Source organism: Streptomyces sp. NPDC058371, assembly GCF_042723265.1.
GTDB lineage: Bacteria > Actinomycetota > Actinomycetes > Streptomycetales > Streptomycetaceae > Streptomyces.
In genome coordinates, this window is record NZ_JBHXJC010000001.1 from 1683823 (window position 1) to 1729433 (window position 45611).

34 protein-coding genes and 6 pseudogenes (1 of these 40 running past the window's edge) are annotated in these 45611 nt (G+C 67.4%); 20 read left to right on the forward strand and 20 right to left on the reverse strand.

What is annotated here, in order from left to right; all coding sequences use genetic code 11:
• The 4 genes and pseudogenes from ACFWM2_RS07430 to ACFWM2_RS07445 all read left to right on the forward strand — a co-directional run.
• On the forward strand, positions 1-2706 hold the 3' portion of the coding sequence (locus ACFWM2_RS07430) for a glycoside hydrolase family 3 C-terminal domain-containing protein (protein ID WP_383273943.1). Its footprint begins 195 nt before the window's first position; only the last 2706 of its 2901 coding nucleotides appear in the window; the start codon falls outside the window, past its left edge; its stop codon occupies positions 2704-2706.
• Positions 2703-4985 carry an alpha-xylosidase gene (gene yicI / locus ACFWM2_RS07435; protein WP_383273945.1) on the forward strand — a complete coding sequence of 761 codons (2283 nt, stop codon included), beginning with the start codon at positions 2703-2705 and terminating at the stop codon, positions 4983-4985. The genes ACFWM2_RS07430 and yicI overlap by 4 nt, the downstream gene beginning before the upstream one ends.
• A 259-nt stretch (positions 4986-5244) precedes the next feature.
• The gene (locus tag ACFWM2_RS07440; protein WP_383274247.1) at positions 5245-5814 is read left to right on the forward strand and encodes a SigE family RNA polymerase sigma factor; all 570 of its coding nucleotides are present in this window, start codon (positions 5245-5247) and stop codon (positions 5812-5814) included.
• 327 nt (positions 5815-6141) lie between these two features.
• A pseudogene (locus ACFWM2_RS07445) lies at positions 6142-8091 on the forward strand (beta-L-arabinofuranosidase domain-containing protein); the annotation flags it as partial.
• Between the two features lie 81 nt (positions 8092-8172).
• Here ACFWM2_RS07445 and ACFWM2_RS07450 read toward each other — a convergent pair.
• From ACFWM2_RS07450 to ACFWM2_RS07480, 7 genes are all read right to left on the reverse strand, one after another.
• Entirely contained in the window at positions 8173-8886 is a 714-nt protein-coding gene (locus tag ACFWM2_RS07450) for a hypothetical protein (RefSeq protein WP_383273947.1), read from the reverse strand.
• A gap of 135 nt (positions 8887-9021) precedes the next feature.
• On the reverse strand, positions 9022-10980 hold the full coding sequence (locus ACFWM2_RS07455; RefSeq protein WP_383273949.1) for a beta-galactosidase: 1959 nt from the start codon (positions 10978-10980) through the stop codon (positions 9022-9024).
• Positions 10977-13187: a 1,4-beta-glucanase gene (locus ACFWM2_RS07460; RefSeq protein ID WP_383273951.1), complete on the reverse strand. Its 2211-nt coding sequence runs from the start codon at positions 13185-13187 to the stop codon at positions 10977-10979. Before ACFWM2_RS07460 ends, ACFWM2_RS07455 begins: the two co-directional genes overlap by 4 nt.
• A 126-nt stretch (positions 13188-13313) precedes the next feature.
• Positions 13314-14264, reverse strand: a complete 951-nt coding sequence (locus tag ACFWM2_RS07465) for a carbohydrate ABC transporter permease (protein WP_383273953.1) — start codon at positions 14262-14264, stop codon at positions 13314-13316.
• Complete coding sequence (locus tag ACFWM2_RS07470; protein WP_383273955.1) at positions 14261-15340, reverse strand: ABC transporter permease; 1080 nt, start codon at positions 15338-15340, stop codon at positions 14261-14263. Before ACFWM2_RS07470 ends, ACFWM2_RS07465 begins: the two co-directional genes overlap by 4 nt.
• 4 nt (positions 15341-15344) lie before the next feature.
• Positions 15345-17024 carry a twin-arginine translocation signal domain-containing protein gene (locus tag ACFWM2_RS07475; protein ID WP_383273957.1) on the reverse strand — a complete coding sequence of 560 codons (1680 nt, stop codon included), beginning with the start codon at positions 17022-17024 and terminating at the stop codon, positions 15345-15347.
• Positions 17025-18129: 1105 nt separating this feature from the next.
• Entirely contained in the window at positions 18130-20055 is a 1926-nt protein-coding gene (locus tag ACFWM2_RS07480; protein WP_383273959.1) for a cellulase family glycosylhydrolase, read from the reverse strand.
• A 290-nt stretch (positions 20056-20345) separates the two neighbouring features.
• On the opposite strand from ACFWM2_RS07480, the gene ACFWM2_RS07485 reads away from it, so the two are divergent.
• On the forward strand, positions 20346-20453 hold the full coding sequence (locus ACFWM2_RS07485) for a hypothetical protein (RefSeq protein ID WP_383273961.1): 108 nt from the start codon (positions 20346-20348) through the stop codon (positions 20451-20453).
• Positions 20454-20459: 6 nt separating this feature from the next.
• On the opposite strand, the pseudogene ACFWM2_RS07490 reads toward ACFWM2_RS07485, so the two are convergent.
• Positions 20460-20718: pseudogene (locus ACFWM2_RS07490) on the reverse strand (beta-1,6-galactanase); the annotation flags it as partial.
• 525 nt (positions 20719-21243) lie between these two features.
• On the opposite strand from ACFWM2_RS07490, the gene ACFWM2_RS07495 reads away from it, so the two are divergent.
• From ACFWM2_RS07495 to ACFWM2_RS07505, 3 genes are read left to right on the forward strand one after another with little or no spacing between them, the layout of a single operon-like run.
• The gene (locus ACFWM2_RS07495; protein WP_383273963.1) at positions 21244-23082 is read left to right on the forward strand and encodes a family 43 glycosylhydrolase; all 1839 of its coding nucleotides are present in this window, start codon (positions 21244-21246) and stop codon (positions 23080-23082) included.
• Positions 23079-24968 (forward strand): family 43 glycosylhydrolase, encoded by a 1890-nt coding sequence (locus ACFWM2_RS07500; RefSeq protein WP_383273965.1) that lies wholly within the window; start codon positions 23079-23081, stop codon positions 24966-24968. Before ACFWM2_RS07495 ends, ACFWM2_RS07500 begins: the two co-directional genes overlap by 4 nt.
• Before the next feature lie 26 nt (positions 24969-24994).
• Positions 24995-26398, forward strand: coding sequence for an RICIN domain-containing protein (locus ACFWM2_RS07505; RefSeq protein WP_383273967.1), 1404 nt, complete (start codon positions 24995-24997; stop codon positions 26396-26398).
• 208 nt (positions 26399-26606) lie between these two features.
• Here ACFWM2_RS07505 and ACFWM2_RS07510 read toward each other — a convergent pair.
• Positions 26607-27023, reverse strand: a pseudogene (locus ACFWM2_RS07510) (hypothetical protein); the annotation flags it as partial.
• Between the two features lie 522 nt (positions 27024-27545).
• Between ACFWM2_RS07510 and ACFWM2_RS07515 the strand changes: the two are divergent.
• Positions 27546-28301: an ASCH domain-containing protein gene (locus tag ACFWM2_RS07515; RefSeq protein ID WP_383273969.1), complete on the forward strand. Its 756-nt coding sequence runs from the start codon at positions 27546-27548 to the stop codon at positions 28299-28301.
• Positions 28302-28503: 202 nt separating this feature from the next.
• Here the strand turns inward: ACFWM2_RS07515 and ACFWM2_RS07520 are convergent, their stop codons facing one another.
• The 4 genes from ACFWM2_RS07520 to ACFWM2_RS07535 all read right to left on the reverse strand — a co-directional run bounded on the left by ACFWM2_RS07520 (position 28504) and on the right by ACFWM2_RS07535 (position 32232).
• A complete protein-coding gene (locus tag ACFWM2_RS07520) occupies positions 28504-28779 on the reverse strand; it encodes a hypothetical protein (protein WP_383273971.1) in 276 nt (91 codons plus the stop codon).
• A gap of 240 nt (positions 28780-29019) precedes the next feature.
• Positions 29020-30000: an SDR family oxidoreductase gene (locus tag ACFWM2_RS07525; RefSeq protein ID WP_383273973.1), complete on the reverse strand. Its 981-nt coding sequence runs from the start codon at positions 29998-30000 to the stop codon at positions 29020-29022.
• 181 nt (positions 30001-30181) lie between these two features.
• Complete coding sequence (locus tag ACFWM2_RS07530) at positions 30182-31099, reverse strand: alpha/beta fold hydrolase (protein ID WP_383273975.1); 918 nt, start codon at positions 31097-31099, stop codon at positions 30182-30184.
• A 218-nt stretch (positions 31100-31317) separates the two neighbouring features.
• Positions 31318-32232 carry an SDR family NAD(P)-dependent oxidoreductase gene (locus tag ACFWM2_RS07535; protein WP_383273977.1) on the reverse strand — a complete coding sequence of 305 codons (915 nt, stop codon included), beginning with the start codon at positions 32230-32232 and terminating at the stop codon, positions 31318-31320.
• Positions 32233-32582: 350 nt separating this feature from the next.
• On the opposite strand from ACFWM2_RS07535, the gene ACFWM2_RS07540 reads away from it, so the two are divergent.
• The 5 genes from ACFWM2_RS07540 (at position 32583) to ACFWM2_RS07560 (ending at position 36144) form a co-directional block, all read left to right on the forward strand.
• Positions 32583-34016 (forward strand): PP2C family protein-serine/threonine phosphatase, encoded by a 1434-nt coding sequence (locus tag ACFWM2_RS07540; protein ID WP_383273979.1) that lies wholly within the window; start codon positions 32583-32585, stop codon positions 34014-34016.
• Positions 34013-34384, forward strand: a complete 372-nt coding sequence (locus ACFWM2_RS07545; protein ID WP_383273981.1) for an STAS domain-containing protein — start codon at positions 34013-34015, stop codon at positions 34382-34384. Before ACFWM2_RS07540 ends, ACFWM2_RS07545 begins: the two co-directional genes overlap by 4 nt.
• Before the next feature lie 168 nt (positions 34385-34552).
• Positions 34553-34852, forward strand: coding sequence for a DUF6192 family protein (locus tag ACFWM2_RS07550; protein WP_383273983.1), 300 nt, complete (start codon positions 34553-34555; stop codon positions 34850-34852).
• A 2-nt stretch (positions 34853-34854) separates the two neighbouring features.
• Positions 34855-35265, forward strand: coding sequence for a RacP protein (locus ACFWM2_RS07555; protein ID WP_383273986.1), 411 nt, complete (start codon positions 34855-34857; stop codon positions 35263-35265).
• A gap of 21 nt (positions 35266-35286) precedes the next feature.
• The gene (locus ACFWM2_RS07560; protein ID WP_383273988.1) at positions 35287-36144 is read left to right on the forward strand and encodes an IS5 family transposase; all 858 of its coding nucleotides are present in this window, start codon (positions 35287-35289) and stop codon (positions 36142-36144) included.
• Between the two features lie 52 nt (positions 36145-36196).
• On the opposite strand, the gene ACFWM2_RS07565 is transcribed toward ACFWM2_RS07560, so the two are convergent.
• Positions 36197-36934: a dienelactone hydrolase family protein gene (locus ACFWM2_RS07565; protein WP_383273990.1), complete on the reverse strand. Its 738-nt coding sequence runs from the start codon at positions 36932-36934 to the stop codon at positions 36197-36199.
• A gap of 256 nt (positions 36935-37190) precedes the next feature.
• Between ACFWM2_RS07565 and ACFWM2_RS07570 the strand changes: the two are divergent.
• Positions 37191-37474, forward strand: a pseudogene (locus ACFWM2_RS07570) (hypothetical protein); the annotation flags it as partial.
• Here the strand turns inward: ACFWM2_RS07570 and ACFWM2_RS07575 are convergent.
• Positions 37434-37961, reverse strand: a complete 528-nt coding sequence (locus ACFWM2_RS07575) for a hypothetical protein (protein WP_383273992.1) — start codon at positions 37959-37961, stop codon at positions 37434-37436. The pseudogene ACFWM2_RS07570 and the gene ACFWM2_RS07575 overlap by 41 nt on opposite strands.
• A 73-nt stretch (positions 37962-38034) precedes the next feature.
• Between ACFWM2_RS07575 and ACFWM2_RS07580 the strand changes: the two are divergent.
• Positions 38035-38319 (forward strand): annotated as a pseudogene (locus ACFWM2_RS07580) (transposase); the annotation flags it as partial.
• Between the two features lie 11 nt (positions 38320-38330).
• A complete protein-coding gene (locus tag ACFWM2_RS07585) occupies positions 38331-38453 on the forward strand; it encodes a hypothetical protein (RefSeq protein ID WP_383274262.1) in 123 nt (40 codons plus the stop codon).
• Between the two features lie 422 nt (positions 38454-38875).
• Here ACFWM2_RS07585 and ACFWM2_RS07590 read toward each other — a convergent pair whose 3' ends face one another.
• Positions 38876-39271 carry an Imm7 family immunity protein gene (locus ACFWM2_RS07590; RefSeq protein ID WP_383273994.1) on the reverse strand — a complete coding sequence of 132 codons (396 nt, stop codon included), beginning with the start codon at positions 39269-39271 and terminating at the stop codon, positions 38876-38878.
• 432 nt (positions 39272-39703) lie between these two features.
• Between ACFWM2_RS07590 and ACFWM2_RS07595 the strand changes: the two genes are divergently transcribed.
• Entirely contained in the window at positions 39704-39847 is a 144-nt protein-coding gene (locus ACFWM2_RS07595) for a hypothetical protein (protein ID WP_383273996.1), read from the forward strand.
• Between the two features lie 51 nt (positions 39848-39898).
• A pseudogene (locus ACFWM2_RS07600) lies at positions 39899-40057 on the forward strand (DNA primase); the annotation flags it as partial.
• Between the two features lie 89 nt (positions 40058-40146).
• Here ACFWM2_RS07600 and ACFWM2_RS07605 read toward each other — a convergent pair.
• The 3 genes from ACFWM2_RS07605 to ACFWM2_RS07615 form a co-directional block, all read right to left on the reverse strand.
• Positions 40147-40581, reverse strand: coding sequence for a hypothetical protein (locus ACFWM2_RS07605; protein WP_383273998.1), 435 nt, complete (start codon positions 40579-40581; stop codon positions 40147-40149).
• Positions 40582-40603: 22 nt separating this feature from the next.
• Complete coding sequence (locus ACFWM2_RS07610; RefSeq protein ID WP_383274000.1) at positions 40604-41041, reverse strand: hypothetical protein; 438 nt, start codon at positions 41039-41041, stop codon at positions 40604-40606.
• A gap of 790 nt (positions 41042-41831) precedes the next feature.
• Positions 41832-42671: an alpha/beta fold hydrolase gene (locus ACFWM2_RS07615; RefSeq protein ID WP_383274002.1), complete on the reverse strand. Its 840-nt coding sequence runs from the start codon at positions 42669-42671 to the stop codon at positions 41832-41834.
• 71 nt (positions 42672-42742) lie between these two features.
• Here ACFWM2_RS07615 and ACFWM2_RS07620 point away from each other — a divergent pair, with 71 nt between their 5' ends.
• A complete protein-coding gene (locus ACFWM2_RS07620; protein WP_383274004.1) occupies positions 42743-43222 on the forward strand; it encodes a MarR family winged helix-turn-helix transcriptional regulator in 480 nt (159 codons plus the stop codon).
• A gap of 657 nt (positions 43223-43879) precedes the next feature.
• Here the strand turns inward: ACFWM2_RS07620 and ACFWM2_RS07625 are convergent.
• Positions 43880-45226 (reverse strand): jacalin-like lectin, encoded by a 1347-nt coding sequence (locus ACFWM2_RS07625; RefSeq protein WP_383274006.1) that lies wholly within the window; start codon positions 45224-45226, stop codon positions 43880-43882.
• Between the last annotated feature and the right edge of the window lie 385 nt (positions 45227-45611).

The following is a 45611-nucleotide window of genomic DNA, read 5'->3' on the forward strand; positions in this document are numbered from 1 at the left end:
GCTACGGTGTTCCCGCAGGCGGTCGGCCTGGGTGCGACCTGGAACGAGGAGCTGGTCCGCCGGGTGGGAGCGGCCGTCGGCACCGAGGCGCGGGCCATGCGCTCCCGTGACGACCGGGTCGGGCTCAACGTGTGGGCGCCGACGGTGAATCTGCTGCGCCACCCGCTGTGGGGCCGCAATGAGGAGGGCTACTCCGAGGACCCCGTGCTCACCTCCGCGATCGCCGTCGCCTACACCCGGGGCCTGCGCGGCGACCACTCCGTCTACTGGCGCACGGCCCCCGTCCTCAAGCACTGGCTCGCCCACAACAACGAGACCGCCAGGGACACTTCGTCCTCCTCGATACGCCCCAGGGTCCTGCACGAGTACGACCTGCGCGCCTTCCGTGGAGCCGTCGAGGCCGGCTCGGTCGCCGGGGTGATGCCCGCATACAACCTGGTCAACGGCCGCCCCAACCACGTATCGCCATATCTGCGCGAGCACCTGCGCACCTGGACCGAGAGCGAGCTCCTGGTCTGCTCCGACGCGGGCGCGCCCAGCAATCTGGTGGACCCAGAGAAGTACTTCGACTCCCACGAGGAGGCCATCGCGGCCGCGCTCGTAGCGGGAGTGGACAGCTTCACCGACCACGGCACCGACCCATCGGTGATCACCGCGCGGATCCGCGGTGCCCTGGAGCAGGGCCTGATCGCCGAGTCGGACATCGACACGGCGGTACGCCGTCACTTCCATGTCCGCTTCCGGCTGGGGGAGTTCGACCCGGACCGCGATCCGTACGCGAGCACGTCCCTGCGCGACTACGACACCCCCGCCCACCGCGCCCTCGCGCAGGAGTCGGCCGAGCAGGCCGTGGTCCTGCTCAAGAACAGCGACGGGATGCTGCCGCTCGCCGCAGGCACCCGGATCGCGGTGGTCGGACTGCTCGCCGACACCTGTAAGACCGACTGGTACAGCGGCAGCCTGCTGCGCCGGGCCACTCCGCTCGACGGACTACGCGAGCGATTCGGAGCGCAGAACGTCACCTTCGCCGAAGGCGTCGACCGGGTGCGGCTGCGCTGCGCCAAAGGCGGCATCCGCGTGCCCGCGGCCGACGCGGCCGAGCCGGTGCGCGGCGCTGAGGGAGCCCTCGATCCCGCACTGCTGGCCGGGCGCACCGATCTGCCGCCGCTGACCGTCGGGGGCGAGCCCACCGAACTCGCCCTGATCGACTGGGGCGGCGACGCCTGGACGCTGCGTGCGCCCGACGGCCGGTATCTGTCGGTCGCCGACGACGGGTATGTGCGGGCGTCGACCGACGAACCCGGCGGCTGGGTGGTCCAGGAGACCTTCCGCCTGCAGCGTCACAGGAACGGGTTCCTCATCAAGCACATAGGGACGGATGGGTACGTCTCTGTTGCCGCCGACGGCCTGAAGGTTGCCGCCGAAGGAGAAATGTTCGAGATCGAGGTCGTGGAGCGCGGCGAGGAAGCCGTGGCCCAGGCCGCGGCCGACGCGCAAGCCGTGATCGTCTTCGCCGGGAACGACCCGCACATCAACGGCCGCGAGACCGAGGACCGCAGCACGCTCGACCTGCCACCGCATCAGGAGTTGCTGTGGCGCGCCGCCCGCACTGCGAACCCCCGTACCGCCCTCGTCCTGGTGTCGTCATATCCGTACGCGGTCACGGACGCCCACGCGGAACTGCCCGCCCTGCTGTGGACCGCCCACGGCGGCCAGGCCGCGGGCACCGCTCTTGCCCGGATCCTGGTCGGAGACATTTCGCCGGCCGGACGGCTGCCGCAGACCTGGTACGCGGACGACTCCGACCTTCCGGACCTGCTCGACTACGACATCATCGGCTCCCGCCAGACCTACCAGTACTTCACCGGCGTGCCGCTCTATCCCTTCGGGCACGGCCTGAGTTATTCGTCCTTTGCCTACGAGCAGCTGACGGCCGAGCGGGTAGGCGACACGGTGTGTGTCGAACTGACCGTTACCAACACCGGCCCGGTGGCCGCCGGGGAGGTCGTCCAGGTTTACGCGCGGGCCCCGGTCTCATCCGTCGTACGCCCTTCGCGGAAGCTTGTCGCTCACCGCAGGATCCACATCGAGGCCGGGGCGACAGCGCGCGTTGAACTCTCCCTGCCCCTTTCCGAGCTGGGCCTGTGGGATGTCGCCCGCGGCCGGTGGTGCGTGCCGAGCGGTACCTATGAGCTCATCGCCGGCGCCTCGAGTGCGGACATCCGCTGCGCCACCAAGGTCCCCATCGACGGAGCCGCGATCGCCGCCAGGCCGATGCAGGGGGCCGGCATGGCAGCAGTGGAGTACGACGAGCAGCGGGGGACCGTCATCGTGGACCTCAACACGTCAGCGGGCGACGCCGTGACCGCGACTGGGGGAGCGGAGGGCGAACTCCTCTTTCACGACTGTGACTTCGGCGACGGTGTCGGGGTCGCCACGGTTGTGGCCACGGGCGAGGGGAGCGTCGAGCTGACCGCCGGGGACGCGAGCGCCACCCTCACCGTTCCGCCCACAGCCGGGATTTACGCGTATACCTCCCGCACTGCCTCCTTCACCGCCTCGGGGGTACACAACCTGCGGGTGCGGCTGCGCGGCACCGTGCGGCTGGCGCGGCTCGCTTTCCCGGTCTCCGAAGCTGCTCTGCCTGCAGCGGGCGAGGCCCCCGACCAGTCAGCCACACCGATCCCGAGGAACCCCACTCGATGAAGTTCACCGATGGCTTTTGGCTCCTGCGTGACGGAGTGCGGGTCTCGTACGCGATCGAAGTACGCGATCTGCGCATGGCCGACGACCGATTTACGGCGTACGCGGCCGTCCACCGGGTGCGCGACCGTGGAGACACTCTCAACACCCCGCTGATCACCGTCGAATGCTTCTCCCCGGCCGAAGGAGTCATAGGCGTCCGCGCCACGCACCACGCGGGCAAGGAGCGCCGTGGCCCCGACTTCGACCTGCCGGGCGCACAGCCCGGCCCCGGCTTCGCCAAGGCCCGCCGCGACGGCACCGTCGCCGAACTGACCAGTGGCCCGCTCACCCTCCGCCTGGACGCCGCCGCACCCTGGAACCTGGAGTTCCTCGATGCCGACGGGCAGCGGCTGACCGCGGTCGAAGCGAAGGGCACCGCCTTCGCCACCACCGCGGACGGCGCCCACCACATGATCGGCCAGCTTGCCCTGGGCGTCGGCGAATACATCTACGGGCTCGGCGAACGCTTCACGCCGTACATCAAGAACGGCCAGTGCATCGACATCTGGCAGGCCGACGGCGGCACCAGCAGCGATCAGGCTTACAAGAACATCCCCTTCCATCTCTCCTCGCGCGGCTACGGCGTTCTCGTCAACCACCCAGGGAAGGTCTCGTACGAGATCGGCTCCGAGTCGGTTGGCCAGGTGCAGTTCAGCGTCGAGGACCAGTCCATCGAATTCTACGTCGTCGCGGGCCCGGCACCGAAGGACGTGCTGCGCCGCTACACCGCTCTGACCGGGCGTCCCGCGCTGCCGCCGGCCTGGTCGTTCGGGCTGTGGCTGACGACCTCGTTCTGCACGCCGTACGACGAGGAGACCGTCACCTCGTTCGTCGACGGCATGGCCGAGCGTGAGATCCCGCTGAGCGTCTTCCATTTCGACTGCTTCTGGATGCGCGAATATCAGTGGTCGGACTTCGAGTGGGACCCGGAGGTCTTCCCCGATCCGGAGGGCATGCTGCGCCGGCTCAAGGAGCGTGGGCTACGGGTCAGTGTGTGGATCAATCCATATATTGCCCAGAAATCCGCGCTGTTCGAAAAGGCGCGGGCGGCCGGCTTCCTGGTGAGGCGGCCGAACGGCGATGTGTGGCAGTGGGACCTCTGGCAGCCCGGCATGGCCCTGGTGGACTTCACCAACCCGGCCGCCCGCACCTGGTACACGGGCCTGCTACGCGGCCTGCTCGACCAGGGCGTCGACTGTTTCAAGACCGACTTCGGCGAGCGGGTGCCCACTGAGGTGGCCTGGTACGACGGCTCGGACCCCGAGCGGATGCACAACTACTACACGCACCTCTACAACCAGGCGGTCTTCGAACTCCTGGAGGAGGAGCGCGGCCCGGGAGAGGCGGTGCTCTTCGCCCGCTCTGCCACGGTCGGCGGACAGCAGTTCCCGGTGCACTGGGGCGGCGACTGCTTCGCATCCCTGGAAGCCATGGCCGAGTCGCTGCGCGGCGGCCTGTCGCTGTCGCTGAGCGGCTTCGGCTTCTGGAGCCATGACATCGGCGGCTTTGAGGGCACCCCCGACCCGGGGGTCTTCAAACGCTGGCTCGCCTTCGGTCTACTCTCCTCGCACAGCCGCCTGCACGGCAATGTCTCCTACCGGGTGCCCTGGGCGTTCGGCGAGGAAGCAGTGGCTGTGGCACGGAAGTTCACCCTGCTCAAGCACCGCTTGATGCCCTACCTTTACAGCGTCGCTGTCGAGGCCCACACCACCGGCGTGCCCATGATGCGCCCCATGGTCCTGGAGTTCCCCGACGACCCGGCATGCCGCACGCTGGACCGTCAGTACATGCTCGGCCCCGACCTGCTGGTCGCGCCCGTCTTCACCATCAGCGGGGAGGTCGAGTTCTACGTTCCCGAAGGGACCTGGACCCATCTGCTGACCGGCGAGGCGGTCCAGGGCCCGGGGTGGCGCCACGAGGTGCACGGCTTCGACAGCCTGCCGCTGTTCGTACGACCCGGTGCTGCACTGCCGTGGGGTGCCGACACCGAGCGGTCCGACAGTGACTGGCTGGCGGGCCTCACGCTCCTGGTCACCCGGGACACGCAGGAGGGTGAGCGGGTTGTGCCCGGTCACGACGGCGAACCTGCGGCCGTCTTCCGCGTGATCCGCGCCGACGACGAGCTGCGGGTGAGGGCAACCGGCACGCAAAAGCCCTTCACTGTCCGGGAATTGGGTGGGCGCGCGACCTCCGAGGGTGTGGGGGAGGTGGTGGTGCGACTCGACCGGAGCGGCCAGTGAGCGAACGAATGGGTCGTACTGGACCAGCATCCTCCGGATGGTTGACCGCGAAACGCTGGGCCTCTATGTTCCGCGTTCGGGGTTACATACGACGTTCGATATACCGGTCGCAATGGGCTGGCCAGATGCGGACGTCGTCGACGGAGTTGGCTACGGAGACGGTGTGGACGAGCGGGCAGGGCGCCGGCAGGTCGAAGTGGTGCCCAAGAAACCCCACAAGGGTGAATCGGCGATCCCGGGTGAGTCATCGAGGGGGCCCATGCGCCGGACAAGCGCGCCCGCCGAGGCTGCCGCCGACGCCGCCACGGAGTTCCACACCTTCTTCGAGCAGCACTATGCAGCCCTGGCCCGCCTCGCCCACCTGCTGACCGGCGACGCCGACGGCGCGGACGACCTGGCCGCCGATGCGCTGCTCGCCCTGTGGCACCGCTGGGACCGGGTACGCGCCGCCGAGCACCCGCCGGCCTACGCCCGCGGCGTGGTCACCAACATGGCGCGCAGCCGTATCCGCAGCGCGGTGCGCGAGCGCCGCCGCGTCACGCTCTTCTGGTCCGGTCAGAACGAGCAGATCGAGGGCCCGGACGTGGCCGCCGTGATCGATGTGCAGGAGGCGCTGCGCAGACTGCCGTTCCGTAAGAGAGCCTGCGTCGTGCTGCGCCATTCCTTCGACCTCTCCGAGAAGGATGTCTCGCAGACCCTGGGAATCTCGGTGGGTACGGTGAAGAGCCAGACATTCAAGGGGATGGCGGAGCTGCAGCGCCTGCTCGGGCCGCAGCCGGCTCTGCCGCGCATTCGGATAACCGTCGGAGACGCGGAAGGGAGGGGCTGATGGACGACGAGCTGCGCAGGCGGCTGCGGGAAGCGGCCGCCGCCCACCGGCCCGACCGCGAACAACGGATGCTCGCCCGGGTCGAGCACGGCAGGACCGGGCGCGAGCGGCAGCGGAAGCGGCCGCCCGCTGCCCTGTGGCGCCCTGGCTGCGCATCGTGGGAACGACGGCCGCGGTCGCCGGTGTCTTCGCTATCGGCGGATACGGTATCGCCTCTGCCATCCGGAGCGCCGAACCGAACACACAGACCGCGGCAACAACCCCCGCCGACGAGAGCACACCGGACCGTCCCACGGCCACCCCCGAGCCCGATCGCTCAGCCGCCTCCTCTACCCGGCGGCACTCGGCTCACTGAAGAACAACTGGCTCGGCCGGTCCAACTTCTCCTCCGACCCGGTCTTTTCCGGTGTCTACGACGAGGTCAACTTCTGGTCGCGGGCGCTGACGGCCACCGAGATCGCGGGACTGCAGAGCAAACCGGCCGCCGAGTCGTCCGCGAGCGCCGGCGACCTGGTTTCGTACCGGTTCGACGAGACCAGTGGAGGGACCTTCGCCGACTCGTCGGGCCGCGGCCGGCACGCCACCCTGCGCCGCACCTGGGCGGGACCCAGCCACCCAGGCTTTCTCGCTGCGTACCCGGAGACACAGTTCATCACCCTGGAGTCGATGACCAGCGGCGACTACTCCGTGGTCTGGGCGCCGTACTACACCGCGCACAAGATCCTGCGCGGCGTTCTCGACGCCTACGTCCACACCAAAGACTCCCGGGCGCTGGACCTCGCGTCCGGAATGTGCGACTGGATGTACTCCCGGCTGTCCAAGCTGCCCGAGAGCACCCTGCAGCGGATGTGGGGCATCTTCTCCAGCGGCGAGTTCGGCGGGATCGTCGAGGCGATCTGCGATCTGTACCGAATCACCGGCAAGGCCCAACACCTGGCGCTGGCACACCTCTTCAACCTCGACAAACTCATCGACGCCTGCGCCGCGGGTAACGACACCCTGAACGGACTCCACGCCAACCAGCACATCCCCATCTTCACCGGACTGCTCCGGCTGTACGAGGAGACGGGGGAGCAGCGCTATCTCGGCGCCGCGAAGAACTTCTGGGGCATGGTCGTCCCTACACGTATGTACGGCATCGGCGGCACAAGCACCGGTGAGTTCTGGAAGGCGCGTGGCGTCATCGCCGGAACGCTCAGTGACACCAACGCCGAGACATGCTGCGCGTACAACATGCTCAAGCTGAGCCGGATGCTGTTCTTCCACGACCAGGACCCGAGGTACATGGACTACTACGAGCGGGCCCTGTACAACCAGGTCCTCGGCTCGAAGCAGGACAAGGGCGACGCGGAGAAGCCGCTCGTCACGTACTTCATCGGCCTGCTGCCCGGCCATGTGCGGGACTACACGCCGAAGGCGGGGACGACCTGCTGCGAGGGCACGGGCATGGAGAGCGCCACGAAGTACCAGGACTCGGTGTACTTCAGGAGGACCGACGGCACCGCCTTGTACGTCAACCTCTACAGTCCGTCCACACTGACCTGGGCCGAGAAGGGCGTCAGCGTCACGCAGACCACCGACTACCCGAAGGAGCAGGGCACCACGCTCACGGTCCGGGGCAGCACCGCAGCCTTCGGTCTGCGGCTGCGCGTACCCGCCTGGGCGAAGAGCGGGTTCACGGTGACCGTCAACGGCAAGAAGGTGAAGTCGGTGCCCGTCCCCGGCAGTTACTACTCCGTGGACCGGACCTGGCGCGACGGAGACACCGTCCGTGTGGCCATCCCGTTCCGGCTGAGGGTCGAGAAGGCCCTTGACAGGCAGACTGAACAGACCCTGTTCTATGGGCCGGTCAACCTGGTGGCCCGAGACACCCGCAAGGATTTGCTCCCGTTCGGGCTGTACCGCAACGCCGCCCTCTCCGGCGACCTGCTGCCCACCCTCACCCCTGTGTCCGGTAAGCCGCTCCATTACACGCTCGACGGCGTCGAGTTCGCGCCCTTCTTCGAGGGCGGCGAGGACCCTACGCACGCCTACTTCCAGCGGGCCGAGCCCAAGGTGGTCTTCGGCAGGACCGACTCAGGCGTCACCAACCCGGCAAGACCCGACGGCACCACTCTGCTCGACGAGATCTGGTCCGCCGCTCCCTTCACGAACAAGAGCGCGCTCGTCAAGCGCGTCCAGAGCACGGTGGACTCCTGGGTGACCGCCGGGCGGCTGAGTTCCGGGGAGGGCGCGAAGGTGGTGAACACCGCGAGGAACGCTTCCTACGTGCCGTGACGACGGACCGCACCGCCTGTCCCGCTCATGCTGGGAAGGAGCCGGCCCCGTCCGGGGCCGACTCCTTGTCGTGCGCACTGATCAGCGAGAGGACACGGTGAGGTTGTTCGTGGTGAAGTTCAGGCCGCCGGACGAGGAGGTGATCTCGTAGCCGAACTGGACATCACCGATCGTCTCGTTGCCCATCCAGCCTTTGGTGTCCTTGATCCACTTGAGAACCGGCAGGATGTTCACCGTGCCGGAGGAAGAGTCCGAGGTCCGCAGGAAGGAGAAGACCTGGTTGGCGCCGTTGTCGCCCTTGTAGACGGCCCAGGTGTGACCGCCCAGGCTGACATTGCCCTGGTGGCTGCCGAGCGGCCCGACCGCGCCGTTGTAGTTGACCCAGAGCATGATCTCGTAGTCGTAGGCGGTGTCCCAGATGTCGTACGACGTGTTGTACGCGCCGGACGACGGAACGCTCACGTCGTACGAACTGGTGAGGGAAGACAGCGAGGTGATCGACTTGTTGATCACCTTCTTGGAATTCGGGTACGACTTGATGCCGCCGGTGTTGGGGTGGTTGGCCCAGACTCCCCAGTTCGTACCGGAGTTGGCCCAGATGCACTGGCTTCCGGCGCCGGATCCCCAGATGTTGTTGTAGAGCGTGTAGCCGTTCAGTGAGGTGTTGCCCCACTGTGCGCAGGAATTCCACACGGCGGCCTGGGCCGGTGCGGACGAGACGCCTACCGTCACACCCAGAGCGAGCGCAGGGGCGAACAGGGCCACGCGGAGTCTGCGGAGGGTGGTTCGTGCCATGGGGGTCCCTTTCTCCATGGGTGGGGGAACTACCGTGTTCACAGGGTGAGAACGCGGTCTTCGCCGGCGATCAGATCGAGCGGCCCGACGCCTGCGGAAGTCCTGAGGCGGGCAGCGGCTCCCATTTGCCGTGGATCATGACGTGCCTTCCTTCAGGACTGCCACGCCGTAGCGGCCCAGGGTGACCTGTCCGTGCGCCGTCGTGCCGGTGAGCAGATCGTGATGAGTGCCCGGCACCTCCACCGTCACCGGCTCGTGCCCGTGGTTCAGCACGAAGACGAGCGCGCCGCGGCGTACGGCCTCCACGGCCGCGGGAAGGTCGTCCAACGGAGGCCGTACGCCTGCCGTTTGTGCGGCGCTGCCGAGCAGCGCCCGCAGTGCGTCCGGCTCGGGGAGCGTGGAGACGTACCAGGCGCGGCCCTTGCGCAGGACGGCCGGCAGGCCGTCGAGTTCGCCGCCCTTGTACAGGGCCACCGGCTCGCCGTCTGCCGCTTCCAGCTCCTCGGTCCACAGGGTGCCGCGGAAGTCGCCGCAGTCGGCGCTCTCGCCTGCCTCAAGCGGCCACCATTCGTGGATCGTGCGGATGCCGAAGAGTTCCCTGAGACGCGCGTCCATGCCACCCTCGCGTATCCGGTCGTCCTGGTCCGCGGCACCGGTGTGGAATCCGCAGACGAGGGTTCCACCGCCTTGTACGTACGCCAGGAGGGCGTCGATCGCGCTGTCGTCGAGGATGTACAGGTGCGGGATGACCACGAGCGGGTAGACGCTGAGATCACCCCTGGTGGGGTGGGCGAAGTCGGTCGGGAGACCCGACTCCCACAGGGCGCGGTGCCAGGCCCGCATCACCTCGGGGTAGTCCATGTGCAAGGAGGGGCGGCCTTCCTGCTGGTCCGCCCACCACGAGTCCCAGTCGTGCAGGATCGCGACCTGGGCAGTGGCATGGGCGCCGGTGACGTCCGGTGCGATGCGAAGCAGTTCGGCGCCCAGCTGCTTGATCTCCTGGAAGGTGCGGCCGTGCTCGCCTGCGTGGGAGACCATCCCGGAGTGGAATTTCTCGGCACCCTGCCGGGACTGTCGCCATTGGAAGTAGCAGATGGCGTCCGCCCCGTGCGCGACGGACTGGAGCGACCAGAGGCGGCCGAGGCCGCGCGGTTTGGGATGATTGACGCCCCGCCAGTTCACCGGTCCCGCAGCCTGCTCCATGAGCATCCACGGACCTCGGGCCTGTGAGCGGGTCATGTCGCCGATCATGGCGTTGTACTGGCCGCCGAGCTCGTCCCGGGGGTCCGGGTAGATGTCGACGGACACGATGTCCTCGTGCTCGGCCCACTTCCAGGCATCCTGGCCAGTCCAGAACGGCATGAAGTTGGTGGTGACCGGGATGTTCGGGGTGCGTCGGGCGACGATGTCGCGCTCGGCGATGTAGCACTCCAGCAGTGCGTCGGACGTGAACCGCTTGAAGTCGAGTACCTGGGCCGGATTTCTCATGTACTGCGCGCGCCGGGGCGGGATGATCTCTTGCCAGGAGTCGTAGCGTTGGCTCCAGAAGGCGGTGCCCCATGCGTCGTTCAGCGCTTCCAGAGACTCGTACTTAGCGCGGAGCCAGGTGCGGAAGGCGCGGGCGGCCGCGTCCCCCCAGTCGTGCGTGCAGTATTCGTTGTTGACGTGCCACATGGTGAGAGCGGGGTGGCTGCCGTAGTGGGCGGCGAGGTCCTCGGTGATGGCGGCCGCATAGCGGCGGTAGTCGCTGCTGGAGTGGGAGAACTGCTGGCGCGAACCCCACCACACGATCTGCCCGTTCTCATCGCGTGGCAGGGTCTCCGGATGGAGCTTGCCCAGCCAGGGTGGCGGGGAGGCGGTCGGTGTGGCGAGTACGACGCCGATGCCGTTGTCGTGCATCAAGTCCATCAGCCGGTCCAGCCAGCCGAAGTTCCGCACGCCCGGGCGGGGTTCGAGCTTGGCCCAGGAGAAGACGCCCAGCGTCACGGAGTTGACGCCGGCATCCTGCATCAGCCGTACGTCCTGGAGCCACGTCTCCTCGGGCCACTGTTCGGGGTTGTAGTCGCCGCCGAAGAGGATGCGGTTCTGGATCATGCAGGGTCTCCGTACTGAATGCCTCGGCCGTTTGTTCCGAGGTAGACGCGTCCATGGACGCGGGGGTCGCCGGTGATGGTCTCGCCGGTCCAGCCCCACTGATGCGCGTCGTCGTTGATGCGCACCCATGAGGTGCCTGCGTCGTCCGAGCGATAGACGGCGGTGAAATCGGACACCGAACCGACCTGGAAGATCGCGGGGTAGCTGTTCTTCGTCGCCGCCTTGCCGAAGCCGAGGAGGTACGAAGCCCGGCAGCTGGTGACCTTGGTGAACGTCCTGCCATCGTCCTGCGACCGGTACAGCCCGTTCTCCTTCGCGGACAGCCACAGGTCACCGGTGCGTCCGGGAGCTGCGGCGATCCGGAACTGGCTGTCTCCCGATGGCAGTCCTTCCGCCCCTTGGGTGAAGGTCGCGCCGGAGTCGGTGGAGAGGTGTACGACGCCGGTGGCGGTGTCGTAGACGTAGAAGCGGGACGGGTCCAGCGGGTCGGAGAGTGGGACGGCGCCCTTGGGGAACGTCGCCACCTCGCTCCAGCTTCCGCCGTTGTCGGTGGAGCGGAAGCCGGGGTGCTCGGTGCCGTCCCAGTGGACGAAGGACCACAGCAGGGCGCTGCCGTCCGCGTTGGTGGCAAGGGGTCCCGGGGCGGCGGCGGCGATATCTGGCTGGGTGGCGAAGGGCTGCCAGGTCTGTCCGCCGTCCTGCGAGTGCGCGCCGTTCCTGCCGGAGCCCCAGCCGGCCCGTACGACGTACGACGGCTTGAGCGAAGCCATCGAGAGACCCGTCGCGGAGCCGAAGACGGGGTTGGTCGCCATCCCTCTGGAAGGGGAGGAGGTCAGTGACTCGTGGTACATGACCCCGATGTCGCCCAGGCCGCTGATCAGATGGGTCTCCCCGGTGGGCGGCGAGATCAGCTGGCGTACCGAGGTCTCCTCCAGGCCGCGGACCTTGGGGGCCCAGTGCACGAGGTCGTCCGTCGCGTACACGGTGGCACCGGTCCCGTAGACGATGTGTTTTGATGCGTACGGGTCGATGGCGACGGTCTGGATCCACCAGCCGAACTTGGGCTTCTCCTCGCCCCAGGTGAGGAACGGTGTGTCGGACACGTCCATGACGGCCCGGTCCTTGAGCGAGACCCACGATTTCCCGCTGTCCGTGGACCGGAATAGGGTGTCGATCTCGGCCCAGCGGTTGTTGGTGGAGACTACGAGCGTTCCGGGCCGCCTGGCATCCACGGCGAGGCCGCCGTACCCGAAGGCGTCGGAGGAGCCGTCCGAGGCGCTCCCACCCGGCGCCACGGGTGTGATGTCCTTCCACTTTCCGGTCAGGGTGTCCAGCTTGTGGACCGAACCATTGGTCTGCCCGCTCGGGCCGACCGTGTTGGCGTAGGTGACGTAGAAGGCCCGCGTCCCCGAGTCGTACGCCCCGTGGATCGGCACCCTGGCGGACTCGCCGGAGGGCTGTCCGGGGACTGCCTCCCAGCTCGAACCGTCCGGGCAGCGGTACAGGTTGGTGTCCCCGCCGTCCCCCCACCCCGCGTAGAGCACCCGTCCCGCGGCGGCGAGGAAGGTGATCCCCTGCCCGGTGGCCGAGGGCGGGGCAGGGAACGCGGACTCCTTGGCCCAGGTGGCCCCCCGGTCCGTCGACTTCAGCAGTCCGTCGTGCCGCGTACCCAGCCACAGCCTGTCACCTGCCCGCGGATCGACCAGCAGCCGTTCGCCAGTGCCGCGTCCATCCTCGTTGGCCCCCAACTTGACGTCGAGGTCGGTGCGCTGCCAGGTGGCCCCCCGGTCCTCCGATCGCAGCACCGCGCCATTGCCTGCCCAGCTCTGGGCGTACGTCCCGAGGGCGAGGTAGAGCCTTTCGGGGCGTACGGGGTCGACGGCGATCGCCTCGACGCCAAGAAGGTTCCAGTCGTCCCAGCCGAGGTGGTCGGTGAGCGGGATCCAGCGGGCCCGCCGGCGGTCCCAGCGGTAGGCGCCGCCGATGTCGGTACGCGCGTAGGCCAGTCCGTTCTCCGCGGGGTGGAACAGCACTCCGGTGATGAAGCCGGTGCCGCCGATCGCGACCGTGCGCCAGCGGTAGGGTTGTTTGCCGGCGTCGGCGCGTGCCTGGGGAGCGGCGAGCGCGGCGGAGCCGAGGGGCAGTGCTGTGAGGGCAGCAGCGCCGGCGGCGCCGGCCAGCACGGCCCTTCTGTCGGGTAGGGGCATGACGAACCTCGTTCCGTGCGGGTACCGCAAGGGGGTGGGGGTGGCGCTGGTCACGGTGGGCCCGTCGCACCCGGCGGGGGTCAGGTCTGCGAATGCGACGGGGTCTGAGGGGAAGGCCGGCGCCGGTCAGCCCTTTACGGCGCCGGTGAGCATGCCCTTCTTGAAGTGCTTCTGGACGAACGGTGAGAGAAAGGCGACGGGGAGCAGAGCCAGCACCATGACTGCCATCTGGACGGCGAGCGCGGAGAGTTGGCCGGTCTTGATGGCCTGGCTCATGCCGACGGGTGGCTCCTGCTTCTGGACGAGCTGGATCATGACGTTCTGCAGCGGCATCATGTCCTGATCGCTCAGGTAGATCGACGCGTTGAACCAGGCGCTCCAGTAGCCGACGGCGTAGAAGAGCGTGATCACCGCGATGACAGCGCGGGAGAGCGGCATCACGATCTGCCAGAGGATGCGCCAGTCTCCCGCCCCGTCGATCCGCGCGCTGTCGGTGAGCTCCGGCGAGATGCCTATGAAGAACGCCCGCAGCACCAGGATGTTGAAGACGCTGATCGCGCTCGGCAGTATCAGCGCGAGATACGTGTCCGTCAGCCCCAGGGACTGCACCAGCAGATACGTGGGAATGAGGCCGGCGCCGAAAAACATCGTCGCGAGCAGGATCATCAGGAACCAGCGGTGCCCGACCGACCCGGTACGGGACAGCCCGTACGCCGAGAGGATGGACACCGTCATCGAGAACACCGTGCCGACGAGCGTGACGCCCAGGCTGACGAGGGTGGCGCGGGTGACCTGACCGCCGCTCAGCAGCTCCTGGTAGGCGATGAAGGTGATGTTCTTGGGGATCACCACCAGGCCGCCGGCCGCACTGATGGTCTGCTTCGAGGAAAGACTGGTGGCGACGACGATCCACAGCGGGAACAGAACGGCGAAGCAGGCGATGGCCAGGACGATGCCCTTGCCCGCGAGCCCTGTTCGGTTTGGCTCCTCCTCCCAAACGGGCCTCGGCGGCGTGGCCCAGCGTCTGTGAGTCTTCGGGCCGGCGGCCTTCGGCCGTTCCTCGGTGACAGCGCTCACTTCTTGTACACCCCCTGCTCGCCCATGAGATGGGCGACCTTGTTCGCGGCGAGGACGAGGCCGAGACTGACCACGCCCTTGACCAGGCCCGCCGCGGCCGCGTAACTGAAGTCCTGGTTGCGTACGCCGTTCCACCACACGAACGTGTCGAGGACTTCCGCCGCGCCCGGCCCCGCCGCATCTCTCTGCAGCAGGATCTGTTCGAAGCCGACCGTGAGCGCGTCACCGACCCGCAGCACCAGGAGCAGGGCGATCACCGGGCGCAGTGCGGGCAGCGTGACGTGCCACATCCGGCGCCACCGGCCGGCCCCGTCCATCGCCGAGGCCTCGTACAGGTCGGGGCTGACGGAGGCCAGCGCCGCGAGGAAGACGATGACGCCCCAGCCGGCGTCCTTCCAGACGCCCTCCGCCGTCACCAGGAACTTGAAGATTCCCGGGTCGGTCATGAGGTCGAAGCCCTCGTAACCGTGCTGGCGCAGAGTCTGCGCGATGATGCCGGCGCCGCCGAAGATCTGCTGGAAGACGGTGATGACCAGCACCCAGGAGAAGAAGTGCGGCAGGTAGAGGATCGCCTGCGACACCGCCCGGACCCTGGGCCTGATCACGCTGTTGATGAGCAGCGCGAGCATGATCGGGACGGGGAAGAAGAGCAGCAGTTGGAGGGAGAACAGGACGAAGGTGTTCTGGACGGCGTCCCAGAACGCCGAGTCCTCGAAGATCCGCGAGAACTGCTCGAGGCCCACCCAGGGGCTGTGGAAGATGGCGATGAAGCCGTTGTCGCTGATGTAAGGGTCGTACTCCTGGAAGGCGACGACGTTGCCCAGGATCGGTACGTAATTGAAGACCAGGACCAACAGGACGGCCGGCAGCGTCATCAGGACCAGCGTGCGGTCCCGCTTGAGGCGAGTCCTCAAAGTGCTGCCGTTCGACGCCTTCTCCAAGGCCCTCTTGTCCGCTTTGGAGACCCCGGCCTGCTTGGCGGCCTTGCTCGCTTGGTCGAAGGGTTCGGCGATGTCGTCCGTTGTCGGCGACGGTGCGGTACGCGCGGCGGTGCCCGGAGTGGCGCTGTGTGACACTTCGTCACCCCTGCGCGGATCCGCTGTCGTCCAGCAACTTCTTGTACCAGTCCCGTAGCTTGTCGCCACCCTGGCTCTTCCACTCCGACACCGCCTGCTGCATATCGCTGACCTTTTTGCGCCCGCGGACGACGCTGTCCTCCAGGTCCTCGAAGTCGTTGGACAGGTTGGTGTAGCGGGCCGGTTCGGTGACCTGGAGCCCGAAGAAGGAGGACTTCTTGGTGAAGGCACCCATCCGCTGCTGCCATTCCACCTGCTCCTTCGCGATCTCCGGGAAGTCGGGGTGGGCGATGGTCGGGGCGGGGCTCGCGAGCATGACGAAGGCGTTCAGGACCTCCTGGTTGCCCTTGTCGTTCTTGGTGGGAACGCCGTCCTTGACCGTGTAGTGCGTGCCCTCCACCCCGTAATTGGTGAGCATGTACTCCGTGGTGCCGTACGGCGCCGCGGTGACGTTTGCGGCGGCCAGCGCGTCCTGAATCACGGCCTTGGACGCCTTCTTGTTGATGAACGCGAAGATGCCCGCGGGCGATCCGGCCCACAGCTGGAGGTCGCCGCCGTCATGGCCGAAGATGTCCATGCCGGCGATGCGGAAGTCCTTGTTCTGGGTGGTCTGTTCGGCCATCTTGCCCCACCAGTCCGCGATGTTCTGGTTGTACACAAGGACCTGGCCGTCGGTGAAACGCTGACCCGCGGTGCCCTGGTTCGCCGCCCTGGCGTCGGGGTGGACGACGCCCGCCGCGTACAGCTTGCGCGTCCACTCCAGTGCTTCGAGGTATTCATCTGTCTCGACCCGGTAGATCAGCTTGCCGTCGACGAGGTTCCAGCCGAGGGACTTCTCGCTTCCGGACAGCACACCGAAGACGCCGAAGGCGGTCCACTTCATGTCGTCGCAGGCCCACACCTTCGCCTTGGCGTTGGTGATCTCCTTGGCGAGGGCCAGGAACTCATCGGCAGAGGTGGGGAGTTCGTACCCCTCCTTGTCGAAGACGTCCTTGCGGTAGAAGGGCACGATGCCCGGGACGGTGGGGGAGGGCTGGGGCAGGCCTCGCAGCTTGCCGCCGAAGATGGAACGCTGCCAGGCGTCGGTCGGGATGGCCGCGAGGTTCGGGTACTCCTTGACCTTGTCGCCCGAGAGGTACGGGCCGAGGTCCGCCATCTTGCTGATGATGGCACTGGGTATCTTGCCGCCCATGTTCCAGCTGGGGATCACCACGACGTCCGGCATGTCACTGGAGGCGAGCACCGCGCCCAGCTTTTCGTCGTACGTGTTGCCGTCCTGGTTCTGCCAGACGATGTTGGCGCCGATCGTCGTGTTCATCGTGGAGTAGTAGGGATTGCTGGCCTTCGGCGGCGAGCCCCAGAACGGGGACATGATCTTGATGGTGCTGCCCTTGCCAAGCTTCTGCGGCACCGAGGTCTTCAGGTCGCCCAGGACGAGCTTGCTGGTGAAACCGACGGAGGAGCCGTTCTTCGACGCGATGTCCGGGGCCACCACGTTCTGCGCCACGAAGGCTGGAAGGATCTTCTTCGCGTCCCTACCCGCAGTCGTGCCCTCCTTGGAGTTGCCGTCGGAGCCGCTGCAGGCGGCCAGCAGCGGCATTCCGCCGGCCCCCGCGGCCGCGGCGACCGCCGTGGAGGCGAGGAAGTTTCTCCGGCTGATTGAGGAGGGGGAGTTCGGCGTCATTGCGTCAACCCTTCATGGCGCGCCAGGACACACGGCAGGCATCCACCGGTCGGCTCCTGTATGTGAGATGAAACTGGTGTTACTGGCACAGCCGAAGCGGGCTTCGGAGGGAAGGCGCCATGCCTGGCATCTCCAGCACCTCGCAAGCTTGTTGAAGCGCTTCGACATTGCTGTGAGGTTAAGTGAACCCTCCCGGTCGTACAAGGGTCGACTCCAAGATTCCTCGGAGGGCTAAGGGATTCCGGGCAGTCCCGGTCGGCTATGACATGGCTGAGCGGGAGGGAAGGTACCCGTCCGATGGCCCCAGGTATTCGAAGCGCTTCGAAGAGTCAATACACCCAACAGCGGGGGGCTCCTCATCAGGCACAGGGGAACGAACCGGTACGTAGCAGTCGCCGCCGACGGCGTGAAGGTTGCCGACCGGGGTGACATTCTCGGGATCGACGTGGTGATCGTCGTCGGGGGACGCGACCCGCACATCAACGGCCGCGAGGAGGTCTTACGCATCTGTGACGCCCAGCCGATGAACGAGGGAGTCATGTGGCCGGAGTGCCAGAGTGAGCGGCGGCCCGGAGCCCGTCGCGCAACGACCCATCTGGGGCACCTGCTTGGGGGATGGCCGAGAACGACGGGGTTCGAAGGTGTGACCGCCCGAACAGTCAAGATCATCATGGATCAGCGGCACAAACGAATCGCAGCCGGAGGAACGCTGTCATTGCGGTTGCCGGACTAGTACTGGGCCTTCGTCTTCAACGCGACCCTCGGTTCGCCGGCGTCCAAGCGGGCCGCTCCGCTGGAGCACATGGAGATCGCCATCGAACGGACGGACGCCGAGCGGCAGGCTGACGTCCCCGCGGTCGCCTCTGTATCCCCCGCACACTGACGACATCTGCATGTCCTTTGTGTGTGCGGGGCGGTGTCGGTCACGACCCTTGCGTGTCCTCGACAGTCGCGGTCCAGGCGTTCGGCGGTGGAGGCATGGCTCCACCGCGGTGACTGCAACTGATGGAGCGGCTGTCCCCGCCGGAGCACGCGGTGTTCGTGCTTCGAGCTTTCCGGCGCCGCTCCCGCGCGGACGACGCAGCCGCGCAGGAGAGCGAGTGGGTCAGCCGGTGAAGCCCGAGGCGGCCACCCAGGCGGCCAGCTCCTTTTGAGCCGCTGCCCGCAGGTCCGGGGACGGATTCTCCGTGCCGTTGGTAACCAGCGCGTAGTGGAGGCCGGAACCGCCCGGTGTGGTGAGCAGGAGACGGTGCGCTTTGGTGCCGCCGGTCTCCGCGGCGGTCGCGATGGGCGTGTCCGAGGAGTACGCCGGCGGACCCGTGAGCGTGCCGATGTCGGAGACGACGGTGGTGGTCGCGGAGGCGAAGGTACGGGGGAGATGGAGTTCGGTGGGAGCGTCGGTGCCGTCGCCGGAGCGCCACACCAGGACGCCGTACTGTCCTTCGGCCACGAGCCGCGCCACACTGGGCATGCTCGACGGCACGGGGTTCCAAGTCAGCGTCTTACTGCCGTCCCGCGAGCGGTCCTCGTACGAGAAGGCGAGCGTACGACCCGCGACTGCTCCCGGGTAGAGGCGGTCGATCAGCCGGGCATCCTGCCGCAGCACCGCCGAGCCCGAGTCGTCGAGGCCGACGGTGGACAGGTCCTCTTCGTTCCAGGCGTCGTGCTCCTTCAGCACCTTGTCGGGGTTGTCGTTCATCAGCTCGTTGTGACGGCCGCTGTAGATGTCCCACTGCCACTGGGTGGAGGACACCACGGGGCCGGACTCGGCGGCCATCTTCCACCAGTCGGCGCCGGACAGTCGGGAGTCGAGGGACTGGTACATGCCCTTCAGCACGGTCGGGGCTTTGTCGGCGACCGAGCCGGACAGGTGGTGGCCGAACTCGCTGACGATCGGCGCGGTGTCCAGCGCTGTGGACCGGTCGCGGATCTTCTTGAAGTCGTCGACGTACCGCCCGTCGCTGGCCTTGCCGGGCATGAAAATGCCGGACATCGCGGCCTGGTCGTAGAAGTGCGTGTTGAAGACGTAGCGCGAGCCCAGTGTGCCGATGCCCTGCAGTCCGCCCTCCTGCTTAGAGAAGAAGATGTTGGAGTTCCAGAAGAGATTGGGCTCGACGAAGGCAGGCTTGTCCTGCCACCCCGCCGCGTCCATCCGGGCACGGAAGCGCTGGTAGAAGGGCCACAGTCGGTCCTTCTCCCAGGACTTGCTGGTCTCGCCCGACTCGTACGTACCCGCGTGCGGCTCGTTCAGCGGATCGAAGCCGAGGATGAGCTCGAAGGACTCGGCGGGCAGATGGCCCTTGACGTACTTCATCGTCTTCTCGGCAGTGTCGAGGAAGGCGTCCTGGATCTTGACGATACCCGCCGGGGTGGTGACTTCACGGTTGCGCCAGAAGTCCTGGTGGGCGGAGGTGACAGCCTTGTTCTGGGTGATGTTCTGGCCCCAGTGGGCGCAGACGCCGCAGCTCTCCTTGGAGTAACCGCCGGCTTGGACGACCCACTTGGGGGCCCCGTCGCCCTGGTACCAGCTGCCCTGGTTGAACAGATAGCGCGAGTACAGGTCCTGGTGGAAGTCCGGGAAGACGTGCAGGCCGGCGTCGAGAGAGGCCTTGATCTGCGCGGTGGCCGCGGCGAGGTACTCCTCGTCGACCTTGCCCGGTTCGGGGTTCGCCTTTGCCCAGGAGAGCAGGAACCGCACGGAGTTGGCGCCGGCCTGCTCGCGCATGGCCTCGGCGGACTTGCGCGCGTCCGCGGTACTGGCGAATGGCAGTCCGCCGTTCTCCTCCAGTTTCACCTCTCCGGAGACATTGAAGCCGCGCAGTACGACCTCCCGCCCGTGTCCATCGACGAACCGGGTGCCGTCGACTGACACCTCGGCAGCCAGATCGTCGAACCACAGCCCGTCTTTCGCGGGCGGCGCCGCATCCGCCGGAATCGATGCCCCGTGCACCCCTGCCGCCCCTCCAACCGTCAACAGCGCGAGGGCGATCCCGGGCATGCGTTTCTTGACGTGTACACCTCTGTAAGCCATGTGCGGCACCCTGCCGCTGAGCGTGTGTTACCGCAAGTAAGTAGTATTACAAGGAAGTTTCAATTCTCTGGCCGACCGGGCCGGACGGGCGACAGGCTCGTGCCTGCCGTACGAAACCGGACCGGCACCCCAAGTGACCCGGCCGGCGACCCCGGCAACCTTCCATGGGCGGGCGGCAACTGACAGGCGTAGCCGCCCCCACGGAAGGAAACGCCCATGCAGCACCGCCGCCCCCGCCTGACCAAACGGGTAAGCAGCGCCGACTGGCGGTCCAGCTCACCGACGAGATCATGATCTGGCTCAACCGGCAGGGCGGCGCCGGCCCTCTCGGCTCGACGGTGGGGACCGTCAGCCTCGGTGGCGCCGCGTGGGGATCTCTGTGGGGCGACATCGGCTGAAAGGTGCATGTTCTGCCCGAGGCCGGGGAGCGTACGGCCGCGGTACGAGACGGACTTGGTGGTGAAGAACGCGTCCGCGAAGTCGTCGCGCCGGCCGGAGGCAGTCGCCCACCAGGCGAGCGACGTACCCCAGCCCTCCCATGTGCCGTAGTTCGTACCGGGGTTGATGTCCGATAGTCGCGTCGGCTCGGGCCTTGTCCGTCATCAACACGCCGCCGGTCAATCCGCCGGCGGCAGCGGTCACGGGTGTCCTGCGTTTGATCATGCTCATGGATCTCTCCTGTGGCGTCCACGTCGTAATGAAGGATCGAAGCGCCCCTCGCCTCTCGTCCACATGGATGGCAGCGCCTTTTCGCGTGTTCGGTATTTCGAAAGGATTGCGCGCAGAGGGTGTTCGCATTGCGCACGATGTCTACCGCTGTTTCCGCATTTCGTCTGGAGCGGAACTAGAAGGGACTGGGACCCGCAGGGCTCGTCAGGACATTGACAGTGCAGCAACCGGTTCCTACATTAGGCCAGCATCACAACGGCTCTAAGGCCTCTGGAATTGCCCAAGGAACTCGCGGATCTTTCGAAATCTCGAACGCCGAAATCTCGAACACGGAAATCGCGGGGTCGAAATCTCGAACATCGAAATTTCGAACGGCGAGGAGATTGGCGGCTCTCGAAAAACGTCGTCTTCGCGCCAGGGTTTCCCCGGTGCCGCTCAGAACGCTCAACCCCCCCCACATGAGAAGTCAGTTGAGGCCAGAATTTGTACGGCCCTGACCGTTGGCAGGAGACCCTTCGCATGCCCCTCCTCGAAGCCAGATCCAGGAGCGCGCTCTATCTGGTCCTTGCACTGGTAGCCCTTGTGGCCGCGGCCCTGCCGCTCGGCACCGTCAGATCATCCGCGGCGGAGCCCACTCCGGCCGCACAACCGTCGAAGACCGTCTCGCGCTATCTGTTCACCGCGTTCACCAACAGCAGCGAAAGCAACATGTACGTCTACGGCTCCGACGACGCCCAGAACTTCTGGTCCGTCCAGGACAAGGCGTACACCCCGCCGGCCGGTCTGGTCCGCGATCCCAGTGTCATCAAGCGCGGTGGGCGCTACTACGTCGCGTACACCAACGGCTGGACCGGCACGACCTTCGGCATCGCCACCAGCACGGACCGCCAGAAGTGGACGCATGTCGCCGACATCGACCACGGGGTGGCTGCCAACAACACCTGGGCGCCGGAGTTCTTCACCGATTCCCCGGACGGCAAGGTCCGCATCGTCGTCTCGCTCTCCACCGGACCCACCGCCTACCGGCACTTCCAGCCCTATGTCCTGACCGCGCTTGACGGCACGCTCACCAAGTGGAGCAAGCCCGAACCGCTCCGGGGCATCCACCCCAGCGAGAGCCACTACAACGGCTACATCGACACGGTCATCGTGCGCAGAGGTTCGACCTACCACGCCTTCACCAAGAACGCGACGGGCGAAGTCATCGAGCACGCCGTCGCCGAAAGCCTCACCGGCCCGTATACCTTCAAGGGCAGAGGTGACTGGGCAGGCTGGGGAGATCTGCTCGAAGGCCAGACCGTCGTCCGGCTGCCGAACGGCAGCTATCGCATGTTCATGGACGGCTACACCGTTAAGAAGTACTACTACAGCGACAGCACGGACCTCGAGCACTGGACACCGAAGAAAGAGCTGCCCGGCCTGTCCGGCATCGCGCGCCACGGCACCGTCATCCAGGAGACCGCGACTGAGCTGCCCACGGACAACAACCCCGCGCTGCCGGGCTATCATGCCGACCCCGACGTGATGCATGCCGACGGCAATTTCTGGATCTACCCGACCGAGGACGGCCACCCGGGCTGGAGCGGCACCCGCTTCAAGAGCTTCTCCTCGCCCGACCTGGTGAATTGGACCGCCCACGGCACGGCTCTCGACCTCGCCGATGTGTCCTGGTGTCACCAGAACGCCTGGGCTCCCGCGGTCGTCAAGAGGGGCGGCACGTACTGGATGTACTTCAGCGCCTGCCAGTCCATCGGTGTCGCCAAGTCCTCAAGTCCCAAGGGCCCCTTCGTGGACGCCCTCGGTAAGCCGCTCGTCGCCAAGGGCCAGTTCGGCCACCAGTCCATCGACCCGGACGTCTTCATCGACGACGACGGGGCCCCGTATCTCTACTTCGGCCAGGGCGGCTTCGAGGCGGCGCGGCTGAACAACGACATGGTGTCCTTCGCCACCCAGCCCGTGAACATCACCCCGCCCGGCTACAACGAGGCGCCGACGGTCTTCAAGCGCAAGGGTCGCTACTACGCGATGTGGTCCGAGGACGACACCCGCAGCCCCAACTACCGCGTGGCATACGGAGTCTCCGACTCGCCGCTCGGCCCGTTCACGAAGGCGGCGGGCAACCCTGTCCTCAGCAAGCGCGAGAGCGACCAGATCCTCGGCACCGGCCACAACTCGGTCATCCAGGTCCCGGGCCGCGACGAGTGGTACGTCGTCTACCACCGATTCGCCCGCCCCGGCGGTGACGGGACCCACCGCGAGGTGGCCATCGACCGGATGCGCTTCAATGACGACGGCACCATCCCCACGATCAGACCGACCCAGCGTGGCATCAAGCCGGTGAAGGGGATCACCTCATGAGCCGCGACGAAGCGGGTGAGCCCAGTCGCAGGATGCTGCTGAAGGGGGCCGCCCTGACCCTGGGGGCGGCGGCCGGAGGGTCGGGCCTTGCTGCCCACGCCGCCGTACCCGAAAAGCGGGCCGATGCCGCGAAGGCCGCCCCGTATGACAATCCCCTCGTGCGCAACCGCGCCGACCCACACATCCATCGGCACACCGACGGCTACTACTACTTCACGGCCACCGCACCCGAGTACGACCGGATCATCCTGCGCCGCTCGAAGACCCTCCGCGGACTGGCCGGCGCCCAGGAGTCGGTGATCTGGAAGAAGCACACCAACGGCGACATGGGCGCACACATTTGGGCACCGGAGATCCATCACATCAACGGCAAGTGGTACATCTACTTCGCCGCCGGCCGGACCGACGACATCTGGAAGATCCGGATGTGGGTCCTGGAGAACGGACACGCCAACCCCTTCAAGGGGGCGTGGAGCGAGAAGGGGCGGATCAACACAGCCTGGGACACCTTCTCGCTGGACGCCTCCACCTTCGTCCACCGCGGCACCCGCTACCTCACCTGGGCGCAGCACGAGCCCGAGTTGGACAACAACACGGGCATCTTCCTCTCGAAGATGGCCGACCCGTGGACTCTCACCGGGCCACAGGTCCGCCTGTCGACACCCGAATACGACTGGGAGCGCATCGGCTACAAGGTCAATGAGGGCGCCTCCGTCATACAGGGGAACGGCCGGGTCTTCATGACCTACTCGGCCAGCGCCACCGACCACAACTACTGCCTGGGTCTGCTCACCGCCGACGCCCGCAGCGATCTGCTGAACCCGACGTCATGGACCAAGTCGCCCGTTCCGGTCTTCAGGAGCAACGACACCACCAAGCAGTACGGTCCCGGCCACAACTCGTTCACCGTCGCCGAGGACGGCCGCACAGACGTCCTCGTCTACCACGCGCGCCAGTACAAGGAGATCACCGGCGACCCGCTGAACGACCCGAACCGGCACACCCGCATCCAGCGCCTGGGCTGGACGGCGGACGGCACCCCCGACTTCGGGGTACCTGTCGCCGACGCACCTGCGCCCGGCAATGCGGCCGTCAACCGCTACACGATGACCGCGTTCACGAACTCCAGCGAGTCCAACATGTACGTGTACGAGTCGGCCGACGCGACCACGTACAAGCTGCTCAAGGGTCCGGCCTACACCCCGCCCACCGGGCTCATCCGGGACCCCAGCATCCTCAAGTACACCGACGGCTACTACTACATCGTCTACACGACGAACTGGACCGGGAACACCATCGGCTTCGCACGCAGCAGGGATCGCGTCAACTGGACCTTCCTGCGCAACTACACGATCCCGATGGCGGGACTGGACCGTACCTGGGCGCCCGAGTGGTTCGTCGACGAGGACGGCAGCGTCAGCATCATCGTCTCGCTCACCACCAACGACCTGACGGACTTCGCGCCCCACCTGCTGCGGGCGACCAGGGCCGACCTGTCCGCGTGGGCGCCACCCGTGGTGCTGCGGGGCATTCACAACTCCAACTACATTGACACCTTCGTCGTGCGGGACGGCGGGAAGTATCACGCCTTCTGCAAGCAGGAGACGACGAAGTACATCGAGTACGCGAGCGCGCCCGCGCTCACCGGCCCCTACACCTTTCAGGGCAGGGGCGACTGGGCCGGGTTCGGCAGCTGGAACGAGGGACAGGCACTGGTGCGCCTCGACGACGGCGGCTGGCGCATCTACTTCGACGCCTATCGCGACGGAACGTACTACTACTGCGACAGCCACGACGGCTTCAGGACCTGGAGCCCCAGGCGGCAGTTGCCTGGCCTGTCAGGATTCGCCCGCCACTTCACCGTGCTGAAGGAGCGCGTGCAGTGAGGCGCCGGCGGTTGCGACGCCTCTTGGTGGCACTCTGTATCGGTCTGGCCGGCGTACTCCAGCCGACCGGGCCCGCCCAGGCAGCCCCTGCCTCGGTCACCAACGGCACACAATTCACTGACACGTCGGGTGGTCTCCTCCACGCGCACGGCGGCGGGGCCATCAAAGTCGGCGCGTACTACTACTGGTTCGGCGAGAACCGCAACGCCGACAACACGTTCCGATACGTCTCGGCCTACCGCTCCACGGACCTCAGGCACTGGGAGTTCCGACGCCACGTCCTCAGGCAGGCCACCGACCCGGAGCTCGCCCTCGCCAACATCGAACGGCCCAAGGTCATCTACAACAGGCAGACCCAGCAGTTCGTGATGTGGATGCACAAGGAGAACGGCAGGGACTACGGCGAGGCTCGTGCCGCGGTCGCGACATCACCGACCGTCGACGGTGACTACACCTGGAGGGGCAGCTTCCGTCCGCTGGGTCATATGTCCCGCGACATCACGCTCTTCGAGGACTCCAACGGCACCGGCTACATGATCTCCGCTGCCCGGGAGAACTACGACCTGCACATTTACCGGCTGACCGATGACTACCTCGGCGCTCAGAGCCTGGTGGCGAACCCGTGGCCGGGCGGCCACCGGGAGGCGCCCGCACTGTTCAAGCGGGGAAGCGTCTACTTCATGCTCACCTCGGGCTCCACCAGTTGGAGCCCCAATCAGCAGCAGTACGCCACCGCCACGAGTCTTCAGGGCCCGTGGAGCGCCATGCGGAACATCGGCGACACCACCGCGTACGGATCGCAGACCGCATACGTCCTGCCGGTGCAGGGCGACCGGGGAACCACGTACCTGTACATGGGTGACCGGTGGGGCAACTCGTTCGGCAAGACGGTCAACGACTCGCGCTATGTGTGGCTGCCGCTGAGGTTTCCGACCGCCTCCAGCATGACCATGGTCTGGTATCAGGAGCTCACGATCGACACCCAGGCCGGCACGGTGGACGGGCACGGAGGTCCGTACGAATCCTTGGCCGCGCGGCACAGCTCCAAATGTGCCGATGTCCCGGACCAGTCCCTCAACCCGGGTGTCGCCGTGGTGCAGTACACCTGCAACGGCGGCGGCAATCAGAAGTTCTGGCTCAAAGACGCGGGCAGCGGCCGGGTCCAGCTGATGGCCAGGCACAGCTCCCTGTGCCTCGGGGTGCGCAGCGCGTCCACGGCGGACGGCGCGGCCGTCGAACAGCAGACCTGCGGCAGCGGCGCGCACCAGCAGTGGCAGTTCCAGGACGCCGGCGGCGGTTACATCCGCCTGCTCGCCCGGCACAGCGGCAAGTGTCTCGACGTGCTGGACGAGTCCACGGCCGACAAGGCCGCGATCGCCCAGTGGAGCTGTACAGGCGGCAGCAATGAGCAGTGGAAACGCGCCGCCTGACGCTCCGCCAGGGATGACGGCGGTCGATCGCCGCTGTCGGCGTCAACGCGGTTGTGTGCCTTGGCGACGTCCTGCAGCGGGTAGCGGTCGCCGATGTCGAGGGTGAGGGCGCCGACGGCAGCCACACTGGTGAGGTCGCGAGCGGTCTGTGGTTGTGCTGGGTGGCTTCGGGCAGGGTGCGGCTGCGGCGGGTACCGCTCAGGTCGGCGTAACGGACCGTGCAGGTCAGGCCCGTGGCGATCTGATCGGAGGCGCGCAGGCGCGCGCCGAGGTCGTCAGCGAGGGCGAGCAGGGCGCGCCGGTGCTGGGCGGGGTCGAGTTCGCCGCGGGTGAAGCGGTTCTCGGTGCTCAGGCTCGCCGGTGCCGGCGCCGGGTCGACGATCGTGGTGTCCCGGCCCTGGGCGCGCTCATGGAGGGTGCGGCTGGTACGGGTGCCGAGGAGGCGCTGCAGTGTGTGCTGGGGGACGTCGGCGATGTCGCCGAGGGTGCAGGCCGTACTCGGCGAGCGTCGCGGCCGTTTTCGTTCCCACGCCGGGCAGTTCTCGCGCCGGACGGGGCCGCAGGAACGCTGTGATCGCCTCGGGGGAGTCGTCGACGACGGTGCGCAGGCCATGGCGGCGAGCATCCGGTAGGGCGCACATCCCGCCGAGCTGTGCAGACCGAAGTAGGCGAGTGCGCGCAGCTGGACGAGTTCGGTCAGGCCGCGGGCGTCGCGGTCCCTTCTCTGGGGGTCGGAGGAGTTGCCGTGGAGTTAGTCTCACATTGATGCAGCTCAGCGACTTGGTGGCTGAGCCTATGCATCACAACACCTGTGGTGTTAGCGCTCGATCCGGTGATTTGCTGTGTGGGGCGCTTCTGCTGTGCACGGTCTCACATCCCGCGCTGCTGCATGCACCGTCTATGCCAGGCCCGTTGCGACAGGCGGGAGAACAGTACGTTTTCGAGGAAGCACGTTCGACGCCAACGGTTCAGGACACCCCACACTCCGGGCAGGTGGCAGCCCTGGCCCAGTCAAGGCAAGCCAGAATCCCGTGGAGCCCACCTGCATGGCGTGGAATGATCTTGGCGACTGCTGACGAAAGGGAAGGCTGAAAACGTGTACGTACCGTCATCTGCACGAGCTCTCGATAATGACGAGCGTGAGCTCGTGGAGCTGGCACGCCGCACCATAGACGCGCATACGGACGCCGGGCCCGACGAAGACGGGATCCACACGATGGGGGCTGCGGTCATGGCCGCCGACTACCGGATGTTCGCTGGCGTGAACCTCTACCACTTCACCGGCGGACCCTGCGCCGAACTCGTGGCTCTGGGAGCCGCACGAGCCCATGGCGCCCGCCAGATGCGCTGCATCGTTGCCGTGGGAAACCACGGGCGGGGGGTCATCGGCCCGTGCGGGCGCGATCGGCAGGTCTTCGTGGACTACTACCCCACCATGCGCGTCATCGTGCCCACGCCCGCGGGGCTCAGGTCCGTTCTCGCCGCCGACCTGCTGCCGCTGGCTCAGCGATGGACCCCGGAGGCGGGCATGAGCGGTCTGGACCCGTTGCTCTACCAAGACCGCGAGACGGCGGGTCCCCCGATCATCCGGTTCAACCCCCGCTACCTCGAAGTCGTCCGCTCTGGCGCCAAGACCAAGACCACCCGCTTCCGGGACCCGGCGCAGCTCGGGCCGGCACGGCTGGTGTTCGAGAGCGACCCTGAAGTCGTCCTGTCGGCAGAGGTGACCGGCATCAGGCACTGCCTGGTCAGTGACCTCACCGACCGGGACGCCCAAGCTGAAGGGCTGACGACCGCAGCCGAACTCCGGGAAGCTCTCAAGGGCCACTACCCAGATCTGGCGGGAACCGACGAAGTCGACGTCATCACCTTCCAGATCAACGACAAGACAGGCGACGCTTAAATCGCGGAGGCACCAGCGACGACTGGGACGACCGCAGCAGCGAAGAAGACGAAGAAGACTCTGAAGCTGGTCGACGCATGATGACGCCCGACCGGTTGGGGTGGGATGCGGCCAAGGACCACGCGAGTGAGTTCTCGCTGCGGGGGTGGTCGCCCCCGCAGAGCAATCCGCTATCCGGATGCTGATGAGTTGAGGGCACGAGTCAGTTCTCGGTGGCTGCGCGAGCGGCCTCCAGCTCCTCCGTTCGCTCGTTGAGCTCCCCTTTCGTGTGGGCGAGATCTTGTTCTAGCAGCGTGATGCGTCGTTGGAGCTGGTCGATGTCGACAGGTGCCCCGAGCCCGGAATCGGCCCAGACACTCTCGCCAAGCTGAGACGACAGTCGGTTCTCCAGCTGGCGAACCCGTGCTGCCAGTCGCTGGCCGCGTTCGAGCGCGTTCGCGAGGTCGGTCTGGAGCGAAACCCGGCTGACTGCTGCCATTCGTCCGATCTGTAAAAGTATTGGCCGGGACCTTAGCGCAGACGAGAAGGCGGCCTACCTCGCGGGACAGTCACTCAGGCCGGTGTGCTCCCGAGGAATGGCGGCGAGTCCACGGTGAGGCTTCCGCCTTGTCGGCGCACTAATGCGTGAGCACAGCGACTCGTTCGCCACCCTCGAAGAGAGCTCAGTTCGCGGCGTCCCCTGCGGGTCGTTTTGCTTGGCCTGCGAGGGGTGGGGTCATCATGCCCACGGCGCGCAGCGTCGGACGTTGTGGCGGAGGGCTTCGAGTACGTCGGTGCGGGTCACCTGGGCGGGGAGCAGGCGGTTCAGGTGGGAGGGCATGTCCGGCTGGTCGGGCGGCAGGAAGCCGAGTTGGGCCACGCGGGCCATGCCGTGCGTGCGGGGTTGAGGTGTGGCGGGATCGGCCAGCAGTGGTCCGCTGGCCGGGCGGCCCGCTTCCTCGAGGAAGTCGATGCAGGCTCGCTCCAGGTCTGCTGCGGTCAGCCGAGCCGGGCCGGCGGTGACCCAGTGGAGGCCGGGGGCCGTGGCGTCGCCGCGGATCTGGGCTTCGGCCAGTGCGGTGACGTAGTCGACGAGGGTCTCCATCGGGAGGATGTCGGTCCAGTGGTCGGGCTGGACGGGCAGTCCGCCGGGTCGTGCCTGCAGCATGACGGAGAACAGGGCGTGGGGGAACTGGTGTCGGGGTGCGGTGGGGGCGCTGCGGGCGGCGAACAGGAGGGCGGTGCGCACGATCGCGACGGGCTGGCTGCATTGGGCGGCCAGTTCCTCGGCTCGGCGCTTGGACTGGCCGTACGCGCGCATGGAGCGGGCGGCGAGATCGTCTCCGGGGACTTCGAAGGCGGCTGAGGCGGAGGAGAGCAGGACCACCGGCACACGGGCGTCTTCGGCGAGTTCCAGGATCCTGCGAGTGCCGTCGGCGTTGACGTTGTCGAAGGCGGTGTGGTCGCGCGGGGCGAAGTCGGTGAGACCGCCGCAGTGCACGATCACGTCGATGTCGGCGGCCAGTTCGCTGCGCTGGCTGGTGTTCAGGCCCAGGCCGTCGGCGGTCAGGTCGGCCTGCACGCAGGTGGTGGCGCCTTGGGGCCGACGGCGATGGACCAGTGCAGTGACATCGTGTCGGACGGCGAGTGCTGGGAGGAGGTTCGCCCCGATCACGCCGGTTGAGCCGGTGAGGAGGATGGTGGGACGGGCTGCGGTCATGGTGGCCTCGGTGCTGTTGAGTGGGGGCGGGGCAGCCCTGTGGGGTGCCCGCGGCTGGGATGGGGAGGGCCGAGTCGGTGACTGCGGTCAGTTCACGCGCCGCCAGAGGGAAGGAGCCCGTCGTGCTGATGCTGGCAGTGGGCGGAGGGAGGGGCGGCGGCCCGCGGCATACGCATTCCAGTCATCGCCGTGCGTCCGCTTCCCACATCCCGGAACCGGGCGGTAGCGCGTCCGAGTACTCCACCGGGTGGCAGTAGGCGAGGCCATCGAGGGACTCTCCGGTCGCGAAGCGGGTCAGCAGGTCGCCGGCCTGTTTGGGAAGCTCCAGGTGCATCGCATGGTCGGCGTCGTGGACCAGCGTGAAGCGGGCGTCGGGACAGGTCGAGGCGATCTCGCGGCACAGGTCCGGTGGCGTGAAGAGGTCGTGCTCGCCTGTGGCCACCAGGACGGGCGCGGCGATCGCCGGCTGCGGCGACGGCGCCTGCTGCAGCAGCCGCAGGGTGTTGTTGCGGTACTTCGCCCGGTCCGCGTCGTCGATGTCGCGGAACATGGAATGCAGGATGCGGCGCACTGCCGACTGGCGATTTACGCGCGCGCCCGGCCTGGAGTGAAGGATGATGTCGGCGCTGAGTTCGGCGAACTCCTCCATCCGCTCGCCATCCAACAGGTCCACGGTGCGCCGCAGGTCCTCCCGGATTTCGTCGGGGACCCACAGGAGCGGTCCCGCCAGGGCGATGCTGCGTACCCCCTGGGGATAGGTCTGGGCATAGCGGTAAGCGATGCCCGACCCGTACGAGGCGCCGAGCACGTGCACCTGCCGGTGTCCGGCCGCCCCCAGCAGGTCGTGCAGGGCGGCCGCGAGGAAGTCCACGCCGTAGGAGGCGGGCAGCGTGTCCGCATCACCCCACCCGGGCAGGTCCACGGTGAACACGTGAAACTTTTCGGCCAGTACCGCTTCGAAGCGGCCCCATGCCGTCTTGCGCTGGAGGGCCCCGCCGATCAGCACGATGGTCTCCGACTCGGGGTCACGGTGCCGTAGCGTGCGCCCCTCGGACTTGTATCCGCCGTAGCCGGACACCACGAACTCTTCGAAGGCCAAGACGCTCCCCTGCTCTTGCGGCCCTTTGACGGCCCGGCCTCACCGACCGTGACGTCCACGCCGCCAGTGCAACGATCACAGCGGCGTGGCGACACGCGGATGGCGTACAGAAGCGCCCTACCACGACGTGAGATCGAGCCGGGCGGGTTCGTCGGTGCGGGCTGCATCGCGTGAACGGGCCGCAACGGTGCTCGCCAGGCTGTGACCCTGGAGAACTGTCAGCTCCCGCTCGCCTGTGCGACCCTGGTGGGATCCGCGGCAGCCGGGGTGTGGAGGGCGAACAGGCGGGTCTTGATGTGGTCGCTGAGCCATAGAGGTGCCGCGTATTGCAGGGCGGTGCCCAGGTGGGCGTCGAGGCCGACGGTGTACCTGCGACGCGGGCGCGGGACGCCGAGAGCCTTGGCGATGGTGCGGGCCACTGGCTGCGGCCCGCCGGCCGACCCCTGGATGCGGGAGAAGAGGCTTGCGGCACGGTCGTTGACACCGGCGTCGGCGTGGGCCGTGGTGAGGGCGGACAGGTCCTCCTGGGCCCGGTCCCAGAACGGGGTCGCGACGGTGCCGGGCTCGACGAGGACCACCTGCACGCCGTAGCGGCGGGTCTCCATGCGCAGGCTGTGCGTCGCCGCGCTGAGCGCGTGCTTGCTGGCCACGTACCAGCCGCTCATCGGCGACGGGATCCGTGCGCCGGCGGAGGAGACGGTCACGATCCGACCCCGGCCCCGCCTGCGCATCGCGGGCAGCACCAGCGTGCACATCCGCAGCGTACCTACGACGTTGACCTCCAGTACCTCACGGATCCGGTCCTCCGACAGGTCTGTGATCGCACCCGTCAGCGGGATGCCGGCATTGGCCACCAGTGCGTGGGGGCCACCGTCGGTGAGGTCGGCCGCTCTCGCGACGGCCTCCCGGCAGGACACCGGGTCGGTGAGGTCCATGACCACTGCGTCCAACGCCAGGCCCTGGGCGCTGGCGGTGCTGATCAGCGCGCCGGCCTTGTCCTGGGAGCGGGCCGTCCCGATCACCTGCCGGCCCTCGCGGGCCAGGAGCAGCGCAGTGGCCAGCCCGATGCCGCTGGTCGCACCCGTCACCAGCACGCTGGCCGGCCAACCGGCGCCGCTTGTCCGCTCATTCACGACTTGTTCGCTCCAGGGGTACGCCAGTAATTGTCCCGCTGTGAACCCAGCCTCGGGCAGTCCCCGGTCCCGGCACGGGCGGTGGCGGACGCGCCTTCGGGGGCAACGACCATGTGCCCCCTCGGGTCACGCACCCGCTCCTGTTACGGAGCTGCCGGTCGCGCCGAGCGCACTGGCAGAGGCAGCCAGTGCACGAGGAATCACAGTGGGCAAATCAGCACGCTTGTTGGCCAACGCCGCTGAAGCTGCGTTGTGGTTACTCTCCGGATTAGTTTCTTGACACCGGGAGGCTGGTCTAGGCTGCCGCAGTCGTTGGCCACCGAGGTCGGCGGGGCAAGGAGAGGTAGACGATGCCGCAAGCGGAATTCGCGAATGGCCCGGCGGGCCCGCCGGGCCGGCGGACGCTCAGTGCGGTGGAAGAAGCGGCCAGGATGGACGCGGTGCGCCGCTACAACATCTTGGACACCCCGCCGGATGGCGCGTTCGACCGTGTTGCGGCGATGGCGGCCCGACTGTTCAAGGTGCCGGTGGCGAGCGTGACGATCGTGGACGAGGACCGGATCTGGTTCAAGGCCGCTCATGGTCTGGAAGGCGTCAGCGAGATCAGCCGGGAGCCGGGTCTGTGCGGCTCGGCGATTCTGTCCGACGAGGCGCTGGTGATCCCCGACACTCTCACCGACCCCGTCGCCTTCAGCAACGGTCTGGTCACAGGGCCGATGGCGGTCCGGTTCTACGCCGCCGCGCCGATCATCACCGGCGACGGGCACCGGCTGGGCACTGTCAACATCCTCGACACCAAGCCCCGGCTGATCACCGAGGCCGACACCGCCACCCTCGCGGACCTGGCCGCGATCGTGCTGGACGAGATGGAGATGCGCCTGTCGGCCCTGAACGCCCTGCGCATGGAGCAGGAGCGGCGCCGGGAGCAGGAGGAGGCCCGACAGCGCACGGAGCGGGACAAGAGGGCCATCGAGGCGTTCGCCTCCACTCTCCAGCGCACCCTGCTGCCGCCGGCGCTGCCGGTGGTACCGGGGCTGGAGCTGGCCTGCCACTACGCCACCGCCTCCCCACAGAACGTGGGCGGTGACTTCTACGACGTCTTCCCCCTCGACGGCACGAGGTGGGCGTTCTTCCTCGGAGACGTGTGCGGCAAGGGCCCCGAAGCTGCCGCCCTGACCTCTCTGACCCGCTACACCCTGCGCGCCGCAGCCCTGATCGACCCCGATCCCGACAAAGTCCTCACCTCGCTGAACACGGCGCTGCTGCTGGACCCGGCTGTCGGGACGCGGTTCTGTACCGCTGTCTTCGGCGTCCTTGAGCCGCACGAGAAGGAGGGGTTCACCGTCACGGTGGCCACCGGCGGGCACCCCCCGGCCTATCACCTGCGCGGCCAGGCGGCAGTTGAAGCGGTGCGCCCCAAGGGAGGCATGCTCATCGGCGCCCTCGCCGGCGCAAGCTTCGCCTCTCACAGCATCCACCTGGCCGCGGGCGAAGGACTGCTCCTCTACACCGACGGGCTGACCGAGGCCCGCACCCTTGGTGGTGAAATGATCGGAGAAGAGGGCTTGACCCGTTTCCTTGCCGCACGCACCGGGCCCGTCAGCGCGGCGGCAGTCATAGGGGACACCGTCGACCTCATCGACGCCACGCCCCATGGCGCCGGTGACGACGTCGCCCTGCTGGCCCTGTCCGTCCCCCTCGCCGACGCCGCAGACGGCCTCACCGCGACCGCCACCGCCCACACCATCGCCCTCGCCGGCGAGACGCGGGAGAGCCGACCGTGACCGACTTCCGCCTCACCGCACAGCACACCGACGGCGACCTCGCCCTGGCCCACATCGCCGGGGACCTCGACAGCACCACCGCCCCGCAACTGCGCACCCAGGCACTGGCTCTGATCGAACAAGGCCACCGCCACCTGATCCTGGACCTCCAGGCCGTCACCTTCTGCGACTCCTCCGGCTTCAACGCCCTGGTCGGCATCTTCCGCTGCGCCAAGACCGCCGACGGCACCCTGGTCCTCGCCGCCGTCCCTGACCGCCTTGAGCGGCTGCTGGACCTCACCGGCCTGAGCACCCTGCTGCCCGCCCACCCCACCGCCGCCCACGCCCTCGTCGCGCACACCCGCAGCCAGGACACGGCCACCGCGTAACCCCCTGCGGTGGCCGCCAGACAAAGGCGGTCACCGCAGCGTCACGAGAGGGCACGATCGACACGCCGACAGCCTCACCGGCGCCCTCAGAACCCATCTTTGAACCTCGGTTGCTCGTACATGCGCCACGGTGGACGACTCGGTGCTCGCAAGGAGTCTGTGTGCCCAGTGGCCCCGGCATCGGGCTTTGCGGAGAGCTTTCGGGTGCTCCACACGCCGCGGTGGCACGCCTTTGCTGTGCGGGCCGGCAGGCGGATTCTGCCCTTACCGGGCGGGCCGGAGTCTTCGTCTTCCTCGGTCACGGGGCCGTGCTCCGAGCGTGAGCGGCGCTTCTCCGACGACGAACGCGACACTGTGCACCGCAACGTCGACCGGGTCCGCGCCACCTGCGAGTGGATCCTCACCGCTGTGGACACCGGCCAGGTCGACGTCGACGAGGAGCTCGCGAAGCTTTTGCGAGGCGAATAGGAATGCCCCGGTCACGGCACCGGGGTGATGCGGCACGCTCGCACGCGGAAGCGATCTGGAGAGTGCTCATGCAGGCCCGCCCGGCAGGTCTCCACACGCCGCAGCTGACGCGGGCCACCGAACTCACCGGCAGCCAGGTCCAGTCGGGGATGGCGGTGATGCGCGACCTCATCACGAAGAGGGGGTGGCCAACGGTGATCTACACCCGTGCGGACGGCTACCAGTTCACCGCGGATCCGAACGAGCTGGAGACCTACGAGACGGCCCGCGTGCACGTGCTGCTCACCGAGGTCCGCCGCCTGATCACCGGCACCATCGCCCCGCACGCTGCCCTGGACCCGGAGGACAAGCGTGTGCGGCACATCGTCGCCCAGCTCAACTCCGTCGAGTCCACCCTCGACCTGATCGCCTGAGAGAAGCGGGAGGCGAACGTCATGCGCCGACGACGGTATCCCTCGGACACGACGATCCTCGAATGGGTCCTGGTCGAGCCGTTGCTGCCAGTGCCGGCCTGCCAGACCCCCAGCGGCGGCAGGCCGGAGGCCCACCCACGTCGGGAGATCGTCGACGCCCTCATCTATCTCGTCGACACCGGATGCAAATGGGCCGCGCTGCCGCAGGATTACCCGCCGTTCAAGACGCTGTTCGGCTTCTTCGCCCGCTGGTCCACCGCGGGCGTCTTCAACCTCATACGCGACCAGCTGCGACGCCGGATCCGTCGCACGATGGGCACGTCACTGAACCCGGTGGCGGCGGTGATCGACTCCCCGTCCGTCAAGGTCGCGGCCACCGTCCCGCGCTCCACGTCCGGATACGACGCCGGAAAAAGACCGCCGGGCCGGAAGAGGCACATAATCGTGGACCTCAAAGGGCTCCCGCTGTTCGTGATGGTCACTCCGGCCGACATGTACGACAGCGTCGCCGCCCGTGAAGCCCTCTTCCGGCTCCGGCTGATGCACCCCGAAATCACCATCGTCTGGTCCGACTTGGCCTACGCGGGCACCCTCGTGGGGGCCTGGGCCAAGTCCTTCCTCCACCTCACGATCAAGACCGTGAGCAGGCCCGGGCCCCAAGGGCTTCGTGATCCTGCCGAGGCGTTGGGTGGAGAGACCTCACTGGCTTGGTTATCGCATGCGCGTCGGAACGTGCGCGACTACGAGACCCGCCCTGAGCACTCCGAGAGCATGCTCACCCTCGCATCGATCACGCTCATGACCCGCAGACTCACCCGGCCCGCCGTCCAGCCCAACGCATCCATGCCCCGATCCGCCGAACCCGTCCACGCTGCTTGACGCGTCCCAGGCATGACGCCGACCAAGCCTGGTGCCAGCATGTTTGCCTGGGTCATGCACCCAGCTCCTCCGTCACGGGCAGACACTCGGAGAGCAGGTCGACGACGTCGCGCCAGGCTCGCTGCGCGTGCCGCGGGTGGTAGCCGACGCCGGGGACCACGGGGTGGTCGACCGGCGGATGGTGGAAGGCGTGCAAGGCGCCGCCGTAGACCACGAGGCGCCAGTCGACGCCCGCGGCCTGCATCTCAGCGGTGAACGCCTTGCGTTGCGCGGGCGGCATGATCGGGTCTTCCGACCCGACCCCGGCCCACACCGGGCACCGAATACGCGCCGCCTCGCCCGGTCGGCCCGTGGTCAGCGCGTTGACTGTCCCGATCGCGCGCAGGTTGACGCCGTCGCGCCCGAGTTCCAGCCCGACGGCACCCCCGGTGCCGTAGCCGATGGCGGCGATCCGGTCGGGGTCGGTCCGCGGTTCGTTGCGCAACACGTCGAGTGCCGCATGGCCGATGCGCCGCATCCGGTCGGGATCAGCGAGCAGTGGCATGCAACGGGCCAGCATCTCCTCGGGGTCACCCAAATAGCGCCCGCCGTGAAGGTCGAAGGCCAGCGCTACATATCCCAGCTCGGCGAGAGCATCAGCCCGGCGGCGCTCGACGTCGCTGAGCCCCATGCCCTCTGGTCCGAGCAGCACTGCGGGCCGGCGGTCGACACCGGCCGGGAGCGCAAGGTGCCCGATCATCGTCAAACCGTCGGCCGGGTACTCGACCGTACGCGTCGTAATCGTCGTCATGAGACTGGACTGTAGTGATCGTCGAGCCCGGTCCGACCGCTGTTCTGCCGCTGGCAGAGCAGCGCGGGTCTTCCCCTGAAATACGACGACGGCTCACAAGGCCCGTCACAAACCTCGTCCCCACGGCAGCTATCCATCCCGTTGCCCCTTTGACCCGTATCTCGGTCAGGCCTCTCACCGGTTTGAAGATGGGTTCTTAGAGGTCTGGATCTTTGATGGGCCCGGGGCGGCGCGTTTCGCTCGGGGCTCCGGCAAACGCAAGTACGTCGGCCGCCGGTTCGTGAAGAACAACCGGCTCAACCATGCGGGCACCTCTGGGCCTTCGCCACCCTCACCCACTCACCCGGCGCCAACGCGCACTACCGGCGCCGACGCGAGACCGGAGACTGGCACGCCCAAGCCCTACGGCACCTGTTCAATCGCATGCTCGGCCAGCTCCACCACTGCCTCCAAAACCGGGTTCCCTTCGACGAAGCGATCGCCTTTCCTGCGAACGCCGCTACGGGGCGACTGGGGAGTCTTCCGCCGGTGTGGCCATGACCAGGCCGGAACTCACGGCGCGCTTGTGGCCGGAATGCTGCAGGTGGAGCCAGCGGTCGAGGTGGGTGCAGGCCCATGCCGGGTCGTACGCCGCCGTGGGCAACTGCGGTATGCGCTTGCGGCCGGTTTCGTCGAGGCGGTACGGAACGTCGAAGGCCGTGTTCCAGCCTTCCAGGGCTGCGGCGAAACGCTCCTCCGCTTCCGTCGCGTCGATCCCCACGTACTGGGCGATCTCCCCCCATGAACTGCCCCGTTCGCGTTCGTAGATGACGGCCGAGGTCAGTGCGCGTTCGGCGAGCTCGATGAGCTGGAACGCTTGGCTGACCCTGCCTCCGGGGCCGGTGTCGGGGTCGTTCTCGGTGGCGACCAGTCCCCTCGCGCTCTTGGCCACGTCGACGGAGTGGTGGCAGAGAACCAGGCGTGCCAGCGCCTGGCGGGTGAATTGGGCACGGTCGGCGTCGTAAGGGGTCGTCTCAGTCACCCGCATAGCCTCCCAGGACCTCCGCTCATCGAGTACCCGATATCTGCCGGGACCGCTCTCCGCTTGACGGCTTAGCCGCATGAGGTGTCGTTCCCACGCGCCAGCAGGGGGGAAGAGGCATCGTCGGTGGCGGGGTGTTCCGCAGGTCAGGCTGCTCGTCACTGCCGGACAGAGAGGTGACAGCCCCCAGTTCCAGCCGGTGTTGGAGAAGATCCGCGTTCCCCGCCTTGGGCGGGGCCGGCCCCGCAACAAGCCGGGCAGTGTCGCCGCGGACAAGGCCTATAGCAACCGGCCCTGCCGTGACTACTTGCGACGCCGAGGCATCCGGCACACGATCCCGGCTTCGACAAGGACCGCTACAAGAAGCGCAACACCGTGGAACGGGCCGTCAACAAGCTCAAGAACCACCGAGCAGTGGCGACTCGCTACGACAAGCGCGGGTACGTCTTCCTCGGCACCGTCACCGCAGCCGCCCTCGTCACCTGGCTCCGCACATAACCGCGTGCCACGACCTCAACTCACCGATGCACCAGGCGCCAATACCAAACCGGCTGCTGCGAGAAAGTCCTCAAGGCTGATGACACCGCTGCCCGTACCGTCGTCCCATTCGACCAGGAGTCCCGAGAGGCCCTCGTTCCAGGAGTCCGGCGTGTCGGTATCAGGGTCAGGATGCCACTCGACGCAGCCTTCACCGTGCCGGAATCGGAGATACAAGTACTGGCCGTCTGCTGTCCAGGCATCCCACTGCGACGGGCAGGCGGAACACGTCTGCACAACCCGCTCCAGTTCCCGGCCCCCATCTGTATTCATCCGGTGATGGTCGCGCACTAGCAAAACCCGTGCAATCGACTTCAGATCGTTGTCACAGCCGCCTCAAGAAGCGGCCAGACGCACATCAGCAGGGATCGGCCGGACAGCCCCTAGCCGGTGAAGGGGTCTTCCATCGTTGGGATACACGGAGACAGCAGTGCCTCCGTGTGCTGCGTGACCATGCCCCGAGCGAGCCTGAGCACGCCTACCTCGTTCTCATGGCCTGGGTCCTCGTCATCGCGAATATGGAGGAGCCCGTAGGAGCCGGGTGCAACCGCCGCCACATGCTCGAACAGACCGACAACATCAGGCGACGAGCGATGATTGGAATGGCCTCCCAGGTGGATGAACGGCTCGCCGTTCATCCACCGGAGATCAAGGAGGTAAGGGCTGGCCATCTGGGCAACGCGAAGCCGAAGCTCATCGACGATCTGCCGCAGTCGGACTTCATCGTCGTCACCAACTGCGGTCTCCCTGACCGTGATCCAGCCGTGGTACTCGAACACACCGCGATCCTAATGGGGCCAGCCGTGCGTCACGGCTCCGACCGCGGCAAGATCCGCCGGACAGAACCTAGAGGACGCCTTCCACTGCACCCCAGACCAGAGGCCTGCACACGCATGGTGGGGAGGTGACATCCCCTCTGCTGCCGCTGCTCCCTGCCGATATGGAGAGAGAAGGGGGCGGGCTTGGTCGGCGCGGCGGCATCGGGGCTCGGCGCGGTGCTTGCCGTGTTGCGCGTCGGCGGAGCCTCCGCGCGGGCCGATGGGTGGGGTTGGAGGCTGCGGGGGGGGGGGCGTCGGGCATACGGCATCACACCTATTCTCCGTGACCTGGTGTCAGTTGACCTGTGCCCGGCAGTGAGGCCTGCAGACACGGTCCCCTCCGCAGCCACATATAGATGAGTAGTCAACTCCCCTTGCTGCGGGTCTTCGGGAATGCTGCCCGACAACGGGATGAACTACGGTCTGGATGAGTCGTACGAGCTCCAGAACCTCATCGGCAGCCAGCAGGCCCAGGTGTTGGAGGTATCAGGTTCACATGTGCGGATCGCTGGACAATGGGACGGTCTGGTGGTGTGAGAGCAGTCCGGCGACGGCTTGGATGAGGTCGGTCATGTGCTCGCGGTCGACAAACGCTGGTTGTTGGGCGGTCACCGCCTGGAAGTCGGCGCCGGTGGCGTCGCGTTCTGGCGCCGGATGCGGCTGATTTCCTTCGAGCGGGTCGTCTCCGAGGAGGACAAGGTCGACAACCTGGCGGATATTTTGGTCGGCGAGGAAGGCCCCGGCATCTCCCGTGCTTCGCGTCCAGCACGGTCGGCACGGTGCAGTGCCTGACCTTGTCCCGATCGCCCATCGGCAGCAACCGCAGCGGTGAACCGTTACCGCTGATGTACTCGCTCAGGCTTGCTCCGGACGGCCCGTTGGGTGCGCCGCGCTGTGATCATGCTGAGGACGCCGGCGATGAAGGCGAGTACGAGGCCGGCGGCCATCACGACGTTGCCGGCCACAGTACCGGCGTTGGGGGAGGTCAGGTTGGGTGTCAGCTTGCCGGCCAGGCCGCCGACGCCGACGATCCAGAACGCGATGAATACCCCGAAGAAGGGGTGCCACCACCAGCGGGCGGTGAGCAGCATCAGCAGACCGAACACGATGATGAACAGGATGCCAGGCGGGAAGACGACGCCGAAGGGGGGTAGGGCCTCGGCGAATTTGGACCGGTCGGCGAACCACTGGATGACCAGGCCTGCGATACCGACGAATAGACCGGCGAACGAGACGAGAGTGCTACGGCTCAGACGACGCAGATGGAGCATGATTGATTCCTTCACGGTGAGGTCAGCGGGATGTGCGGCGGGCGTAGACGGCCGAGGTCACCGCGAAGGTGGCAGCGGCGACGAAGCTGAGCATCTGTAGCCAGCCGGCGGTGAAGTCCAATGCATGGGTTGGTTGGATCAGCCGGGATACGAACTCGGGCGCCGCGAGTCCTCCGAAAAGTAGAAAGGCGCTCATGGCGACGATGAGCAGCGGGGTGAATCGCCACCAGGCCAGCGCCACCAACACGGCGAACGCGAGGTCGATGAATGGGCCGGGCCCGTCATAGCCGGGCGCTTCGTCGCTGATGGCGGCCAGGACCAGCGCTAAGCAGGTGGCGATCAGGAACATCCGGTGTCGGCCGTGTGCACGGCCGATCGCGGTCCAGGCTGCCCTACCGCGTCGCGGTGGGCTCGCCGGATCCAACAACCGATGATCGTTGGGCGGTGTCTGCGCTGTCACGAGGCAGGTTCCTTCGCTGGTGGTGTTGGTCGAGTTGCGGGGCGGCGTCGTCTGAGACGCAGTCGGCGTCGTCGGGTAGAGGTCGCCCCTGTCGTAGGTGGGGGCGGAGCCTTGTCATCGTTGTTGTGCAGACCCAGGAGGATGACCTGTCCCGGCCACCCTGCGGACGGCGGACGAAGTGGTGTAAAGGCTGCTCACGATTCCTTCCAACGACCCGGCGTCACACCATCCTGGAGGTGGTCACGCCAACTGTCGTCGTATCGCGGGCGGCTTCCCGGATACGCCCCTCGGCGTAGGCCGGGGGCGCCCCGCAACGTTGCGTCACTCGGGGCGAAGCCGTCGGTCAGGCACCGGGTGAAGGTGGTCGCGCACGAAACAGCAGCGCCCGGAGCGGCCGCGCTGGGCGCCTTCGGATCACGGGTAGTTGCGAGTGGCTGGCCGGACAGAACACTCCAGGCAGTGCAGGGCTGCCGACAGGGTTCCGCTGCCGGCTGGCCGTCGATCCGAACAAGGGAGCCGCGTTCTCCGAGACGTGGGGCCGCTGTCCCAACGAGCCGATCAGTTCACGATCGCCCGGTAGAGGGGCCTGCGCGGGGAGGTACGGCGCGGAGCAAGTCACTGTTCTGCGGCTGCCGCAGGGCCCCGTGGACCCGGCAGAGTACGCCGACGGGGTCGCAGTCGGCGCAGTCTTGGCAGTGCTGCCACTACGCCTGCAATGAAATCCCGACAGCCGCTGCTCAACCCGGCCTGTTGTCTGTTGAACCGGCGGGTACGGCCGCGGCCGCGGTACTCAGGCCAGGAACTGCGTCAGCAGATGGTTGAGCTCGGCGGGCCGCTCGGTGGGAATGGAGTGGTGGGAGGCGCTCGACAGGATGGTGACGCTTGCCTCGGGGAGGAGCCGCCGGGCCGCGGCAGCCACCCGTTGCGCGTCGTGGGCCCTGCTGCGTTCGGCGAGGAGCACCAGGGTCGCAACGGTGCAGGCGCTCAAATCCTGCGCCTTGGGGCGTCGCATGGCGATGACCTTCGAGCGCCGGGTGGTGGCGGTGCTGTCCAGGAACGCCTGCCAGGCAGGGTCCTCAGGATCGCGGCCGGTTTCCCACCGGTGGAAGGCTCGTACCCGCTCGGCGGTCGGTTTCAGCAGCATCGGCAGTGCGCGCACAAGGTATCGAAGGCTCATGCCGGCGAAGCAGTTGGCGGGGTCGAGAAGCGCGAGCCGGCCGAGCCGGTGGGGTGCGTGCAGCGCGTAGGTCAGGGCCATCCAGGCGCCGTAGGAGTGGCCGCACAGGTGTGCGCCGTCCAGGTCCAGCTCGTCAAAGAGTGTGTCGAGCCAGGCCATCAGGTCGTCGGCGTCGTGCAGCGGCGCCCCGTCGTGCACGCTGCGGCCGATGTCGCCCATCAGATCGACGGCGTATACGCGGTGCGCGCGAGCCAGGGAGCCGACGTTGGCGAACCAGGCCACCGAGGTGACCCCGCCGCCAGGCAGCAGCACGAGGGGGACGCCGTCCTTCGGGCCGCAGATCTGGACCCGGGTGCTGCCGTAGGGAGACGGCACATCAACACTTCGGACCTCTACAGGCCATCGTCGCAGCACGGTCTCGTACGCCGCGAAGAAGGTCATCTCGTCACCCATGGTCCCCCGCCCTATAATCACTCGCCTACCGAGAGTCTCGGTGATCGAGATATTAGCCTGAGAGGGAGAGCGTGGACGAGCGGGATCCCGGCCTTCAGATGGTCCATCTTCTGCGTGCCGTTACCGTGGAACTGGACCTTTTCGCCGCCGAGTTCGGTGATCGCAACGGGCTGCATCCCACCGATGTGCGCGCCCTGATCCAGCTGCTGGAGGCCGGCCGGGCGGACACGACCGCCACCCCGGGATGGCTCGGTAGGCAGTTGGGGGTGAACTCTGCATCGACCACAGCGCTGATCGACCGGCTGGAGCGACTGGGACTCGTCCGCCGAGAACGGGATACTCGCGATCGCAGACGGGTGTTGGTGACCGTTACGGACCAGGCCACCGCCCTGGGCTGGTCGTTCTTCGGGACGCTGATCAACGAGATGGTCGCCGCGATGCGCTCCTTCGATGAGAAGGACCTGGCTACGGTGCGGCGTTTCCTCCTGGCCATGCGCGACGTCACCGCCGCAGGGCGACGGACCCAACGGGACGGCGCTGCCGGACGGTGAACGCAAGGCCGCTGCTACCTGCTTGGTTCGACGTATCCCGGCCTTGGGTATCCAGGTCCCCTGAGCAGCAGGACCTGGCACGCGGGATCTGGCCTGCTCAGCACAAGGAACCCCAGCGCAGGGCCGCACCAGGCAACAGGGCTGATGCCCCGTCCCATGCAACCGACGGCTGAAGTTTTAGTTCGGCGAAGATCGATGCCGGAACGTCGGAGGCCAAGCCGAGGCAGGCGGGGTGATACGGGGGGCCGGCCGCTGGGAGTGGGGCCGGCCAATGCGATGGCGTGGACGGGACCCTGCGCCGCTTCAGGAGGTGGACACGGTCGGGCGCGATTCTTGGGCTTCTGGAAGTTCCCGGTCGATGGCGCGACACCGGCCCGGCTGGAGCCGTACAACCGACAGCTGAGCCGCTGGCATGGCTGTGTCCGGACCGCACATGGGACGGCGGGGCACGGCCCGCCGCACCGTGCCGCCCCCGCGCCACCGAACCGTGAGCGCACGCGCGCACCACGACCCCTGCGCCCTGTGTCGCCCGGCATGCCGCCACTCAGGAGCGCAGGCGCCCGGCGACTGCCCGCAGCCAGGCCACCGGGCCCACGCAGCCGAGTCGCACCACGCGCCGGCCTCGAGGCCGGCGCGTGTCCGTGATGGGGGAGCGGGTCAGCGCTTGGTGTAGGTGAAACCGAGTTTGTCGATCTCGTCGCCGGAGCGTCCGTGGAAGCCCGCGATCTGCCAGCCGGACGGGGCGGTGCGGGTCACGCAGTCCTCGGTGGTGGATCCACCGGCCAGAGTGTTGCCCAAGTTGGTGGTGAACTTGGCGTAGAAGATCCGGGAGTGCCCCTCGTTCGAGCCCCGGCACAGCCGGGCGGACGTGACGTACTCCGCACTGCTCAGGGACAGGAACGACGCCGTGCCGCCGGTGCCGCCGTGGGTGAGGACCTTGCCGTTGCCCAGGGTCAGGCCGACGGCATCGACGCGGGAGCCGCTGCGCAGTGAGAAGGCGACAGGGCGTGCGGCTGCCGGTATGGCGTCGATGTCGGCGTAGTAGTCGCCGTGGGGTCCGCCGAACTGGTCGCTGAGCTGGAAGTCCGGATTGCGCGACCAGGTGAAGCCGACCGTGATCGGGTCGTGGTCGGAGAGCATGAGCCCGTCATCGGTGAGGAATGTGGCGTGCTCGTTGTTGTACGACGTCGCGTTGAGGGACACGAGTTTGCTGCTGCGGTAGAGGACCTTGTCCACGACCTCGCAGGTATTGGGCACGGTGGTCCCGGTCTGGTCGCACACCAGCGCGTCGCTGCCCTTGGCGGGCGGGGTGCCGCCGCGAATGAGCTCGACCCAGGCGTCGGTGAGCCCGTTGGCCGCGCCGAACTCGGCGATGGTGTCGGCGGATCGGGTGTAGCGGGTGTTGGTGTCACCCATGACGACGACCGCGTTGCCCGCGGAGTGGGACTGGATGAATGAGGTCAGCTGGCTGAGGTTGTCCGCGCGGGACGCCTCGTCGCCGTCGTTGGTACCGGCGTTGGTGTGCAGGTTGTAGAAGTCGACGTAGACGCCTTCCGCCAGCCGTTCACGCATGAAGGTGAAGCCCTTGGGCGTCAGGCAGTCGCCCGAGTCGTACTGGCAGGAATTCCAGTGCACGCGCTCGAAGTCGTCAGTGTCGTAGGGGAGTTTGGACAGGGTGTTGAGTCCGCTGCCGAAGGCGGCACCACCACTGGTGGGGGTGCGGTAGGCGTGCGCGATGTCGCCGGCGTAGAGGTAGGCGTGGTAGTTGAAGTCCTCCTCGACATTGACGATGTCGTAGGGCGCGATGCGCTGGCCTATGGCTGTGGTGCTGGACTCTCGGGATGTGGACGCACTGGAGAGGATCTCGGGTAGGCCCGCCACGTTGTAGGTCAGGGTGCTGAAGGATCCGGAAGTCGCATCCGCGGCGGCAGCCGGGAGCGCACTCACCACGAACCCGCCGCAGGTGATGGCCGCGGCCGTAAGGCATGCGAAGAGACGGCGCATGAACGGAACTCCTGTGAAGTGGGGAGGGGCAGCGGAAACTTACCGCCGGTAACCCCCTCCTGGCCCCGGCCCGGACCAGGGAGACCGAAACTTGACCGCGTGGTCCAGGCCAGAGGCCCCGGCAAGGGGTCGCCCTTGGTAGCAATCCTTGCGGGACGCGACGCCGTAGACGGAGGCTGAAACACAGTGCGTCGCACTGATGTGCCAAACACACTGTGTCGCACCGATGTGCATGGGGAACGTGGCCAGACCGAACCACGCCCTTATCCAGATGTGGCCGTGCACGCGGCGGCCAGGCGGTGATCTTGTGCAGTGCCACGTGTGAGGATGTCCTGGAAGTGGGTCCGGACGGACTGTCCGTGTGCCGGCGTGACGTCAGCCGTGA

Excerpts from the sequence above, each read along its gene's own strand:
- yicI (WP_383273945.1), top strand. The coding sequence starts at position 2,703 with ATGAAGTTCACCGATGGCTTTTGGCTCCTGCGTGACGGAGTGCGGGTC.
- ACFWM2_RS07440 (WP_383274247.1), top strand. The coding sequence starts at position 5,245 with ATGCGCCGGACAAGCGCGCCCGCCGAGGCTGCCGCCGACGCCGCCACG.
- ACFWM2_RS07450 (WP_383273947.1), bottom strand. The coding sequence starts at position 8,886 with ATGGCACGAACCACCCTCCGCAGACTCCGCGTGGCCCTGTTCGCCCCT.
- ACFWM2_RS07455 (WP_383273949.1), bottom strand. The coding sequence starts at position 10,980 with ATGATCCAGAACCGCATCCTCTTCGGCGGCGACTACAACCCCGAACAG.
- ACFWM2_RS07460 (WP_383273951.1), bottom strand. The coding sequence starts at position 13,187 with ATGCCCCTACCCGACAGAAGGGCCGTGCTGGCCGGCGCCGCCGGCGCT.
- ACFWM2_RS07475 (WP_383273957.1), bottom strand. The coding sequence starts at position 17,024 with ATGACGCCGAACTCCCCCTCCTCAATCAGCCGGAGAAACTTCCTCGCC.
- ACFWM2_RS07480 (WP_383273959.1), bottom strand. The coding sequence starts at position 20,055 with ATGGCTTACAGAGGTGTACACGTCAAGAAACGCATGCCCGGGATCGCC.
- ACFWM2_RS07485 (WP_383273961.1), top strand. The coding sequence starts at position 20,346 with ATGATCTGGCTCAACCGGCAGGGCGGCGCCGGCCCTCTCGGCTCGACG.
- ACFWM2_RS07495 (WP_383273963.1), top strand. The coding sequence starts at position 21,244 with ATGCCCCTCCTCGAAGCCAGATCCAGGAGCGCGCTCTATCTGGTCCTT.
- ACFWM2_RS07500 (WP_383273965.1), top strand. The coding sequence starts at position 23,079 with ATGAGCCGCGACGAAGCGGGTGAGCCCAGTCGCAGGATGCTGCTGAAG.
- ACFWM2_RS07520 (WP_383273971.1), bottom strand. The coding sequence starts at position 28,779 with ATGGCAGCAGTCAGCCGGGTTTCGCTCCAGACCGACCTCGCGAACGCG.
- ACFWM2_RS07525 (WP_383273973.1), bottom strand. The coding sequence starts at position 30,000 with ATGACCGCAGCCCGTCCCACCATCCTCCTCACCGGCTCAACCGGCGTG.
- ACFWM2_RS07540 (WP_383273979.1), top strand. The coding sequence starts at position 32,583 with ATGCCGCAAGCGGAATTCGCGAATGGCCCGGCGGGCCCGCCGGGCCGG.
- ACFWM2_RS07555 (WP_383273986.1), top strand. The coding sequence starts at position 34,855 with ATGCCCCGGTCACGGCACCGGGGTGATGCGGCACGCTCGCACGCGGAA.
- ACFWM2_RS07560 (WP_383273988.1), top strand. The coding sequence starts at position 35,287 with ATGCGCCGACGACGGTATCCCTCGGACACGACGATCCTCGAATGGGTC.
- ACFWM2_RS07565 (WP_383273990.1), bottom strand. The coding sequence starts at position 36,934 with ATGACGACGATTACGACGCGTACGGTCGAGTACCCGGCCGACGGTTTG.
- ACFWM2_RS07575 (WP_383273992.1), bottom strand. The coding sequence starts at position 37,961 with ATGCGGGTGACTGAGACGACCCCTTACGACGCCGACCGTGCCCAATTC.
- ACFWM2_RS07595 (WP_383273996.1), top strand. The coding sequence starts at position 39,704 with ATGCTGCCCGACAACGGGATGAACTACGGTCTGGATGAGTCGTACGAG.
- ACFWM2_RS07605 (WP_383273998.1), bottom strand. The coding sequence starts at position 40,581 with ATGCTCCATCTGCGTCGTCTGAGCCGTAGCACTCTCGTCTCGTTCGCC.
- ACFWM2_RS07615 (WP_383274002.1), bottom strand. The coding sequence starts at position 42,671 with ATGGGTGACGAGATGACCTTCTTCGCGGCGTACGAGACCGTGCTGCGA.
- ACFWM2_RS07625 (WP_383274006.1), bottom strand. The coding sequence starts at position 45,226 with ATGCGCCGTCTCTTCGCATGCCTTACGGCCGCGGCCATCACCTGCGGC.